This is a genomic window from Micromonospora sp. WMMD1102 (assembly GCF_029626265.1).
Lineage (GTDB): Bacteria > Actinomycetota > Actinomycetes > Mycobacteriales > Micromonosporaceae > Plantactinospora.
This window is the reverse complement of record NZ_JARUBN010000001.1, coordinates 7,613,199-7,670,450: the sequence shown is the minus strand read 5'-3', so window position 1 is coordinate 7,670,450 and position 57,252 is coordinate 7,613,199. Positions and strand designations below refer to the sequence as shown.

Genomic DNA, 57,252 nt, shown 5'->3' with positions numbered 1-57,252 from the left:
CTCTCCTGAGGGGGTGGTGATCCTCGTCCGGCCTGACAACCGGACGCAAGGGCGACGGTCCATGGCCAATAATGTTCGACAGCTAGCGTAGTCGCGAGAACCCGTTCAGGCCACGGACCCGGGCAGCCGGGTACAGATGGTTGAACGCCCGGATCCCCTCGGTAATTCCCGCGATTGGGACATAATCATCAAATCAGTATAGTCGTGAAGGGGAAGACCCGATGGAGTACACCTCCGGCGTCGCCTCCTGGCGGAAGGTGATCCGCCGCGCCGCCGTGGGCCTGCTGCCCCGGCGGTCGGCCGAGCGCCGCCCCGGGTGGTCGGTGGGCGTACCCCTGATCGCGCTCGCCGCCGGTCTGCTCTTCACCACCACGGCCACCACCGCCGGGGGCACCTCGCTGCGCGAGGACCGGCGCCCCGAGCTGGCACAGCTCATCGAGAACCGCCGCGACCAGGTGACCTCGGGCCAGCAGCGGGCCGCCGCGCTCCGCGACCAGGTGGAGAGCCAGACCGAGTCACTCGGCGGCTCCGACAGCCGGGTGGCGGCCCAACGGGACCGGGCCACGCGCAGCCGGCAGGCGGCCGGGTTCACCGCGTTGACCGGCCCGGGAGTCTCCGTGGAGCTCGACGACGCAGCGCAGTCGGGCGACGGCAAGCTGCCCGACGACGCCCGCAACGACGATCTGGTGGTGCACCAGGGCGACGTACAGGCCGTGGTCAACGCGCTCTGGGCCGGAGGTGCCGAGGCGATGACAATCATGGGCGTCCGTGTCCTCTCCATCAGCGCGGTACGCTGCGTGGGGAACACCCTGCTCCTGCACGGCCAGGTCTACTCACCACCGTTCAAGATCACCGCTATCGGCAATCCCGCCGCACTACAGCGAGCGCTCGCCGCGTCCGAGGGGGTCCGGTTGTTCAAGGACGCGGTAACCCACTACCACCTCGGATATCGCGAGGCAGTGGAGCCCACGGTGACAGTTCCGGCGTACGACGGCCCCGGCGGACTCCGGTCGGCCGAGGTTCCCGGGTGAGTCCGGTGACCGGCGACCCGAACTCCGCCCGCAACGGTCGGCACCGCGCACCGGACGGCGACGACCCGACCATGTTCATCCCCCGGCTGCCCGACGCAGACCCGACGGACCGCCCGACGGACCGGGCAGCCCGCCCGCCCCGGACGGAGCCGGCCGAGCCGCAGGGTCCGGCGCCGGCTGGCCGTCGTGTGCGGATCACCGTCGACCACGTCCTGGCCCCGCCGCCGCCGCCGGGCCGACCGACCGGGGCGCCCCAGCCGCCGCCGGCCATGCCCGACACCGTCGGCCTGACCACGGGACGCTCCGGCCGCTACCCGGACACCGACCCGGCCGGGCACCCGGGCGCCGGCCAGGTCGGCTACCCGAGCAGCGATCCGGTCGGCCGCCCAGGTGCCGCCCAGGTCGGCTACCCGGGCACCGACCCGACCGGGGGACGTGGCCTGTCCGGCCCACCGGAGCCACGCCCGGGCGAGCACGGCCGCCCAGGTGAGCACGGCCGCGCAGGCGAACAGGGCAGCGCAGGCGATCAGCGCAGCGGGACCGAGGGCTACCGGCCGCGGCCGTACCCGCCGGTCGAGCCCGAGTTCCGGGACGCCCGCCCCTCGACGGACCGCCGGGAGTCGACGCCGCCCGCCACCCGGCACGACGGGGCCGCCGATCCCGAACGCTGGCCGCCTGGCCCGAACACCGTTCCGGACCGCCGGAAGCCGGCGCCGGCGGTCCGGCCGGGTGCCTGGGAGCCCTCGGCTGCCGCCGACCCCGGCCGCTGGGAGCCGTCGTCCCCGTCGGGCGACCCCGGCCACCGGGCCGGGACTGTCCCGACCTCCGCCGCCGCGGCCGGCTGGCCGCCGCCGGTGGCCTCCGTCGGCAACGCCCGATCGACCCCCGGCGGTACGCCCGAGCGCCGTGCCGGCGCACCCGACCAGTTCGGCGACGGCCCGGCGAGCGGCGCCGACAAGACCGGCCGGTACGCCGCCGGGCAGGCCGACCGCAGCAGTCGGGCCGACAGCCCGACCGCGCTCATCCCGGCCGTCCCGGCACCGGACCCGGAGACCACCGCACCGATCCCCCCGATGCCGCAACGCAACCCGGAAGTCGAACGCGGGGCGGGAGTCGAACGCGGGGCGGGGGTCGACAGTGCCACCACTGCCCTGCCGCAGCACGGTTCCGGAGCTGACAGCGTCACCACCGCCCCGCTGCCGCAGCACGCCTCTGGAGCCGACAGCGCCACGACCGCCCTGCCGCACGTCCGGCCGGCGACCACGGCCCGCCGGGAGGATATCGAGTCCACCGCGCTGATCGGCGCGATCCCGCCCCGCCCGGCCGGCAGCGACGACGCGGACGACCCGGACCCGGACGCCGAGCAGCGGCCCCGACGCGGTGAACGGGTCGTCCAGCTCCGGCCGGAGCAGACCGGCGAGGGTTACAAGAGCGTCTACTCCGAGCTGACCCGGCCGTCGATCGGCTCCCGGATCCGCACCGGCGTCCGGGCCACCGGCGAGGTGCTGATCACCTTCGGCCTGGTCGTCCTGCTCTTCGCCGCCTACGAGGTCTGGGGCAAGTCGACGATCGTCAACGCGCACCAGGACGACCTGGGGCAGCAGCTCGCCCAGCAGTGGGACGAACCCGACCCGACGGTCGGCCCCACCCCCACCACCACCGCCACGCCGAAGCCGACCAAGCCGGTGCAGGGCAAGCCGATCGCCGGGCTCTACATCCCGAAGCTGGATAAGCAGTGGGTGGTCGTCGAGGGCGTCACCCAGAAGGACATCCGGTACGCCCCCGGCCACTACCCGAGCAGCGCGCTGCCCGGCCAGGTCGGCAACTTCTCGGTCGCCGGCCACCGGAACCGGGCCACCTTCTGGCGGCTGGACGAACTCGACGACGGCGACGCGATCGTGGTCGAGTCCAAGGAAGCCTGGTTCGTCTACCACGTGTCGCAGAGCAGGATCGTCCGGCCGTCCCAGGTCGAGGTGGTCGCGCCGGTTCCGGGCAAGCCGGGTGCGAAGCCGTCGAAGGCGATGCTGACCCTGACGACCTGCAACCCGAAGTTCGACAACTACCAGCGGTTGATCGTGCACGCCGAGCTGATCCGTACCGAGCCGAAGAGTGTGGGCTCGCCCCGACCGCCCGAGCTGGGTGGCTGACCGGTCGTGTACGCGTGGATCTGGCGCAAGCTGCCGTTCGGGACTCCGGGCAAGCTGATCGGCTCGTTGCTGATCGTCACGAGCCTGCTCGCCCTGTTCTGGTATGTCGTCTTCCCGTGGGCCGAGCCGCTGTTGCCGTTCGACGACGTCCAGGTCACCCAGGAGGGCGGTGAGCCCGGCGACCCGGTCGACGGCGAGCCGGGGGTGGACGGCGACGATCCGAACCTCGACGGTGAACCGCCCGGGGACGGGCACGACCTGCCGTACGACACCGAACGGAACAACACCCCGCCCCCGAGTCCGACCAGGTAGGCCCCTGATGCGCGTCCTCGTGATCGACAACTACGACTCGTTCGTCTTCAACCTGGTGCAGTATCTCGGCCAGCTCGGCGCCGACTGCGAGGTACGCCGCAACGACGAGATCGAGCTTGCCGAGGTGGGCCGACTCGACGTCGCCGGGGTGCTGCTGTCACCCGGCCCCGGCACACCGGACCGGGCCGGCGTCTGCCTCGACGTGATCCGCGAGTACGCCGGTGAGCTGCCGATCCTCGGCGTCTGTCTCGGGCACCAGGCCATCGGTGCCGCCTTCGGCGCGAGCGTGCAGCGGGCACCCGAGCTGCTGCACGGCAAGACGTCCGAGGTGCGGCACCGCGGGGTGGGGTTACTGGCCGGGCTGCCGGACCCGTTCACCGCGACCCGGTACCACTCGCTCGCAGTACCCCGGGAAACGCTGCCGGAGCAGATCGAGGTGACCGGCTGGACCGAGTCCGGCGTGGTGATGGCGATGCGGCACCGCGAGCTGCCGATCGAGGGGGTGCAGTTCCACCCGGAGTCGGTGCTGACCGAGGGCGGTCACCTGATGCTCGCCAACTGGCTGGCCGGCTGCGGCCTGCCCGAGGCACTGGACCGGGCTCCGGCGCTCGCCGCCGAGGTCGACGCCCGGCGTCGGGCCGCGTTCGTCACGGTCTGACCCCGGCCGACTCCCGCCCGCCGGAAGGGCGGGCGGGGTCCGGACGGGATACCGTCAGCGGGTTTCGGCCCGGGTACCACCGTTCAACGGCGGAAGGATCCCGCCGCCAGCGCCCGGTCCGGAGGGTGTCGGCGTGGGCGTGTTGGGCGGCGGGTCGTCGTCCTCCTCCGGCACGTTGACGGTGATCGTCACGGTGGTCCCGGTGTTCCGCTTCTCCCCGGCGCGGGGGTTCTGCCCGGTCACCTCGCCGGCCTCGGCCGGCGGCACCTGCTCACCGTCGACGACCTTCACCCTGAAGCCGGCGTCCTCCAGCCGCTCCCGCGCCTCGTCCTCCTGGAGTCCGGTGACCCTCGGCACCTCGACCACGTTGCCCCTGGAGACCTCGACGGTCACGCTGCTGCCCGGCTCGACCTCCCGGCCCTCGGCCGGGTCGACCTTTGTGACGATGCCCTTGGGTTCGCCGCTGTTGACGTCCTTGCGCTGCACGGTCAGCCCGAGGCCCTTGAGCTGGCTCTCGACCGCCTCGAACCGCCCGCCGACCAGGTTCGCCGGGATCTCCACGGTCCCCGGGCCCGCGCAGACCCGGATCTCGACCTCGGACTTGGGCTCGACCTGCGAGTTCGGCTGTTGGCTCTGCGCGGTGACCTGGCCCACCTCGCAGTCCTCGCTGGTGTCGGCCGCGCCGAGTTTGGGGGTCAGGTCGGCCTGGCGGAGGGTGTTCTCGGCCGCCTCCCGGGTGCTGCCGACGACGTTCGGCACCTCGACGGTGGTCGGGTTGCCGCCGTTGTTGTCGGCGTTCTGCATAAGGGCGGCGACCAGGGCGATCACGGCGAGCACGCCGAGGCCGCTGAGGGTGGCGATCACCCAGGCGGAGGCCTTGCGGCGCCGGGCGTCGCCGACCCGGGCCGGCGGCATCGGCCGGCCGGCCGGGATCGCCCGGGTGGTGGCGGTGTGCGACATCGCCATCGTCTCGTCCTCGCGCAGCACCGGGGTGGCCATCACCGGCCGGCCGGCCGCCGCGCGGAGCAGGTCGGCCCGCATCTCGGCCGCGCTCTGGTAGCGGTTGAGCGGGTTCTTCGACAGCGCCTTGAGCACGATCGCGTCGATCGGCGGGGTGACGTCCGGGTTCAGGTCGCTCGGCGACGGCGGATCTTCCCGGACGTGCTGGTAGGCGACGCTGACCGGGCTGTCTCCGACGAACGGCGGATGCCCGCAGAGCAACTCGAAGAGTACGCAGCCGGCGGCGTAGACGTCGGAGCGGGCGTCCACCGCCTCGCCCCGGGCCTGCTCCGGGGAGAGGTACTGGGCCGTGCCGATCACCGCGCTGGTCTGCGTCATCGTGGTGGCACCGCTGGCCAGCGCCCGGGCGATGCCGAAGTCCATCACCTTGACCTGGCCGGTCTGGGTCATCATCACGTTGCCGGGCTTGATGTCCCGGTGGATGATGCCGTGCCGGTGGCTGAACTCCAGCGCGGCGCAGACGTCGGCGGTGATCTCCAGGGCCCGGCGGGGCATCAGCCGCCCCTCGGCGGCGAGCACCTCCTTGAGGGTCCGGCCGTTGACGAATTCCATCACGATGAACGGCAGGGTCTCGCCGGTCGGGGCGATCTCCTCACCGGTGTCGTAGACGGCGACGATCGCCGGATGGTTGAGCGAGGCGGCGTTCTGCGCCTCCCGCCGGAAACGCATCTGGAAGGTGTCGTCACGGGCCAGATCGGTACGAAGCATCTTGATCGCGACATCGCGGCCTAGCCGGAGGTCGCGCCCACGGTGCACCTCGGCCATGCCGCCGTAACCGAGCAGCTCGCCGACCTGGTACCTGCCACCCAGCAGGCGGGCCTGCGCCGTCATCTCGTCTGTCGTCCTTCGCTCATCTGGTCACCCCGCGGGGGTCCACGGTCCGCTCTACCAGACGGTACGGCGCACCGGGCGGTGCGTCGCGTCCGGCTTCCGACCGCAGTTCCGAAATCGCCGCCTGGGGCGCTGGCATGCTGCTGTTTTCGTTCTGGTTCTGTTTCCAGTAGTAGGCAATCACGCCCGAGCAGATCAGTACCAACAGGCCCAGCACGATGAAGAGCGCGATCAGCAACGAGCGGTTCCCGGGCGACGGCGGTGGTGGTCCGGCCGGACGCCCCGGATACGAGTATGCGGCCTGCGGCTGGGGCCGGACCGGCTGCGGCACCGCCGCCGCGCCCCGGTTGTAGCCGGCGGGCCCGACCGGCGCGGTACCGGCCGGCGGCCGGGTCATCGGCGACACGGCCGGCGAGTGCGGTGCCGAGGGCGGCGCCACCCGGGCGGCGACGGGCGGCACCCGGGGTGCGGGCGGGACCGAGGTCGGCCGGGGCGGCATCGCGGGGGACTGCGGCGGCATGGGCCGCTGCGGCGGCACCGGCAGCGAGGCCGTCGGCCGGCCGGGCTGGTTGGCCGTCCCGATCGTGGCGGCCGCCTGCCGGGCCACCGCGGCCAGCTCGGCGGCGGTCTGCCAGCGCGCCTTCGGGTCCTTCGCCATCGACCGCTCGACGATCGCCCGGATCGCCGGCGGGATGTCGCCGGGCAGCTGCCGGGGAGTGTCCCGGACGTGCTTCATGGCGATCTCGATGGCGCTGTTGCCCTCGAACGGCCGGCGGCCGGCGAGACACTGGTACGCGACCACGCCGAGCGCGTACACGTCCGAGCAGGCGGTGGCGACCTCGCCGGCCGCCTGCTCCGGCGAGATGTACGACGCCGTGCCGAGCACCGAACCGGCGGCGGTGAGCTGGCCGACCAGGGCCGAGCGGGCGATGCCGAAGTCGGTGAGCACCAGCGTGCCGTTCGGCCGGACCAGCAGGTTGCCCGGCTTCACGTCCCGGTGCACGATGCCCTTGTCGTGCGCGGCCTGCAACGCGTCGGCGGCCTGCGCGACAAGCGCCATGGTGCGGGCCGGGGTGAGCCGGCCGACCCGGCCCAGCGTCCGGGAGAGCGCGTCGCCCTCGACGTACTCCATGACCAGGAAGGCGATCTGCTGGTCGCTGCCGTAGTCGTAGACGTCGACCACGCCGGGGTGGTTGATGGTGGCCATCGTCCGGGCCTCGCCCCGGAACCGCTCGGCGAAACCCGGCTCGTCGAGCAGCGCCGGCAGCAGGACCTTGACCGCCACCGTCCGGCCGAGCACCTCGTCGGTGCCCCGCCAGACGTCGCCCATGCCGCCGCCGGCGATCCGCTCGTCGAGGCGGTACCGGTTGCCGAGCAGCACCCCGGGCTTCAGCATCTCAGCGGCCTCCCCGGTCGGCGATGACCGCCCGCATGATCTGCTGGCTGATCCGGGCCGCCTCCGCGCTGCCGCCCGAGCCGGCGTTCTCCAGGAAGACGGCGACCGCCGAGATCGGCTTACCAGCGCTGTTGATCGCGAACCCGATGAACCAGCCGTGGTCCCCGTTGCTCCCGCCGTTCTCGGCGGTGCCGGTCTTGCCGCCGACCCGGTAGCCGTTGATCCGCGCGTTGGTGCCGGTGCCGTCCTGCACCACGCTGACCATCATGTCCTGGAGCTGCTTGGCGACGTCGGCGCTGACCGGCTCGCGCAGTTCCTTGGGGACCGCGGTGTAGTAGTCGGTGGTGCGGTCCGGGCCGAGCTGCTGCTGGACCAGGTACGGCCGCATCTGCCGCCCGTTGTTGGCCACGGTGGCCGCGACCAGCGCGCCCTGCAACGGGGTCATCCGGACGTTGTTCTGCCCGATCGAGGACTGGGCCACCTGCGGCGCGTCGTCGTTGCCGCCCGGGGCGGTCATCTCGCCGGTACGGCTGGCCGCCACCTTCTGGCCCGAGCCGTTCAGCCGGCCGACGGCCAGCTCCTCGTCCTCGAAGCCGAACTGCCGGGCCTCGTCCTTGAGCTTGTCGGCGCCGAGCTTGACGCCGAGCTGCGCGAAGCCGGTGTTGCAGGACTCGGTGAGCGCCTGGGCCAACGTCACCTGGGACTCAGGGCAGATGCTCGGCGCGGCGTTGCGGATCGGCTGGCCGGCGGTGGGTGCCAGGTAGCTCGGGCCGGCCGGGATCCGGGTGCCCGGGTCGTACCCGTTCTCCAGGGCGGCGGCCGAGGTGATGACCTTGAAGGTGGAGCCCGGCGGGAAGGTCTCGGCGAGCGCCCGGTTCTTCAGCGGGCCGTTCTCGGCGGCGTCCAGCCGGTTGTACGCCGCCTCCGCCTTCTCGGTGTCGTGGTCGGCCAGCGGGTTCGGGTCGAAGCTCGGCATCGAGACGAGCGCCTGGATCGCCCCGGTGGTGGGGTCGATCGCCACCGCCGCGCCCTTGGCCACGTCCTTGCGGTTGTTGGCCAGCTCGCGGAACGCGGTCTCCTGCGCCCGGGGCGAGAGGGTGAGCAGGATGTTCCCGCCGGCGGTCTGGTTGCCGGTGAAGAGGTCCCGGACCCGGTCGCCGAAGAGCTGGTCGCTGGTGCCGGCGAGGAAGTCGTTCTCGCTCTTCTCGATGCCGGTGTCGGCCAGGTTGACCGGCTTGTAGCCGAGGACGTGCGCGTACACCTCGCCCTTGGGGTAGGTGCGGAGGAAGTTGAGCTTGCCGCCGGTCTCCTTGCTGGTGGCCAGGGGTGTACCGCCGGCCTCGATGATCCCGCGCTTGCGCTCGTACTCCGCGACCTGGACCCGGCCGTTGTAGTCGCTGTTGCGGTATTCGTCGGCCTTGTACGCCTGCACATAGTTGAGGTTGACGAAGAGCAGCCCGAACAGGACCATCACGACGACGCCGACCTTGCGGAGCGGTGAGTTCACGGCCTGATCACCTCCGTCGTGGCGCCGTGCAACTGGGCCGGCGGGCCGGCGGGTACTCCGGCGGGCCGGGCCGGGGAGGCCGAGTCGACCGGCCGGCGCGCCGCGTCGGAGATCCGCAGCAGGGCCGCGATCAGCAGCCAGTTCGCCATCAGCGACGAGCCACCGGCGGAGAGGAACGGCGTGGTCTGCCCGGTCAGCGGGATCAGGCCGCTGACGCCGCCGATGATCACGAAGAGCTGGAGGCAGATCGTGAAGGAGAGGCCCCCGGCGAGCAGCTTGCCGAACGAGTCGCGGACGGCCAGCGCGGCGCGCAGCCCCCGCTCGATGATCAGCAGGTAGATCACCAGCAGCGCGGAGAGCCCGAAGAGGCCGATCTCCTCACCGAGCCCGGCGAAGACGAAGTCGGTGTGCACCTCGGGGATCTCCGTCGGCTGCCCGGCACCGGGGCCGGTCCCGAAGAGCCCACCGGTACCCAGCCCCAACAGCCCTTGCAGGGTCTGCCAGCCGCTGCCGTACGGGTCGCCGTACGGGTCGAGCCAGATGTCGACCCGGGTGTAGAAGCTGGCGAACGGGCCGCCGACGGTGCTGCCGAGATACCAGGCGAGCACGGCGCCGCCGAAGAAGAGCAGCAGACCGATGATCAGCCAGCTGACCCGTTCGGTGGCGATGTAGAGGGTGACCACGAACATGCCGAAGTAGAGCAGCGAGGTGCCGAGGTCCTTCTGGAAGACCAGCACCGCGAGACTGATCAGCCAGACCACGATGACCGGGCCGAGGTCCCGGCCACGTGGGAAGTCGACGCCGAGGAAGCGCCGGCTGGCCAGCGACAGCACCTCGCGCTTGCGGACCAGGTAGTAGGCGAAGAAGACCAGCAGGGCCAGCTTGGCGAACTCGCCGGGCTGGATGGTGAAGCCGCCGAAACTGATCCAGAGCTTCGCGTCGGACTGCGGGTTGACCTGCGAGTATTTGGCCGGGAGCAGCGCCGGGGTGATCACCAGTACGATGCCGGCCAGCACCAGCGTGTAGGCGTACCGGGAGATCGCCCGGTGGTCGCGGATCAGCACCAGCAGGCCGGCGGCGAGCGCCACCGAGAGCAGCGTCCAGGCGAGCTGCCGGCCGCCCGTGCCGGAGAACATCGTCAGGTCGGCCCGCTCGTCCGGGGTGGCCCTGCTCAGGTCCAGCCGGCGCAGGAAGGCCACGCCGAGACCGTTGACCAGGGCGACCGCCGGCACCAGCACCGGATCGGCGTACGGCACCAGGAACCGGACCACGACGTGCAGCGCCAGGAAGACGGCGGTGATCGAGGCGATCGGCACCCAGAAGTCGAAGGTCACCGTGTCGAGCAGGTTCGCCTCGGCGGTCGCCGCGTACGCCGCCACCACCACCATGGCGAGCAGCAGCAGTGCCAACTCGGCGTTCCGCCTGGACCGGGCGGCGACTCGGACACGCGGCAGCTCGCCCGTTGGCGCGGGCGTCGATGCCGATCCAGGCGGGGCGGTCACGTGATTTCCCTCGGATCGTCGGAGCTGACGCTCACTCGATCGACCGGCAGCCCGCGGGGTCGCTGACCGGCGGGATCGGGTCGGACGGTGGCGCGTCGGGCGTGCCCGCCGGGGTGGCGGAGGCCCGCACGGTCTGGCCGGGGGTCGGAGTGGGTGCGGTCGGGGTCACCGCGCTGAGGGTCGGCGTCGGCGTCGGCGTCGGGGTGGCGCCGGGGATGGGGCTCGGCTGGCAGAGCGGCTTGAGGTTCGGGTTTCCCGGGTCCTCGTTCGTCAGCTCGGCGAGCCGGCGCTCCGCGTCCGGCTCGTCGTCGGCCTGGATGCCCTGCTTCACCTGCTCCTGGGCGGCGTCGGTCAGGTCGTCCAGCTTGGTGGGGCTGGTCGCGTGCACGTTCGACAGTTCGAGCCCGGCGATCCGACCCGGGATGCCCTGGAAGACCGCGAGCTGGCCGTCGTCGGTGGCGCCGACGTAGTACTGCCGCTGGCTGTAGTCCCAGCCGAACCAGAGCCCGGCACCGACCACCCCGAGCAGCGCCACCACGAGTACGGCGGTACGCAGCGGGTGCCGGCGGGGCCGCTCCGACTCGTCGTCGTCGGCGGTCGGTTCGGACTCCGCCGGCTCGGGGCTGGCCGGACGCGGCGGCGAGAGCGCCGAGGCGCGGGCCGCCGGGGTCGAGTCGTCGGCCGAGGTCGCCATCCCGCGGTCCCGCGCGGCCGCACCGCCGACGATCGGGGCCGCCTCCAGGATGTCCTGGTCGCTCGCGTCCGCGATGATCACGGTGATGTTGTCCGGACCGCCGCCCCGGAGCGCGAGCTGCACCAGCCGCTCGACGCACGCCTGCGGGTCCTTGAGGTTGCGCAGGGTGTCCGCGATGGTCTCCGCGCTCACCACGCCGGAGAGCCCGTCGCTGCAGATCAGGTAGCGGTCGCCGGTGCGCACCTGGCGTACGGAGTATTCGGGGTCGATGTCGCGACCGTCCAGGGCCCGGGTGAGCAGCGACCGCTGCGGGTGGCTGCTCGCCTCCTCCAGGCTGATCCGGCCCTCGTCGACGAGCATCTGGACGTAGGTGTCGTCCTTGGTGATCTGGGCGAACTCGCCGTCCCGGAGCAGGTAGGCGCGGGAGTCGCCGATGTGCACCATCCCGATCTTGCTGCCGGAGAAGAGCAGCGCGGTAAGCGTGGTGCCCATCCCCTCGAGCTGCGGGTTGGCGTCCACCGTGTCGCGCAACTGTTGGTTGGCGGTGTCCACGGCCGAACGCAGCGCGTCGACCAGGGCGTCACCGGGGACGTCCTCGTCGAGCGGGGCCATGGCACCGATGACGATGTTGCTGGCGACGTCACCGGCGGCCATCCCGCCCATGCCGTCGGCCACGGCGAGTAGCCGTGGCCCGGCATAGACGGAATCCTGGTTGCCGTCTCGGATCAGCCCGCGGTCGCTGTGCGCCGCGTAACGCAGGGTCAGAGTCATGGCCGTAATTCGAGAGAAGTGCGGCCGATTCGGATCGGCACGCCGAGGGGGACGGGGGTAGGTCCGGTGACCTTAGCGCGATCGAGGTAGGTCCCGTTAGTCGAGCCGAGATCTTCGACGAACCACTGGCCGTTGCGCGGCACGAGCCGGGCGTGCCGGGCCGAGGCGTAGTCGTCGGTGATCACCAGTGTGGAGTCCTCCGCCCGGCCGATGGTGATCTGTGCCTCGCCGAGCGTTATCCGTGTGCCGGCGAGCTGGCCCCCGGTGACCACCAACTGGTGTGCCGCCCGGCCCCGCTTGACCTTCGCCGGTTTGTTCTGTCCCAGCGCGGCCCCCACCCCGCGCGGCGCGGCGACGAGCCGACTCGACCTCGCACCGGCGAAGAGGTCCCGACGGATCACTCCGACCACCGTGAAGACGAAGATCCACAGCAGGACGATGAAGCCGATCCGGGCGACGGTGATGACGAATGGGGGCAAGGTGGTTAGCCGTCCACGCGGAAGGTCAGGGTGGTGGTGCCGAGCTGGATCATGTCGCCCGGGTTCAGCGCCACGGCGGAGACCCGCTGGCCGTTGACCATGGTGCCGTTGGTCGAGCCCAGGTCGGTCAGCACCACCTGGCCGCCGTCGAAGTCGAGCCGGGCGTGCCGGCGGCTGATGCCGACGTCCGGCAGTCGCAGGTTGGCCTGGTCGCCCCGGCCGATCACCGTCGAGCCCATCTGCAACGGGTAGGTGCGGCCGTCACCGGAGACCAGCCGGATGTTGCGGCCACCGGCACCGTGCCCGGGTGGCGGACCGTAGCCGCCGCCCTGGTCGTACGGCGGGTAGCCACCGCCCTGGTCGTACGGCGACTGGTGCACCGGGGCCACGTCGCCGCCGGTGTAGACCTCGGCGGTGACCCGGAACATCCCCGTGTCGAGGCCGTCCCCGCGCTCGATCTCGACGATGACGTCGCCGTAGACGGTCCACGCCTGCTCGCCGATGAACTCCGCCTGCGACTGGGCCAGCTCCTGGGCCAGCGCGGCGGCGTACGGCGCCAGCCGACTGTGGTCGTACGGTGAGAGATCGATCACGTAGCGGTTGGGTACCAGGGTGCGCCCACCGGCGAGGATCGCCTTGTGCGCCTCTGCCTCCCGCTGCATCGCGTTGAGGATCTCGACGGGGTGCACGACCCCTTTGAACACCTTTGCGAAGGCCCCCTCGACCAGGCCCTCCAGACGCTTCTCAAAGCGTTGCAGCACGCTCACCGGCTCCTCCTCGGGTTCCGAGGACATGATGGTATCCGGCCGCCGCACGTGCGGCTCGCACGCCGCTCGGCCGCCTGCTCCCGGCCTCTCCTCAGGGGCCGGGTTTAGTCGTGCTACTCTTCCATCCGCTGCGAGCGGTAACGCCCGCAGCGGCAGTAGGGACAGCGTAGTATGTCCCGGCACGTGCCGAAGAGCGGGCTCCGGACATGATTGTTATTGTCCTGTGGCGCACTCGGCGGCGAGACCGGGTGGTTCCGGACCGCTCCTGGAGTGGTCGCGGGGCGACGCGGGTCACGCCTCGCAAGGGGAAGTGGCGGAATGGCAGACGCGCACGGTTCAGGTCCGTGTGCCCGAAAGGGCGTGGGGGTTCAACTCCCCCCTTCCCCACCGCTACGAGGGGCTCCGTGGTGACACGGAGCCCCTCGTTCATATCGGGGCGAAAGCGCCACCGCGCTATGCTCCGGTGGTTTCCGACCCCGAGGGCGACCCAGGAGTGACGTGTGACAGTCGCGTTGGTGACCGGATCCGGCGGCCTGATCGGATCCGAGGCGGTCCGGCACTTCGCCGGGCTCGGCCTGGACGTGGTCGGGATCGACAACGACATGCGCCGGCAGTTCTTCGGCCCGGAGGCCTCCACGGCGTGGAACGTGCTGCGGCTGACAAGTGACCTGGGCGACGCGTACACGCACCACGACGTGGACATCCGCGACCGGGACGCCCTGGCCGGGATCTTCCGGCGGTACGGCCGGGACATCGGTGTGGTGATCCACACCGCCGCCCAGCCCTCGCACGACTGGGCCCTGCGCGACCCGTTCACCGACTTCGACGTCAACGCCGGCGGCACGCTGAACGTGCTGCAGAACGTCCGCGAGCACTGCGTCGAGGCGCCGGTCATCCACTGCTCGACGAACAAGGTCTACGGCGACCGGCCGAACAGCCTTCCCCTGGTCGAGCAGGCCACCCGCTGGGAGCTGGCCCCCGACCACCCGTACTACGACGGCATCAAGGAGGACATGTCGATCGACGGCTCGATGCACTCGGTCTTCGGCGCCTCCAAGGTCGCCGCCGACGTGATGGTGCAGGAGTACGGCCGCTACTTCGGCATGCGGACCGCCTGCTTCCGGGGCGGCACGCTGACCGGCCCGGCGCACTCCGCGACCGAGCTGCACGGCTACCTCGGGTACGTGATGCGCTGCAACATGGAGCGCCGGACGTACAAGATCTTCGGGTACAAGGGGAAGATGGTCCGGGACGCGATCCACAGTCACGACGTGGTCGCCGCCTTCGAGGCGTTCTTCCGGGAGCCGCGCTCGGCGGCGGTCTACAACCTCGGCGGCGGGCGGCACTCGAACTGCTCGCACCTGGAGGCGTTCGCGCTGGCCGAGCAGATCAGCGGGCAGGAAATGATCACCGAGTACCACGAGGCGAACCGGGTCGGTGACCACCAGTGGTGGATCGGCTCCAACGCCGCCTTCCAGCGTGACTACCCACACTGGAAGCAGATCTACGATGTGCCGATGATCCTCCAGGAGATCTACGCCGCGAACGTCGACAAGTGGGTGCCGCAGGGCGGGGAGACGGCGTGATCTCGCGGGGTAAGCGCAACGTCCTCGGCGTACTCGTCGACGCGGTCGACTACGAGTCCGCGACGGAGCAGGTGGTGGCCGCCGGGCGGGAGCGCCGGCCGATGGCGCTCACCGCGCTGGCGGTGCACGGGGTGATGACCGGGGTGCTGGACCGGGCGCACAACGCCCGGCTGAACGCCTTCGACCTGGTGACCCCGGACGGCCAGCCGGTCCGCTGGGCACTCAACCTGCTGCACCGCGCCGCGCTGGCCGAGCGGGTCTACGGCCCCGACCTGACGCTGAGCGTGCTGGCCAGGTTCGCCGACGAGGGGATGCCGGTCTACCTCTACGGCTCCACAGAGGAGACCCTCGCCCGGCTGATCCCCGAGCTGGAGCGGATGTTCCCGGCCCTGAAGGTCGCCGGGATGGAGCCGTCGAAGTTCCGGCCGGTCCGGCCGGGCGAGGACGCCGAGATCGCCGACCGGATCCGCGCCTCCGGGGCCCGGCTGGTGCTGGTCGGGCTCGGCTGCCCCCGGCAGGAGGTCTTCGCGTACGCGATGCGACCGCTGCTCGACATGCCGCTGATGGCGGTCGGGGCCGCCTTCGACTACCACGCCGGCCTGCTCCGCAAGCCTCCGTCGTGGATGCAGCGGGTCGGCCTGGAGTGGCTGTGGCGGTTCAGCCTGGAGCCGAAGCGGCTCTTCCACCGCTACATGGTGCTCAACCCGGCCTACGTGGCCCGGCTGACCGCGCAGCGGCTCGGCATCTGGCGGCCCGACCCGCCGGCCCCGGCCACCGACCGCCCGACCAGCTTCGCCGTCTGACCCACCCCGGTCGGCTACCGAAAGTTCTGGCCCGGACGGCGCTGGCGTGCCTGGATAGCGCTTTCCTATGCTGTGCCGATGAGGATCGACCAGGGGCTGACCCCGTCCGCGTTGCTACCTAAGATCGACCGGCTCTGGGAGGCATCGGCTCAGAAGATCGACTCGATCGAGCAGACCTGCCGGCCCGGAGCCGCCTCGCCGGTCTTCACCGTCGAGGGGCGGTACACCGCGCGCGGCTGGACCGAGTGGACCCAGGGCTTCCAGTACGGCTCGGCGCTGCTCCAGTTCGACGCCACCGGCGAGCGGCGGTTCCTCGACGGCGGGCGGAGGCAGACCGTCGCGGTGATGGCCAGCCACGTCAGCCACGTCGGCGTACACGACCACGGGTTCAACAACGTCAGCACGTACGGGAACCTGTGGCGGCTGATGAACGAGGGGCGGATCCCGGCCGACCGGGCCGAGCGGGACTTCTACGAACTGGCGCTCAAGCTCACCGGCGCGGTGCAGGCCGCCCGCTGGCGGGACACCGCCGACGGCACCGGCTACGTCTACTCGTTCAACGGGCCGCAGTCGCTCTTCGTCGACACCATCCGGTCCTGCCGGGCCCTCGCCGTCTCGCACCTGCTCGGGCACGTGCTGATGGGCGAGCGGGACGAGCGGATCTCGCTGCTGCGCCGGCTGGTCGAGCACGCCGGCAACACCGCACGGTGGAACGTCTACTACGGCGAGGGCCGGGACAGCTACGACGTCGCCGGCCGGACCGCACACGAGTCGATCTTCAACGTGAACGACGGCAGCTACCGCTGCCCGAGCACCCAGCAGGGGTACTCGCCGTTCAGCACCTGGACCCGCGGCCTCGCCTGGGCGATGCTCGGCTTCCCGGAGCAACTCGAATTCCTCGCCACCCTGGCGGACGACGAACTCGCCCCGTACGGCGGCCGGGCCGCCGTCGAGACGACGATGCTGCGCGCCGCCACCGCCACCTGCGACTTCTACCTGGCGCACACTCCCACCGACGGCGTGCCGTACTGGGACACCGGGGCACCCGGCCTGGTCCACCTCGGCGACTACCTGGACCGGCCGGCGGACCCGTACAACGCGCACGAGCCGGTGGACTCCTCGGCGGCGGCGATCGGGGCACAGGGGCTGCTCCGGCTGGGCCGCCTGCTGGACCGGGCCGGCCGGACCGAGCAGGGCCGGAAGTACTGGCAGGCCGGGCTGACCGTCGCCGGTACCCTCTTCGACGAGCCCTACCTGAGCACCGACGCCCGGCACCAGGGCCTGCTGCTGCACTCGGTCTACCACCGGCCGAACGGCTGGGACCACGTACCGGCCGGGCAGCGGGTGCCGAACGGCGAGTCGAGCATGTGGGGCGACTACCACGCCCGGGAGCTGGCGCTCTATCTCCAGCGGATCGCCCGGGACCAGCCGTACTACACCTTCTTCGGCCCGGTGCGCAACGCGGTACCCGCCGAGGTGGCGGCGTGACCGGCCGACCGGTGGCGGTGGTCACCGGCGGCTCCCGCGGCATCGGACGCGGCGTGGTACTGGCACTGGCCGGTGCCGGCCACGACGTGGTGGTCAACTACGCCAGCAACGCCGACGCGGCGGCACAGGTCGGCAAGGAGGTCGAGGCCCGGGGCGGGCGGGCCCTGCTGGTCCGGGCCGACGTCTCCCGGGCCGACGACCGGCGTCGACTTGTCGAGGAGACCACCGCGGCCTTCGGCCGGATCGACCTGCTGGTCAGCAACGCCGGGGTGGCGCCGAGCGTCCGGGCGGACCTGCTGGAGGCCGGCGAGGAGTCCTTCGACCGGCTGATCGGGATCAACCTCAAGGGGCCGTACTTCCTGATCCAGCTCGTCGCGAACACGATGGTCGCGCAGCAGGCCGCCGGCCGGGTGGAGCGGCCCAAGATTGTCATCATCTCGTCGATCAGCGCCTACACCGCCAGCGTCAACCGGGGCGACTACTGCGTCAGCAAGGCCGGACTGGCGATGACCGCCCAGCTCTACGCCGCCCGGCTGGCCGAGCACGGGATCAACGTCTACGAGATCCGCCCCGGCGTGGTCGAGACCGACATGACCGGCCCGGTGAAGGCCAGCTACGACGACCTCATCCACAACCAGGGCCTCACCCCGATCCGACGCTGGGGGCAGCCGGAGGACGTGGGCCGGGCCGTCGTGGCGGTCGCCACCGACCTGCTCCCGTTCAGCACCGGCCAGGTCATCGACGTGGACGGCGGCTTCCACCTCCGCACCCTCTGAGGTGCAAGGAAGGGCCCCTTCTTATACAAAAAGCGATAAGAAGGGGCCCTTCCTTGCACGAAGGCCTAGAGGGTGAGGGTCCAGGCGTTGATGTAGCCGGTGTCGCCGGAGTAGACGTCCCGCACCTGCAACCGCCAGAGGCCGTTGCCCGGCTCCGAGGAGAGGTTGACGGTGTACGTCGCGTTCACGTTGTCGGCACCGTCGAAGATGCTGCTGTTCTTCAGCCGGTAGCCGCTGCCGTCCGGAGCGATCAGGTCGACGACCAGGTCACCCCGGTAGGTGTGCACGATGTCCACCGCCACCGTCGAGGTGTTGGAGGCGTTCCGGTTGCAACCGGAGAGGGTGATCCCGCTCGTCACGTTGACGTTGGTGTCCGGGATGGCCACGTCGGTCGTGTTGCTCGCCGTGCAGCCGGTGCTGGTGCCGGTCACCGTCAGGACGAACGGCGCGGTCCGGGTCGCCGACGTCCCGGTGCCGGTGATGGTCAGCGGGTACGTCCCCGGCGTGGTGCTGCCGCTGGTGGCGATGGTCAGCGTGGACGAGCCGCCCGAGGTGACCGTCGCCGGGCTGAACGTGGCGGTGGCACCGCTCGGCAGGCCGCTCGCCGAGAGCGTCACCGACTGCGCCGAGCCGGCCGTGGTGGCGGTGGAGACCGTCGCCGACACCGAGCCGCCCGGCGTCGTCGACCCGGTGCCCGGGGAGACCGAGACCGAGAAGTCGTTCGCCGGGGCGTCGTTGACCACGTAGAGCAGCCGGTTCGGGGTGTTGGTGCCGACGTTGGAGACCACGTTCGGCGTGGAGTTGTTCACCAGGTAGTCCCGGACCTGCTGCGGCGACCAGGTCGGGTTGGCGGAGAGCACCATCGCCGCCGCGCCGGCCACGTGCGGCGACGCCATCGAGGTACCGCTGATCGTGTTGGTCGCGGTGTTGCTTGTCGACCATGCGGAGGTGATGCTCACGCCGGGTGCCAGGATGTCGACACACGTGCCGAAGTTGGAGAAGCTCGCCGCCGCGTCGGTGTTCGAGGTGGCGCCGACCGTGATGGCGTTCGGCACCCGGGCCGGGGAGTAGTTGCAGGCGTTCTGCCGGTTGCCGAAGATGTCGCCGTTGCCGGCCGCCACCACGTAGGTGATGCCGGCGTTGATGGAGTTGTTCACGGCGGTGTCGATCGCACTGTCCGCGGAGCCGCCGAGGCTCATGTTCGCCACCGCCGGGCGCACCGCGTTCGCGGTCACCCAGTCCATACCGGCGACCACCTGGGCGGTGGTGCCCTCGCCGGAACAGTTCAGCACCCGTACGCCGTGGATCCGGGCCGCCTTGGCAACCCCGTACGAGCCGCCGCCGACCGTGCCCGCGACGTGCGTGCCGTGTCCGTGGCAGTCGTCGGCGGCACCGCCGTCGATCGCGTCGAACCCGGTGACCGCCCGGCCACCGAAGTCGTTGTGGCTGAACCGGATGCCGGTGTCGATCACGTACGCGTTCACGTTCGACGCCGTGTTCGGGTACGTGTAGGAGCTGTTCAGCGGCAGGTTCCGCTGGTCGATCCGGTCCAGGCCCCAGGACGGGGGGTTCGGCTGGGTGCCGCTGATCCGGTACGTCTTGTTCTGCTCGACGTACGCCACGCTCGGGTCGGCGGCGATCCGCCGCGCGGCCTGTGCCGACGCGCTGATCTCGAAGCCCCGCAGCGCGGAACTGTAGGTGCGGCCCACCGCGCCGCCGTGCTTGCCGGTCAGGCCCCGGGCCGTGGTCGAGACGTTGGCCCGGGCCACCGCGGTGTCCTTGAACACCACGATGTAGCTGCCCGCGACGGCGTTCGGGGCGTCGACGCCCCGGACGGGTGCTTCCGGTGGTGCCGCGGCGGCCGGTAGGGCCGCGACGGCAATCATGGCCAGAGTGGACACTCCGACAAAAACGGACCTGCGAGGGAGATTCATCTCCCCTCCTCCCCTCCGATCGGCGCACGACTGCCCGCCCCCGTGCCAGTGACGGGTCAGCACGACCGATCGAGCTGAGATTAGTCAGAACCGTTGCCCGGCAGTAGATCCTGGAGCGGCTATCTCTACGAAAAGATGGTCGTCTCTGTGCCGGCCGCTGGTTCCCGCGCCCCCTACGGGTGACTTCTCCGGGAATCGGTGGGGGCGGGCCCGGATTCACCGGAGCGAATTTCGGGCAAGGCTGTTTGCATGGACACCGACCTCGCCATCCTGCTCGCGATCTCCGCCGTGTGGCTGGCCGCCGGTCTCGTCGTCGAAGGGCTTCCCGGGCTACGGGCCGCGCGAGCGCTGCGCAGGCGTACCGGACTGCTCCTCGCACTTGTCGGGTCCGGCCTGGCCGGCCTGGCGGGGGTGCTGCTGGCCGGTCTGGTCGAGACGGCGCCGACGCTGGCCGACCGCACCGCCGCCGGGCTCGCGCTGCCGGCGGTGCCCGCGACCCTGGTGGCGGTGCTGACCGTACGCCGGCTGCGGCAGCTCCGGGTCGGGGCCGGCGCCTTCGCCACGGCGCCGGAGACGCCGGCCCCGCCCGCGCTGCGCGCCGCAGCCGCTCATCCGATGACCGCCCTGCCGGTGCAGGTGACCGGTCTGGTCATGCTGCCGACGCTGGTCACCGCCGCCGGCCTGGTGCCGCTGACCAGCCCAGCCATGATCGGGATGGTGCTCACCGCCGCCGTGCTCGCGGTCGGCACCATCGGGGTACGGCACGCACTGCGGCACAGCCGGCTGGTCGAGCGGGCGGTCACCGTACGGTCCCGCTCAGCGCGTACGGCTGGCGCCCTGCACGTATAGCAGTTCGAGGATCGCCCGGGCCGCCTCGAACCAGCGGTCCAGCCACTCCGGGTCGGGGACGCTGCCCTTCGGCGGCAGTTCCAGCAGCAGCCCGCGCAGCAGCGGATGGTCGACCAGCGGCTCGGACGGGGTCACGTCCGACCAGCCCGCCGGTGGGAAGACCGGCTCGGTCAGGTTCATGTCCAGCGACGGCAGCGTCGGCGTACGCTCCGGCGGGCTGGCCTGGGCCAGGCCGGAGCCGAGGTCCGCACCACGCTCCAGCGGGACCGCCTCGGTCGACCCGAGTTCGGCACCGATCGGCGTCTCCGCCACGCCGGTGCCGGTGTCCCGGCGGGCACCCCGGTACTTGCCACCGAACTGTTCCGGCTTGGCGGAACCGTTGCCCAGATTCTCCGACCCGATCGTCATCCGTCTCGCCTGCCTCGCTCGGTGTGCGAACCCCCTGAAGCGGCCGGTCATGCCGACTCCGCCGCCTGGTACAACGAGCCGGCCGGTCACCGGCGACGGGTGCGGCACCGGCCGTGGACGCGGCCGGCGCGGCCGGCGGCCGGCTCGGATGCCGACCGGACGACCGCGCCGGGTTGTTCGCAGGTTCCGCTGACCGTCAGGCCAGGTCGAATCCTCAGGTCAGGTCGAATTCGCCGTCCTTGGCGCCCCCGACGAAGGCGTCCCACTCGTCGGGCGTGAAGATCAGGGCCGGCCCGGTCGGGTTCTTGGAGTCGCGTACCGCGATCGCGCCGCCCGCGAAGGCCACCTCGACGCAGTTGTCACAATTCGGTCCGCTACGCGAACTCTTGTGCCAGGCTGCTCCGCTCAGGTCGACGCGGTACCCCTTTGTCTCCACTTCCACAATGGCTCCTCTGCCAGCTTCGAAATCAGCGCGACGGATTCCTCCGGGCGTAGGGCCGCCGCTCGGATATGATCGAAGATGAATATGTATTTCTGTAGTTCATCCCGCTTCTCCAGAAAAAGACCCCCTGTGGCGTTTTCGGCGTACACCACATCCGGATCGCCCGGTTCCGGGAAGCCCAGGATGGTGAAAGTGCCGTCCATGCCAGCGTGTGCACCGGCCTCGAACGGCAGGACCTGGAGCGTGACGTTCGGTAGGTCAGCGGCTTCCACCAGCCGCTCCAACTGGGCCCGCATGACCGCGTCGCCGCCCACCGGCCGGCTGATCACCGCCTCATCGAGCACCACCCACAGATCGATCGGATCGTCCGGGTCAAGTAACGACTGACGACCCAACCGGACACGGACCCGCTGGTCGACTTCCTCGGCGACCCAGTCCGGGCGGGCGGACCGGATCATCGCCTGGGCGTACTCCTCGGTCTGCAGAAGCCCGGGCACGGTCTGCTGCTCGTACGCCCGGATCGAGGCGGCGGCAGCTTCCAGCCCGACGTACGCCCCGGCGAGCACCGGGCTGTACGGGTGCCACCAGCCCTTCTGCCGGGCCTCCCGGGCGATCTGGATCAGCTCGTCGCACTCGGCACCGGTCACGCCGTAGATGCCGAGCATGTCGCGGACGTCCCGGACGGTGGCCGAGGTGTGCCCGGTCTCGATCCGGGACACCTTGGACGCGGAACACTCCAGCAACTCGGCGACGGCCTCTATCGTGACGCCGGCCTTCTCCCTGCGCTGGCGCAGTTCGGCGCCGAGCCGGCGTCGGCGGATGGTCGGGCTCCGGCGCTCGGTCACCGGATCACCTCCGGACGATCAATTAGGAGTCTGATTGCCGCCGCAGGTTCGACCGCCAATCGACGGGGGTCCATTCGCGGCGGATGGCGCGATGACCATGTCGGCCACAGGGGGCCGAAACCTGGTCCAGTGTGCCGGTTGGACGCAAGACGCGACAAGCGCCGTAACATCCACTATCGCCATCCCGGAGCAAAGGGCAAACTGCAACTTGCATTGATCATGTTCTTGATGCACCCTGTCCGTATGGCTCGGGCTACGCAGCGTTCCCATCCGGTCAGGCGACGCAATGCTCCCCCATTCTCGCCTGACCGCGGGGACGGTCGTGCCGGCGGTACGGCGAGAAGCCCCGCTCCGGGGTAAGAGCCCCCGCCGCTGTATGCCAGAGCCGCTACGGCGGCTGGCGCGTCCCGGAGTCGACAGGCGTCGGCCCGGGGCGATGTGATGGCAACGACACATCGCCCCGGCCGACGCCACCACTCCGGCCGGCCGACGCGGACGGCCACCCGACAACCGCGTCCCGGACCGCGCCTGGACCACCACCAGACACCCGCCCGCCACTTCCGCCGGCCCCCCGGCGCCAGTCGGACAGGAGCTGATGTGCCCCTTCCCCGCTCCGGTGATGTGCTCCACGTGACCCGCGCGGCAAGCGTCCAGTTCGCCGCTCCGATCTACTTCCGGGTGATCCGGGTGCACGATTGGCAGACCTACCACGGCTGGGTCTGGCTCGACGGGTACGAACTCAACCCGAGCGGCGACGCGGTCGAACGGCGGTCGATATTCGTGCAGGTCAACGGGCTGCGCCAGCTCCAGGCCAACTCCGGACGGCACAACTATCCGCAGCCCCGGCGCCCGCTCCGGACCAACTCCAGCACGGTCGACGCCCGGGTCCGGGTCGGCTGACCGCCCACCCACCCCGGTCCGGCCTCCCGGCACCGCTTCTGAACGGAAGGCCGGGCACCCGGCACCGCATCTGACGAAAGGCCGGCCCCGGGCACCGCATCTGGCGGAAGGCCGGACAACGCGCCCGGCCACCGCAATAGACTGGGAGTGTCCCACCCCACCGCTTTGCCACCCGCGCGTCGTCGAGGGCCCCGATCCTGGGAGCCGCCGATGGCCGTCGAGACCTCCGACCGACACCGGACCACGTGTCGGAACATGCGGGTCAGCGTGCTGCTGATCCTGATCACCGTCGGCCTGCCCGGCTGCGCGAGCGGCACCGGCACCGGCCGGCCGCCCTCGGTACGGCATCCGGCCGCCAATCCCGCGCCGCCGGCCCCTGCCGACCCCGACCCCGACCCCGAGCTCGCCGACCCCGAGCTCGCCGACCCCGCTGACCCGGTCGACCCGGTCGACCCCGCCGGTCACGTCGGTCACGGCGGTCACGGCGGTCACGGCGGTCACGGCGCGGCGGCGCTCGCCGCACCCGGCCGGGCAGCGCCCGCCGCGCCCGGTCCGGCGGCACCCTCCACGCCCGGCCCGACAACCGCCGCGCCCGGCCCGACAACCGCCGCGCCCGACACCGACGGGGAACCACAGGGCTGGCCGGAGTGGCGCGGCCGGACCTGGCACCGGCTGCCTGCCCAGGGCAGCCGGGCGGGGGCGGCCGGCACCCCCGACCCGGCCTCCCGGGCCGGCGACGACCGCGGCGGCGACAACCGGGGCGGCCATCCGGCGCCGACCGGCCCGGCGCCGGAACCGGCCGGGGCCGAGGAACGGCGGGCCGGGCCGGCGCCGCACACCGACGGGCCGCCGCCGGGCTACCGGCGTTCACTCGCGTACTCCGGCCTGCTCGGCCTGGCCATCTCGGCCGTCGGGCTGGTGATGGTCGGCACCCGACGCCGCTACTGGTGACCGGTCGGCGTGCCGGCGGTCAGCCGCCCGGAGTGGGCTGGGTCGGGCCGACCGGACCGGGTTCGGTGGTCGGCGCACCGGTCGGCGGCACGGCGACCACCAGGACGACCTCGGCACCCCGCTCGAGCTCCGTACCCGTCGACGGATCCGTGTCCAGCACGGTCCCCGGCAGCCGGCCCGAGGTCTGCGGCCGGATCCGGGCCACCAGGCCCAGCCGCTCCAACTCGGCCACCGCCTCCTGCTGGGACAGTCCGACGAGCGGAGGCACCAGCACCGGTGCTCCGGCCGTGGCACTCGGGGTCGGCGCCGCGGTGCTGGGCGGCGGGGTGGTCGGCGGGGCGGTGGTCGGCGTCGGTGCCGGGGTGGTCGCCGTCGGGGACGGAGCGGCGGGACCGTCGCGGCCGGCCGAGTCGACGATCCACCATCCGGCGGCCGCCAGGACGCCGAGCAGGATCACCGCCACCGTGCCGATCAGGATCGGCATCCACCAGCGCCGGTCGTCCGGATCCGCGTCGTAGCCCCACTCCGGCTGCGGCTGGCGGGGCGGCTGCACGCCCCGGGGCGGCACTCCGGCCCGGCCCGACCAGGCCGGCTCGCGGGGCGGGATCGGTGCGGTGGCCCCCGGCGTGCCGGGCTGCCGGCTGGTCCCGCCGATCCGGGTGGTGGCGTCGTCCGGACCGGCACCGGTCGGTGCGGCGCCGGGGCCGGGGCCGGGGCCGGGGGGCGGTTGACTCTCGGGTACGTCGGACCCGCCCCGGTCTCCGTCCACCCCTCGGTCGTCCGAGGGCTGTCGTGGGTCGTCGGACATGGCACGTCCTCTCGCCATCGGACCTGACCGGGCGGACCCCGTCAACCTATCCGCCCGGACCTGCCGACCACCAACGTCGCGACCGGGCGTGTCCGCGCCGGCCCGGTGCACGAACCGGACGTCCCCGCTGCTCCGACGCACCAGCTGGGCGGGTCCACCCGTCCGGCGCCGCCAACCCTCGGACTACGGCGTCGGGGTGCCCTCCGGTGCCGGGGCGTCGGAGCAGTACAGCCGGACCCGATCGTTCCAGCGGGCCACCGTCCCGCCGGTCGGGTCCTGGTTGCGCACCGCGCCCCGCTCCCCGGTCGGGTAGCTCGGATAGAGCCCGTCCTCGACCAGCCGGCGCGCGGCCAGGTTGCAGGACTCGCCGACAAGCTCGGGCACCACCACCTCCGGCGCCGCGCCGACCACGGTGAGCCGCACCGTGATGCCCCGCTTCACCGCCGTACCGGCCTTCGGATTGGTACTGGCGACGGTGCGGTCGTCGCCGGCCCGACCGAAGACGAACTGCACGCCGAGACCGAGCCGCCGCAACTCCTCCCGGGCCGCCTCGAAGTCCTTCCCGACCACGTTCGGCAGGGGCATCTGGCCGATCGGCGGCGCAGTGCTGCTCGGCCGGCGGCTGGGCGTACGGGTCGGCGTACTCCGGGGCGGCTTGCTCGTCGCCTCGGCCGTCGGGGTCGGCCCGCCGGCGTCGTACCGGTTGTCCGGGTCGCCTCCGTCACCGGCCAGCAGGTAGCCGCCGAGTGCGCCCACGACGGCGCAGAGGACCAGTCCGACGGCCGCTCCCGCGAACAGACCCGTACGGTTCGAGCCACCGCCGTCGGGGTGCGGGTGTCCCGCCACAGCCTCATCCGTCATGTGCGACCCTGCCTCGCCGTCCGGCGTGCGCAAGTCACGCCGTTGTCCCGTCCGACCCCTGGAAGTGTTGCCCGACAGCATCGGCGGGTCGGCCACCGGAGCGCAACCGACCACGGTACGTGTCGGGCCGGCTGCCGCCGGTTCACGGCTCGCCGTGCACGTCGGATGGACGCTACGCTGCCCCGCATGGCCGCACGAGGCTGGGGAGGATCCGTCGCGACGGCGGTCGGCGTTGCCGCCGGCACCGGCGCCGCTCAACTGGGCTTCGGCTACGGGCTCGGCATCATCGCCTGGCTGCCGCCGGCCGGCGGGTCGAGCGAGGCGGCCTGGGTCGCCAGCCTCACCTGGGCCACCTGGATAGCCGCCACCTCGACCATCGCCGGTGCGGTCTGCGCACACCGGCTCGGCGGCGGGGCGCGACGCTCCACCGGGACGGCCGGCGGTCGACAGCCGGCTCTGGGCGGTCTGCTGTGGCGGGCCGTGCTCGCCGTCTCCGCCGCGGTCGGCGCGCTGGTCACCGTGGTGCTGGTCGCCGTACCCGCACGGGCGGCGGTGCGTGCCGACACGTCCGCTCCGCAGACCGTGGCCGCCGGTTATGCGGTGCTCGGCGTACTGCTCGGGCTGGTCGCGGCGATCTGGGCGATCTCGTCACCGGCGGTCGCCGGCAACGTCCTCGGTACGGTCTGCTGGCTCTGGGCGCTGGCGTTGATCTCGGTCGTCGACGGCGTACTCTCGGGGCGCGGGTTGGCCGCGGCTCAGCTCGGCGTCTGGCAGTTGACCTCGGACGGCGAACGTTTCTGGTTCCGCGAGTACTTCTACTGGCCCGGTGCCGCCCTGTCACTCGGTTCGGCGCTGCTGATCGGCGCGCTCGTCGCCCGCTCGGCGGCCCGCCGGCCGGCGACCCGGGTCGGCGCCGTCGTCTCCGGCATCGCCGGGCCGCTGCTGGTGGCCGTCGCCTACTTCGTCGCCGCGCCCCGGCTGGTGGGCATCCGCCCCGAGCAGGTGTCGGCGCACCTGATGGCGCCGTACGCGGTGGTGGCCGGACTCGCCGGGTCGGCGCTGGTGGCGGCACTGGCGCAGCGGGCGGAGACGATGGCCGCAGAGCCGGACGCCGCCGCCCCGGGTTCCGGGCCCGGTGCCGCACCCGGGACCGGTCCCGCGTCCGGCACCGACTCGGCGCCCGAGGCCGGTCCCCGGCCGTCCGGCGCTCGCCCGGACACGCCGCCGGACGTCGACCCGGACATCGACCTGGCCACCGAGCCGGCCACCGACCCGGGTGCCGAGCCGACCGGCCTGGCGAGGCGGTCCGCCCGGCTGCCCGGCCAGCCGACCGGACCGGTCCGGCGCGGCACCGACGAGACGCGGGCCTCCCGCCACCGCCGCCGCGCCGCCGCCATCAACGACGACGGCCAGGATCCCGGGTCGGACGGCGGGTCCACCCCGCCCACCGCCGAGCCGGCCGCCACCGGCGGCGGGCCGGAGACCAACGCCGGCAGGCCGGAGACCAGCACCGGCAAGTCGGAGACCAGCACCGCCGGCAGGCCGGAGAGCAGCGCCGGCAAGCCGGAGACCGGTGACGCCGAGCAGCCGACCTCGGCCGTTACCGCCGGTGCGTCGACCTCGACCGGGTCGGCGGAGACGACCGAGCCGGGCGGCGAGGGCGGTACGAAGGGCAGGCTCGGCAGGTTCGGCCGCCGTTCCCGCTGAACGCTCCCACCGAACGCTCCCGCTCACCCGACCCGACCCGACCCGACCCGCCCCGGGCTCAGGGCTCAGGGCTCAGGGCTCAGGGCTCAGGCTCGCGTCGTCGGACGGGTGGGCGGGTCAGTCGATCGGCCAGGTGTGCACGGGTTCGTCGGTCCGCTGGAGTTCGCCGTACCGGTGCAGCATGTGGTGCAGGGCCTCGGAGCGGTCCATCCCCCGGCCGCGTTCGGCGGCCTGCACCGCCTCCACCTGCCAGACCGCGCCGTTGCGCCTGGTACGGCAGCGCTGCTCGATGATCCCGAGCAGCTGATCCCGGTGCTCGGCGCCGACACCGAACCGGTCCAGCCCGGCGGCCGCCCTCGGCAGGAGTACGTCGAGCACCAGCTCGGTCACCTTCGCCTCGCCGAGCCTGGGCCAGGTGACCACCGCGTCGATGCCCCGTCGGGCGGCGGCGTGGAAGTTCTCCTCGGCCGCGCTGAAGGTCAGTTGGCTCCAGATCGGCCGGTCGCCCTCGGCCAGGTCCCGGGCGAGGCCGAAGTAGAAGGCGGCGTTGGCCAGCATGTCGATCACGGTCGGGCCGGCCGGGAGTACCCGGTTCTCCACCCGCAGGTGCGGGCGGCCGTTCATGATGTCGTAGACCGGCCGGTTCCACCGGTAGACGGTGCCGTTGTGCAGCCGCAGCTCGGGCAGCCGGGGGATGCCGCCGTTGTGCAGCACCTCGACCGGGTCCTCGTCGTCGCAGATCGGCAGCAGCGGCGGGAAGTAGCGGACGTTCTCCTCGAACAGGTCGAAGATCGAGGTGATCCACCGCTCGCCGAACCAGACCCGGGGGCGTACCCCCTGGGCCTTGAGCTCGTCGGGGCGGGTGTCGGTGGCCTGCTCGAAGAGGGCGACCCGGGTCTCCGCCCAGAGCTGCCGGCCGTGCAGGAACGGCGAGTTGGCGCCGAGCGCGACCTGGATCCCGGAGATGGCCTGGGAGGCGTTCCAGTAGTCGGCGAAGCTGTCCGGCGCCACCTGGAGGTGGAACTGGAGGCTGGTGCAGGCGGCCTCGGAGACGATCGAGTCGGTGTGCGTCTGCAACCGCTCGACGCCCCGGATGTCCAGCTCGATGTCCTCGCCCCGGGCGGCGACGATCTGGTCGTTGAGCACCTGGTAGCGCTCGTTGCTGGAGAGGTTGTCCCGGACCAGGTGCCGGGGGGTGAGGGTGGGAAGGATGCCGATCAGGATGATGTTGGCGTCGGACTTGACCGCCAGTTCCTCCGCGCGGCCGAGACTGGCCCGCAGGTCCTGCTGGTAGTCGGCGAAGCCGGCGCCCTCGATCAGCCGGGGCCGGGCGTTCAGTTCGAGGTTGAACTGGCCCAGCTCGCTCTGGAAACTGGGGTCGGCGAGGTTGTCCAGCACCTCCGCGTTGCGCATCGCCGGTTCGGCGTTCGCGTCCACCAGGTTCAGCTCGATCTCCAGGCCGGTGGTCGGCCGGTCGGCGTCGAAGCCGAAGTCGTCCAGCATGAGCGCGAAGACGTCCAGACACCGGCGTACCTTTTGCCGGTAGCGGATCCGGTCCTCCCGGGTGAAGGGGACCTCCGACACGTCCTGGCCCATCGACCCTCCCGCCGCGAGGCGCTGTCTGCGCAGTCCAGAGGCCTTTGCCCCGGGAAGCGCGTTCGAATCACTACCGTAGGAGCGCCGTGCGCCGATGGCCAGAACCACAGCGCCCGCCACCTCAGCGTGAGCGGACAGCGGCGCTGCGTCCACCCTCGCACACGATCGGACCACCTCTTCCACCGGGCGCATTACCCAAAGAGGCGCCCCGGTCACCATCTGATCGGCAACCGGGGCATCCAGGTCTCGGATCCGACCGCGCCGGCCGGGGTACCGGGCGTCAGGCCTGGCGGATGGCCTCGCCCTCGATCTCGATCTTGATCTTCTTGCCGACCAGCACGCCGCCGGTCTCCAGCGCCACGTTCCAGGTCAGCCCGAAGTCCTCGCGGTCGATCTCGGTGCTCGCGGTGAAGCCGAAGATGTCCTGGCCGAACGGGCTGCGTCCGGCACCCTCGAACTCGACCTCCAGGTCGACCTGCTTGGTGACGTCCTTGATCGTCAGGTCACCGGTGAGCACGAACTCGTTGCCGCTGTGCGACTTGACCCCGGTGCTGCGGAACTCCAGGGTCGGGTACTTCTCCGACTCCAGGAAGTCGCCGCTGCGCAGGTGGTTGTCCCGGTCGTCGGCGCCGGTGTCGATGCTGGCGGCCTGGATGGTCGCGGTCACCGCGGACTCCAGCGGGTCCTCGCCGACGGTGATCGTCGCCTCCGCATCGCGGAACTGGCCGCGGACCTTGCTCACCATCATGTGCCGGGCCACGAAACCGACGCGCTTGTGCGCCTGGTCGAGCAGGTAGGTGCCGGCGGTGGGGATGGTCAGCCCTTCCCAGGTACGGGTGGTGGCGGGCTCGGCGCTGCTGGTCATGGTGATGCCTTCCCAGGAGATAGGTTGTGTGACCGATGACTGACAGAGCAACTATAGTCACAGCAATATTCCCGGTGTCAACTACTGCTACGATGGCCTCGTGACCGAGAACCTGCACGACGACGCCCGGATCACGGCCGTGGGCCTGGTCATGGAGGTGTACGCCGGGCTCGCCGCCAGATTTGCCGCACAGTTCGAGGAGCACGGGCTGTCGACTGTCGAGTTCGAGGTCCTGATGCGGCTCGCCCGCTCGCCCGAGCACCAGCTCCGGATGACCGACCTGGCCGCCCAGACCTCTCTCTCGACCAGCGGCGTCACCCGGGTCGTCGACCGGATGGAGCGGGACGGCCTGCTCCGCCGCCGCGCCTGCCCCTCCGACCGGCGCAGCGCGTACGCGGTGGTGACGGAGTCCGGGATGGCCCGCCTGGCGGAGACGCTTCCCGGCCACGTCCAACTGATCCAGGACTGGTTCATCGGTCAGCTCGAACCGGCCCAACTGGCGGGCCTGCTCGACTCGCTGCGGATCGTCCGGGACGCTGTCCATCCCGGTGCCACCGCCGGCAGCGTCGGCACCGCCGCCGAGGCGACCACCGCCTGCTGAGCCGGCGCCGGCGGGTCGACGGCCGGCCCCGATGCTGACTTATGCCCCGGATGGGACGTCTGGCATCGGCATGCCCACCGGCAGAAAGACCGGCAGAAGTCACGTGCATATCGTCGCTTCACCCATCAAACACACAAAACGGGCAAGCAAAGCTGGTTAGTCTTCTGGCAGCCGGGGGGCTCTGGGGACGTGGCGCGGGCGGGGATCAGTGAGGGCTCTGTCGGGGGGCTGTCTCGCTCGCGCCACGGCCCCAAGGTGGCTCGCCACGGCCCCGAGATGGCTCCTCGTCCGTCAGGCCGGCCAGGGCGCGTTCCCGGGGCAGCAGGACGATCCCGCCCTCCCGGCACACCTGGTGCAGGCGCCTGACCGCCGTCGCCCGCGCCGCCGGATCATCACTGCTGGCCACCAACCCGACCAGCGCCTCCGCCACGTCCCGCAGGTCCCGGGAGCCCTCACAGGCCCGCACGGCCGCCGCGTACCACTCGGCCGCCCACTCCCGGTCACCCCGCTGCATCGCCAGGTTCGCCTCGATCAGCGCACAGATACCGTCGTCCCGGGGCGGGATCTCGTCCGGCCGGGAGGGCTCGGACTCCAACTCCGCCGGGCCGGCCTCGCCCACCTTCCGAGCCCGCAACTCGGCGAGTACCACCGCCGCCTCGTCGAGCCGCCCGTCCTGGCTCAGGGCCAGACCGACGGTGCCGAGCGCCCGCCTGCGGTGCCCGGGGTCGCCGAGGTCGGCCAGGGCGGCCACCACCCGCCGACCCTGCCGGACCGCGTCCACGTACCGGCTCTCCAGGCGGGCCACCTCGGCCAGGTTGGCCCGGGCCAGCACCCGGAGCCGCTCCTCACCGCACTCCCCGGCGAGCCGGTCCACCGCGGCCAGCCGGCGCCGGGCGGCACCCAGGTCACCGACCCGGATCTCGTGCCAGGTCAGGTTGTTCTGCGCCACCGCCATCTCCCGGATCCGGCCGGTGCGGGTGGCCAGCTCCAGCGCCGCCTCGCCGTGCCGCCGCGCCTCGTCGTGCCCGCCGAGCGCGGTCCACACCCCGCAGAGCACGTTCCGGGCCGCCAGCTCACCGGAGACGTCGGCGAGCCGCCGGAAGGTCTCCACCGCCGCCTCGACGGTCGGCAACTCCTGCGGTCCGGCGCCGTGCTCCAGGGCGAGCTGCGCGACGCCGACCTGTGCCCAGGCGCGGGCCGCCGGATCGGCGTCGGCGGTACGCGGATCGTCCAGCAGTCGGCGCAGCCACTGCCGGCCGGCCACGTCCCGCCCCCGGTAGCGCCACCAGCGGGCCAGGTTCCCGGCCAGCCACAACGCGGTGTGCGGATCGTCGTTCGCCGAGTACGCGAGCGCGGTCCACAGGTCACCGGCCACCTCGTCGAGCCGGCCGACCGCCTCGACGAGCCGGGCGCCGGCCAGATCCGGTGCCACCCGGGCGGCCAGCCCGGCGAAGACCGAGGCGTGCCGACGCCGGATCGCGGCCAGTTCGCCACTGGCGGCAGCACGTTCGGCGGCGAAGTCCCGCACCACGTCCAGCACCCGGAAGCGCAGCGGGCCGGTACCCCGGGAGCCGATCAGCCCGTGTGCCAGCAGGCGGTCCAGCAGCCGAACCGGGTCGACCGGCCAGCCGGTCCGGTCGTCGGCATCCTCCGCCAGCCGCCCCGGAGTGCCCGGCGAGACCGACCGGCCGGGTCCGACCGGCGTGCCCGGCGGCGTCGGTTCGGGGCCCACAGAACCGCCGGGCGGGGCCGGGTCGGGGGCGAGCATCGCCTCGGCCAACTCCACCGACCAGCGGTTGCGCAACACCGAGAGGCGGCGCAGAGCGGCCCGCTCGTCGGCGTCGAGCAGCCGGTAGCTCGCCGCCACCGCGTCCCGCAGGGTCACCACCGCCTCACCGGCCACCGGCGGCGTGCCGAGGTCGAGCAGGCGGTTGCCGTACCGGTCGAGCAGCTCGTTCAAGTTGAGCACCCGGCCGTGCGCGGCGGCGAGTTCGATGGCGAGGGGGAGTCCGCCGAGCCGGCGTACCAGCTCGACGAGCGCGGCCACCTCGTCGGGGTGCGGCGGTTCGCGACCGATCTGGCGCAGCCGGGCGAGCAGCAGCGCCACGGCCGGATAGTCCGCCGCCACCGCCAGGTCTGCCGGGGCGTCGGCGGGCGGCACCTCCAGCGGGGTGACCGGCCGGACCCGTTCGCCGGCGAGCCCGACCGGGTGCCGACCGGTGGTCAGCACCCGCAGCGTCGGCGCGATCTCGGCGAGCCGGGCCAGCGCCTCGGCTGCCGCCCCGGGCGCCCGTTCGACGGCGTCCACCAGCAGCAGCGAGGGTGCGTCCGAGAACCGGCCGGCGAGGTCGCTGGCCCGGCCGACGCCGAACACCGTGGCGACGACGGAGAGCACGTCGCCCACGGTGGAATTCTCGATCATCACGATCCCGCCGGTGCCGCCGGGAAAGTCGTCGGTGACCTCCCGGGCGACCTTGAGGGCCAGGCCGGTCTTGCCGACTCCGGCGAGGCCGACCAGGCTGACCACGCCGCGCGCCACCCGGGGCTGCTCGGTCAACATCGCCGCCAGGTCCGCCACGTCCCGGTCCTGCCCGATCAGCTCACCCGGCTCGGGCAGGCCTAAGCCGCGCGGCGGCAGGCGTCGGGGTGGCGTGCCGGTGCCGGTGCCGGTGCCGAACTCCACCGCCGGGCCGGCCTGGCCCCGGGCCAGCGCGACGAAGTCGGCCCGGTCCTGACCGGCCAGGCCGAGCGCGGCGGCGAGCAGCTCGATCGTCGTCCGCTGCGGCCGGGACGCCCGGCCCCGTTCGAGGTCACGGACCGTCCGGATCCCCACGGCGGCCCGTTCGGCGAGTTCGGCCTGGGTCAGCCCGGCCGCCAGCCGGCACCGGCGGAGCAACTCGGCGAAGCCACCCGGAACCCGGTCAGCGCCATGATCCGGAGTCATGGGCAGGAAGACTACGCAGGCCCGAGGAACCCTCACATAGATACGTCGCGCTACCGACGGAAGAGGACACAGATATCCGACAGATCACTGATGACCGATTCCGGCCGGTGACGGATCCCTCACGCCGGGCGCCTCCGGGCTGGCCGCTCCGGCGTCTCCGGAGTACCTCTGGTGCAGCCGGCGCAGCGGGGCCGGCGCCCACCAGTTCCACTCGCCGAGCAGGCTCATCAGCGCCGGCATCAGCAGCCCGCGTACCACGGTGACGTCGAGGAACACGGCCACCGCCATGCCGAAGCCGATCTCCTTGACGGCGGTCAGGTCGCCGAGCAGGAACCCGAGGAAGACGATGGTGATGCAGACCGCCGCCGAGGTCACCACCGGACCGGTCCGGACGATCCCGGCCAGTACGGCGCGCTGCCCGGCCCGGGTCCGGGCGGCCGGGGTATGCAGTCCGGACCAGCGCCGCCACTCCTCGCGGATCCGGGCCAGCAGGAACACCTCGTAGTCCATCGACAACCCGAAGACGAACACGAACAGCAGCACCGGGGTGGTCAGGTCGATCCCACCCCAGGACTCCACGCCGAGCAGTCCGGCGCCCACCCCCCACTGGAAGACCACCACCAGTACGCCGAGGGTGGCGAGCAGGGTCAGCACGTTCATCACCAGTGCCTTCACCGGGATCACCAGCGAGCCGGTGAGCACGAAGAGCAGCCCGCCGGTGACCAGCAGCAGCACGAGCAGGGCGTACGGCAGCCGTTGCGCGACCGAGTCGCGGTAGTCGACCACCTCGGCGGCCGGCCCGCCGACCAGCACTGGCAGGGGCTGGTCGAGGGCGCGGACGGCGCGGACCAGTTCCCGGGACTCGGGGCCGCCGGTCGCGCCCCGGGGCGTCAGGTCGATCACCAGCGCCGCACCGGGTACGTCGGGGCGGGGTTGCATCCGGATCACCTGTGGCAGGGTGTTGAGCCGGTTCATCAGGTCCCGCACCTCGGCGCTGGCCGGGTCGGCCGCGACCACCAGGCTGACCGGGTCGGCCCGGCCCGCCTCGAAGTCGCGCAGCAGCACGTCGTGCACCTGCCGGGCCTCCGTCGAGCGGGGCAGCGCCCGGGCGTCGGAGTTGGCCAGGTTGGCGCCGGCCAGGAAGGGCAGGGCGAGCAGCAGCAGCCCGGCGGTGACGCCGAACGCCACCGGGCCGGGCCGGCTCTGCGCGTACCCGGCGAGCCGGCCGAGCAGGCCGGGGCGGGCGTCCGGGGTATCCGGCCGGGAGCCGGCGGTGCCGCGGACCGGGCGGGCGGCGGCGGCCAGCGCCCGGCGCACCCAGGTCCGGGCGCCGGGTGCCGGGATGTGCCGGTGGGTTACGGCGACCAGCGCCGGCAGCAGGGTCAGCCCGGCGAGGGTGGCCAGGGTGACCGCCAGCGCGCCGCCGAGCGCCATCGCGGCGAGCAGCGGTTCGGCGAAGGCGTGCAGCCCGACCATCGAGGCCGCGACCGCCAGGCCGGAGATCAGCACGGTACGCCCGGCGGTCGCCATCGTCCGGGCCAGCGCCTCGACCGGATCGCCCTGCTCCGGCCCGTCCCCGCGTTCCTCGCGGAACCGGGCGACCAGCAGCAGCGCGTAGTCCACGGTCAGGCCGATGCCGAGCAGGGTGACCACGTTGACGGTGAACTCGCCGACTCCGGTGACGGCGGTCAGGCCGTAGAGGCCGAGCAGGGTCACCGCGACGGCGGCGAGCGCGGCGAGCAGCGGAAGCACCCCGGCCAGCAGGCCGCCGAGGATCACCACAAGCGCCACCAGGAGTACGCCGAGCGCGATCGACTCGCCGACGGCCGCGTCGGAGACCGCCTGCTCGGCGAAGGCGCGCTCGGCCAGTTCGTCGCCGCCGACCAGCACCTGCGGCGCGTCGATCCCGCGCAGCAGGGCGACGACCCGGTCCTCGGCCGCCTCCCGCTCGGCGGTGGGCAGTCCGTCGACCAGTTCGACCCGGACCAGGGTGCTCCGGTTGTCGGCGCCGATCCGGCCGCCCGCCGCGTTGTAGAGGTCCTCGACCTCCCTGACCCCGGGTACGGCCCGCAGCTCGGCGCGTACCTGGTCGACGCTGGCCACCAGCGCCGGGTTGTACGGGTCCCGGTCCCGGACGATCGCGACCACGGTCGGGCCCTCGGGGAGGAGTTCGGCGATCCGGCGGTCGGCCCGCTGCGACTCGGCGTCCGGGCGGAGGTTGTCGGTGTCGTCGAGCCGGTCGAAGACCTGCCCGCCGAGGGTGGCCCCGGCGAGCACCAGTCCCAGCCAGCCGACGAGTACCGCCCAGCGCCACCGCCACAGCGACCGCCCGAACGCAGCGAACATCCCTCGAACCTCCCCCCGGCACGACCGTCTACGGTCGCCCTCGGCGCACATGCAAACACCCTGAGCAGTCGATCGTCAGCCCCTAACCGGTCAGAATCGACCGTCCGGTGTGCCGGGTCGCCGTGGTCTGCTCCGGATCGGGTGCTCAGCTCCGTTCGGTGGCGCGGCGGATCCGGAGGCGTTCGGCGAGCGCGCCGAGTGCCGGGGCGGCGTCGGCCAGCTCGGCCCGCTGCTCGTCGGTGATCTCGGCCAGCGCGGCGGCGAAGAGCCGGGCCCAGGCGTCCTCGATCCGGGCCGAGCCGTGCGCGGCGTCCACTGTCGCGTGCAGGCGTACGGCCCGCCGGTCGTTCGGGTCGGGCTCGCGGCGCAGCAGGTCGCGGGCCACAAGTGCCCGGACGGTCGCGCTGACGTTGCTGGCGTGCAGCCCGAGGTCGCGGGCGAGAGTGCTCACCGAGACCCCGGGGGTGTCGGCGACGTACCGCAGCACTTCCAGCTCGGAGGGCGGCAGCTGGCCGAGCCCCGACTCGTCGGTGCCCTGCATCCGCAGCACCCGGCTCAGTTGGTACAGAACCGGTACGAGTGTCCTCGCCTGCCGCAGCACCGTCTCGTCCGCCACGGTCACTCGTTTCACTTCACGAGGATAACGCTAGACATAGTTATATAGGTATAGTAACTTGCCGGCGTGACTTCCGCCCCCTCGCGAAGCGAAGAGTCCAGCCCGCCGTCGCCGCCCGCACAGCCCGCCACACCGCCTACCCGGTCCCGCCGGCTGCTGCTGCCCGCCCTGGTGCTGCTGGCCTTCGTGCCACCGATGGGCATCGACATGTACCTGCCGGCCTTCCCCCGGATGGCCGACGAGTTCCGCACCGACCCCGCCGGCATCCAGCTCACCCTCACCGCGTTCGTGGTCGGGCTGGCCCTCGGACAGCTCGTGCTCGGCCCGCTCTCCGACCGGTACGGCCGCCGGCCGCTGATCCTGGCCGGCACGGCGGTCTGCGCGGCCTCCGCCGCCGCCTGTGCCTTCGCGCCGACCCTGGGCGCGCTGACCGCCCTGCGTCTCGTGATGGGCTTCAGCGCGGCGGCCGGCGTGGTGGTGGGCCGGGCGGTCATCTCCGACACCGCCCAGGGTCCGGCCGCCGCCCGGATGTTCGGCATCCTGATGGCGCTCAGCGGGATCGCCCCGATCACCGCCCCGCTGATCGGCGGCGTGGTGACGAGTGCGGCCGGCTGGCGGGCCGTCTGGGTCACCCTCGCCGCCGGGCTGCTGGTCACCCTGCTGGTCGCGCTTGTCGGCGTACCCGAGAGTCTGCCGCCGGAGCGCCGGCATGCCGGCGGACTCCGCGCCACCCTGGCCACCGCCCGGTCGGTGCTGGCCGACCGGGTCTACCTCGGCTACACGTTCACGTTCGGCTTCGGGTTCGCGGCCCTGTTCTGCTACATCGCCGCGTCACCCTTCTTCCTCCAGTACGTGCTGGGGCTCTCCGTGCGGCAGGCCGCCGTCGCCTTCGCCGCCGGTGCGCTGCTCTCCACCCTGAGCGGCGCGGTAAACGCCCGCCTGGTCGGCCGGGGCGCCCGGCCGGCGCTGCTGCTCCGGATCGGCCTGGCCGTCATGCTGGCCACCACCGCCGGCCTGCTCGCCGTCACCCTGGCCGGTCAGCTCGGCCGGGCCACGGCGGTCCCGCTGCTGCTCTTCTTCGTCGGGCTCGGCATGTTCATGGGGAACGCCGCCGCGCTGGCGATCCAGCGGGTGCCGAAGGCGGCCGGCAGCGGATCGGCGGTGCTCGGCACCCTGCAAGGGGTGCTCGCCGCGGTGGCGGCGCCGCTGATGGGACTCGGCGGCCGGGACAACGCCGTGGCGCTGCTGCTGGGCATGACCTTCTGCGTCGCGGTCGCCTGCCTGGCGCTGCTGCTCACCCGGGAGGGCGGCCGACGTCCGGTCATCGGCGCCGAGGGACAACCACTTCCGGACTGACACCACTAGGTCATCATGATGACCTGGTGGTATCCCGCTCGTCGGGCATATCCGGCCGGGGCCGCCGTCAGCACCGCCGGCCGACCTGGCGGTCTGGTCGATTCCGCCACTCGAACGGGTGAATCCGATTACTCTTCGGAGTATGAATCGACGGTTGCTCGTACTCAGAGTAGCCAGCGCTCTCCTGGTGCTTCCCGCGACGACGGCGGCCGGGGCACCCGGACCCGCGGTTCCGAGGCTTCCGGCCCAGATCCGGGCGGGCACCCCGGCCCGGCCCTGTCCGGCGCCGAGCCCGCCGGTGGCCCGGCCGAGCCGGCCCGCCCCGCCGCCGCTCGACCCGGCGAAGGCGGCGGTCGGCGGCCCCGCGCTGGCCACCCCCGGCCTGGTCACCCCGCCCGGCGTCGCCGAACCGCCCCGGGTCACCGCCACATCGTGGCTGGTCGCCGACCTGACCAGCGGCGTGGTGCTCGGCGGCTGCGGCCCGCACGAGTACGGCGTACCGGCGAGTGTGCAGAAGCTGCTGTTGGCGGCGGCGGTACTGCCCCGGCTCGACCCTCGGCAGGTGGTCGAGGTGACCGGGTCGGACCTGGACTTCGAACCGGGCAGCTCGGCGGTGGGGCTGGTGCGCGGCGGCCGGTACCCGGTCGAGACGCTCTGGCTCGGCCTGATCCTGAACTCCGGCAACGACGCCGCGAACGTGCTGGCCCGGCTCGGCGGCGGTCCCGCCGGGCAGGCCGGCGGGGTGGCGGCGATGAACGCCGAGGCGACCCGGCTCGGCGCGCACCAGACGCGAGCCGCGACACCATCCGGACTGGACGGTCCCGGCCAGTACACCAGCGCGTACGACCTGGCGCTGATTGCCCGCGCCTGCTTCGCCCATCCCGACTTCCGCCGGTACGCGGCGACGAAGATGGCGCAGGTGCCGGCCCAGGCGGCGAACAACACCAAGGGTTATCCGATCTGGAACGACAACCAGCTCCTGCACCGCTATCCCGGTGCGCTCGGCGGCAAGACCGGCTACACCGACCTGGCCCGGCACAGCTTCGTCGGGGCGGCGGAACGCGACGGGCGTACCCTGCTGGTCACCCTGCTCGGCGCGGAGTCGCAGCCGCAACGCGGCTGGGAGCAGGGTGCGGCGCTGCTCGACTGGGGTTTCGGGCTGCCCGCCGACGCAGCCGTCGGCCAACTCGTCAGCCCGGGTCAGGACGCCGGCAACCAGGTCTCCTCGCCGGTGGCCGGCGCCTCCCGGGTACGCCCGGAGCAGGGCTTCCACCCGGGCTGGCTGCTCGGCACGGCCGCCCCGGTGGTCCTGGTCGGCGCCCTGCTCGGGCTGCTGCTGCACCGTCGACGCCGGACCGCCCAGCGTCGCACCGGCCGCTGACCGGCACCCGACCCCGCCGCGAGTTACGCTGCTGAGGCGTCGGACGGGGTCGATCGAGGGGGCGGGATGGTCCGGTACGCGGCACTGCTCCGGGGCGTCAACCTCGGCTCGCACAACCGGATCGGCATGGCCGACCTGCGCCGGATCGTCACCGAACTCGGCCACGACGAGGTGCGGACCTACCTGCAGAGCGGCAACGTCGTCTTCGGAGCCGCCGACGATGCCGACCCGGGACGGCTGGCCGACGGGATCCGCCGCGCCCTCGCCGACCAGTCGACCCTGGACGTGGCGGTGATGGTCCGGTCCGGCCCGGAGCTGGCGAAGCTGACCGGCGGCAACCCGTACGCCTCCGGGCAGCCGGACGAGGTCAAGCTGCTGGTGGCGTTTCTGGCCGAGCCGCCGGAGTCCGATCGGGTGGCCGGGCTCGCCGTGCCGGGCGGCGAGACCGCCGAGTTCCGGTTCGCCGACACCGGCCGGGACGTCTACCTGCACTTTCCCGACGGGTACGGCCGGAGCAGGTTCAACCTGGAGAAGCGGCTCGGCGTCGCCTCGACCACCCGGAACTGGAAGACCGTCCGGGCCCTGGCCGAGCTGACCACCGTCGACTGACGGCTACAACCCCAGGTCGCGGGCGATAATCATCCGCTGCACCTCGGAGGTGCCCTCGCCGATCTCCAGGATCTTCGAGTCCCGCCAGAACCGGGCCACCGCGAACTCGTTCATGAAGCCGTAGCCGCCGTGGATCTGGGTCGCATCCCGGGCGTTGTCGACCGCGCACTCGCTGGCGTGCAGCTTGGCGATCGCGGCGTGCCGCTTGAAGTCCTCGCCGGCCAGCATCCGGGCCGCCGCGTCGTGGTACGCCAGCCGGGAGGTGTGCGCCCGCCGCTCCATGTCGGCGATCTTGAACTGGATCGCCTGGAAGTTGCCGATCGGCTGGCCGAAGGCGTGCCGGTCCCGGGCGTACCGGACGGACTCGTCGACGCAGCCCTGGGCGAGCCCGACCGAGAGCGCCGCGATGGCGATCCGCCCCTCGTCCAGGATGCGCAGGAACTGGGCGAAGCCCCGGCCGCGCTGGCCGAGCAGGTTCTCCGCCGGCACCCGGCAGTCCTCGAAGGTCAGCTCGTGGGTGTCCGAGGCGCACCAGCCGACCTTGGAGTAGCCGGGCGCGACGGTGAAGCCGGGGGTGCCGGACGGCACGATGATGGTGGAGAGTTCCTTGGAGCCGTCCGGGTTGCTGCCGGTGACCGCGGTTACCGTGACCAGGGCGGTGATGTCGGTGCCGGAGTTGGTGATGAACGCCTTCGACCCGTTGATCACCCACTCGTCGCCGTCCAGTACCGCCCGGGTGGCGGTGCCGCCCGCGTCGGAGCCGAAGCCCGGCTCGGTCAGCCCGAACCCGGCCAGCGCCTCGCCGGTGACCAGCTTCGGCAGCCAGCGGGCGCGCTGCTCGGCGGTGCCGAACCGGTAGATCGGCATCGCGCCGAGCGAGACCGCCGCCTCAAGGGTGATCGCCACGCTGGAGTCGACCCGGGCCAGCTCCTCCAGGGCGAGGCAGAGTGCGAAGTAGTCGCCGCCCATCCCGCCGTGCTCCTCCGGGAAGGGCAGGCCGAACAGGCCCATCTTGCCCATCTGCGCGACGATCTCGTACGGGAAGGTGTGCCGCTCGTAGTGCTCGGCGATCGCCGGCGCGACGACCTCGCGGGCGAAGGACCGCACACTGGATCGCAGCGCCTCGTATTCCTCGCTGAGCCGGAAGTCCATAGGGTTCCTCCATCGGTTCGGTCGGTCCGCCGGTCCGCTCGTGCCGAACCCGGCCGGGATGCTGCTGGTGGCGCGGCGGCTGCCGCGCGGGCGGTGCTGGTGGTGCGGCGCTGGCTGGCCGCTCCGGTCAGACGGGTGTGACGCCGTGCCGGCGACGGGAGAAGCCGCGGTCCTTGCCCCGGGCGGCGGCGTACCGGCGGACGAGTTCGGTGCGCAGGTCGGCCGGCTCGACGACGGCGTCCACCACCAGCTCGCTGGCCAGCCGGACGACGTCGATGTCCTGCTCGTAGTCGGCGCGGCGCTCGGCGACGAAGGCGGCCCGCTCGTCCGGGTCCCCGATCGCGGCGATCTTGTTGGCGTAGACGGCGTTCACCGCCGCCTCGGCGCCCATCACCGCGATCTTCGCGGTGGGCAGCGCGATCGTTGCGTCCGGCTCGAAGCCGGGGCCGGCCATCGCGTAGAGCCCGGCACCGTACGCCTTGCGGACCACCACGCAGATCTTGGGTACGGTCGCCTCGCTGATCGCCGTAATCATCTTGGCGCCGTGCCGGATGATGCCCTGCTTCTCCACCGCCGTGCCGACCATGAACCCGGGCACGTCGGAGAGGAATAGCAGCGGGACGTTGAAGGCGTCGCAGAGCTGCACGAACCGGGTCGCCTTGTCGGCGGAGTCGACGAAGAGCACCCCGCCCTTGAACATCGAGTTGTTCGCCACCACCCCGACGACCTGGCCGTCGAGCCGGCCGAAGCCGACGGTCAGCTCCCTGGCCCAGAGCGCCTGCACCTCCAGGAAGGAGTCGGCGTCGAGCAGGCCCCTGACGTACCGGCGCATGTCGAACGCCTGCCGCTCGCTCGCCGGCACCAGCGCGGCCAGGTCGACCTTCTCCGGTGCGGCCACCGCCGGTGCGGCCGGCGGCGCCTGGGTCCAGTTCGCCGGCAGGTACGACAGGTAGCGGCGGACCACGTCGAGCGCGTCCGCCTCGGTCTTGCAGAGGAAGTGCCCGACGCCGGACTCGGCGCAGTGCACCCGGGCCCCGCCCATCTCCTCCAGGGTGGTCTTCTCCCCGGTGACCATCTCGACCATCCGGTCGGAGCCGAGGTACATGCTGGCGTTGCCGTCCACCATCGCCACCACGTCGCAGAACGCCGGGATGTACGCCCCGCCGGCCGCGCTCGGCCCGAACAGGGCGCAGACCTGCGGGATCGAGCCGGAGGCGCGTATCTGGTTCCAGAAGATCTTTCCGGCGCCGCGCCGGCCGGGGAAGAGGTCGACCTGGTCGGTGATCCGGGCGCCGGCCGAGTCGACCAGGTAGACCATCGGCTGCCCGTTGGCGTACGCCCGCTCGATGATCCGGATGATCTTCTCGACGGTACGGGCGCCCCAGCTGCCGGCCTTGACCGTCGAGTCGTTGGCCATCAGGCAGACCGGCCGGCCGTCGATGCTGGCCTGGCCGGTGACCACACCGTCGGCGGGCAGCCCGTCGGCGAGCGCGTTGGCGTAGAGCCCGTCCTCGACGAACGACCCCTCGTCGACGAGCAGCGCGATCCGCTCCCGGGCGAAGAGCTTGCCCTTGGCCGCGTTGGCGGCGTGGTATTTCTCCGCTCCGCCGGCCCGGACCCGCTTGCCGAGTTGTTCCAGCGCCGCACCGTCGAGTGTCACGCCGACCCCCTCGTCTCCGCCCGCGGGACTGGCTGGCAACCCCGCGTCAACTCCCCTGAACGATCGTTAGGCTACCGCGCCCGCCCCACCCTGGGCCACCCGGTCGGCGCCCATAACAGACAACCACGTATCCGGACAGGATGGTGGAATTGACGTTTGTCCATACTATGCTGCTGGCACCCCCACAACCGGACCCCCGGATCGGAGAGTGAGCCATGACCTCACGCATCAGCCGGCTGCTCGTCGCGTTCGTCGCGACGACGGGTGCCACCCTCGGCATCACGCTGGCCAACCCCTCGCCCGCGTCCGCCGCCATGACCATCTGCTACAACACCAGCCAGGCACCCAGCTACGTCAGCATCGCCAACCAGGCCGCCTCGATCTGGAACAACGCCACGTCGAACCTGACGCTCTCCGCCAACTGCGGCACCAACCTGCGGATCTACCAGATCACCGGTGGCGGCTCGTACGCCGTACGGACCAGCCTGGGCAACGGCCGGGTCTACATCGACACCCGGCAGGCGGCGCAGTACAGCCCGCTGCGGATCATGACGCACGAGATCGGGCACATCCTCGGGCTGCCGGACAACTACAACGGCAACTGCTCGCTGCTGATGTCCGGCGGCAGTGCGGGTACCAGCTGCACCAACCCGTACCCGAGCAGCGGCGAGGCGAGCCAGGTGACCCGGCTCTTCGCCGGCACCCGGGTCGGGCCGGAGCGCGCCGACAACACCGGTGACCAGGTATTCCGGGACAGCTGGCCGGCGACCACCATGCTCGCCCCGATCGGCTGACCCGACGGCCGAGCAGCCAGGACGACCCAGCACCCGGAACGGGCCGGCGATTCTCGGCGGCCCGTTCCGCCCGGCCCGCGTCGACCGCCGTCGCACCTAGCTGGTGAGCCGGCTGCGCGGGCCGGCGCGGAGCACCCCGGACGGCAACTCCCGGCCGACCAGCCGCTCCGCATAGGCCGCCGCCTCCAGCAACGCGTCCAGGTCGACGCCGGTCTCGACGCCCATGTCGTGCAGCATGTGCACCACCTCCTCGGTGGCCACGTTCCCGCTCGCCCCGGGGGCGTACGGGCAGCCGCCCAACCCGCCGACACTGGCGTCGTACTCGGTGACGCCGAGGTCGAGTGCGGTCAGCAGGTTCGCCAGTGCCGTACCCCGGGTGTTGTGGAAGTGCAGCAGCACCGGGATGTCGGGCTGCCGGTTCCGGACGGCGGTGACGAGTTCCCGGACCCGGCGCGGCGTCGCCATCCCGGTGGTGTCGCCGAAGGCGACCCGGTCCGCCCCGTCGGCCACCACCCGGTCGACGATGCCGGCCACCCGGGCCGGGTCGACGTCCCCCTCGTACGGGCAGCCGAAGCTGGTCGCCACGATCACCTCGGCGGTCGCCCCGGCCTCGTGCAGCAGGGCGATCAGCCCGGCGATGTCGTCGAGCGACTCGGCGGTGGACCGGTTGACGTTACGCCGGTTGTGCGTGTCGCTGGCCGAGACCACCACCTCGATCTCGGTGAAGCCGGCGGCCAGGGCCCGCTGCGCACCCTTCGTGTTCGGCACCAGCGCCGAGTAGCGCACCCCCGGCGCCCGGGTCGCCCGCGCCCACACCTCGGCGGCGTCGGCCATCTGCGGAATCGCCTTCGGGTGCACGAAGGAGACCGCCTCGATCCGCCGCACACCGGTGCCGGCGAGCAGGTCGAGCAGCCGCACCTTGCCCTCGGTCGGGACCGGATCCTCGTTCTGCAACCCGTCGCGCGGCCCGACCTCCCGGATCGAGACCGCGCCCGGCAGGTCGGCGCTCACTTCGTGCCCCGCATCCGGCCCACGATCCCGGTGTCGTAGCTGCCGTCCAGGAACTCGGGATTGTCGAACAGCTCGGCGAAGAACGGCAGGTTGCACTTCGGGCCGGCGATCTCGAACCCGGCCACCGCGGTACGGGCCCGCTCGATCGCCTCGGCCCGGTCGGCGCCGTAGACGACCAGTTTCGCCAGCAGCGAGTCGTAGAACGGGGTGACGGTGGTGCCGAGGGCGTACCCGGAGTCGACCCGGACCCCGTCGCCGGCCGGCTCGGTCCAGGCGGTGACCGCGCCCGGACCGGGCAGGAACCGCTTCGGGTCCTCGGCGTTGACCCGCAGCTCGACGGCGTGCCCGCGCGGGGCGAGCGCGTCGGGGTCGAAGCTCGGGGCCAGCCCGGCGGCCACCCGCAACTGCTGCTCCACCAGGTCGACGCCGTAGACCAGCTCGGTCACCGGATGCTCGACCTGGAGCCGGGTGTTCATCTCCAGAAAGAAGAACTCCCCGGTGGACGGGTCGAGCAGGCACTCGACCGTGCCCGCGTTGCGGTAGCCGACCGCCTCGCCGGCCCGGACCGCCGCCGCCAGCAGCCGCTCCCGCAGCCCCGCGTCGACGGCCGGGGACGGCGACTCCTCGACCAGCTTCTGGTTGCGCCGCTGCACCGAGCACTCCCGCTCGCCGAGTGCCACCACCCGGCCGTCGGCCAGGCCGAGGATCTGCACCTCGACGTGTCGCACCCGGGGGAAGTACCGCTCGACCAGCACCGAGCTGTCCCCGAACATCCGCTCGGCGAAGGCCCGCACCCTGTCGTACTCGGTCCGCAGGCCCGGCTCGTCGGCGGCGACCGCCATGCCCATCCCGCCGCCCCCGGCGGCGGCCTTGACCATCACCGGGAAGCCGATCTCGGTGGCGGCGGCGAGCGCCGCGTCGACGGTGCCGGCCGGCTCGGTGCTGCCGGGCGCCACCGGCACCCCGGCGGCTGCCATCAGGTTACGAGCATTGATCTTGTCGCCCATCGCGGCGATCGCGTCCGCGCCCGGTCCGACCCAGACCAGGCCGTTCGCCTCGACGGTACGGGCGAAGTCGGCGTTCTCCGACAGGAAGCCGTAGCCGGGATGGATCGCCTGGGCACCTGTCGACTTCGCGGCGGCCAGGATCGCCTCGGGGTTCCGGTAGCTCTGTGCCGGGTTCGCCGGCCCGATGCAGACCGCCTCGTCGGCCTCGCGGACGAACGGCAGGTCGGCGTCCGCCTCCGAGTAGACCGCGATCGCCCGTATGCCGAGTCGCCGGGCGGTCCGGATGATCCGGCGGGCGATCTCGGCACGGTTCGCGACGAGCAGAGACTCGATCATGTCGATGCGCTACCTTCCCGTACTCGACCGGCCGTAACCCGTGGTGGGCGCGTCCGCGACCCGGCTCGGTGAACCTCTGTCAACCTGACCCTCCGGTCCGGCGGACCGCAGGATCGGGCGCGGCGCCCGAGCGCCACGCGGTTTAGGTTAACGAACGTTCAGTCGACTGGGAACTGCGGCTCAGTCACCCGCAACCGGCGGCTCAGTCGTCCGCGTCGGCGGCTCAGTCGTCCGGGTCGGCGAGCAGCGCGGCCAGGGTGGCCGCCCGGAGCAGCGCGGCCCGCCGCTGGCGGTCCACCTCGCCACCGAGGAACGGCGTGGAGTTCATCAGGCCGAACGCGGCGTGCGCGAGTACCCGTGCCTCGGCCGCCGAGAGTTTCGGGTGCAGCGCCGTCAGCACCCCCACCCACTCCTCGACGTAGAGCCGCTGGAGCCGCCGGATCTGCCGACGGGGCTCCTCCGGCAGCCGGTCCAGCTCGTGCAGGTGCAGCGCGATGACCGCCGGATTCGCCAGGGCGAACTCGACGTGGAAGTCGATCAGGGATTCCAGGGCCGCCCGGAAGTTGTCCGGATGCTCCGCGACCCGCTGCCGGCCACCGGCCAGCAGCCCGTCACTCACCGGCATCAGCGCGGCGATGAGCATCGCCTCCTTGCCGGCGAAGTGGTGGTAGAGGGCCGGACCGGTCACCCCGGCGGCCGACCCGATGTCGTCCATCGAGACCCCGTGATAGCCACGGGCCGCGAAGAGGCCGACCGCGATCTCCAGAATCTCGTCGCGCCGGGACCGGCGTCGCCGTACGCCGCTGGCGGGCGCGTCGGCCTCCGTCGCCATCACCTGCTCCTTCACCGTCACCCGACCAGCCTAGTCAGATGTCAATCAGTAGCTGCTCACGAAGTGTCGACCGCCACCAGGTGGACACCTTCGACGGCGCCGGCAGGGGCGGGCGCGGGTGCCCGATTAACGGCGGTAGCCGCCTTACTTCCCTTATTGCCCAGGTGTCGCGCGGTGGTGCAGTCGTCGGGCTGGCGGTGGGTGGTTGGTGGGGCTGAGTCGGTGAGTCGGTGGGTGGTGGTCGGTGGGTGGTGGCCTGACGTGGCTTGACTCTCGACCCGGTCGAGACCGCAGGGTCGACGGTCGGGTCGCTCGACGCGACCGCCGGTTGACTGGTTCGCGCTCGGCCGGTCGATTGCCCGGCGCTCGGTCGGTCGATTGCCCGGCGCTCGGTCGGGTCGGCACTCGATCGGGTCGGCCTGTCGCTGCTCGGTCGGATCGGCGGTGAGGCGGCGGTAGGCAGGCGGGTGGGAGGTCGGATGGGCAGGATCGGCGGATTCTGGGCACTGTGGACGGCGACCGTGCTGTCCCGGCTCGGCGACGCACTGCGTACCCCGGCGCTGGCCCTGCTCGCCGCCTCGGTGACCCGGGATCCGCGCGCCATCGCGGTGGTGGTGGCCGCCGGTCAGCTTCCACCGCTGCTGTTCGGACTGGTCGGCGGGGTCTACGCCGACCGATGGGACCGGCGCAAGACAATGACCACAGTGGACGGCCTACGTGCGGTCCTGGTCGCCGGCTTCGCCCTGCTGGTCGTCACCGGCGACGTCGGGATCGTCACGCTCGTCGGCTGCACCTTCCTGCTCGCCACCCTCGGCGTCTTCTTCGACGCCGCCGCCTTCGCCGTCCTGCCCGGAATCGTGCCCGCCGACCGGCTGGCGGTCGCGAACGGCCGGCTCCAGGCGGGTACCGCCGTCGCCGGTGGGTTCGTCGGCGCACCGCTGGCCGGGCTGCTCTTCGCCGTGTCGGCGGCCCTGCCGTTCGCCGCCGCCGCCGTCACCTTCGCCGCCGCCGCCCTGCTCGCGCTGACCCTGACCCCACGCCCGTCCCCGACCCTCCTGCCCGGTCCAGCGTCCGAGACCACCCCGGGCCCCAGCGCCGCTGCCGCGATCCCGAGGGCCGATCCCGGCACCACCGCCGCCATCCCGAGGGCCGATCCCGGCACCGCACGTGCCGCCTGGCGGGCGGCCGGGGAGGGGCTGCGCTGGATCTGGCAGGACCGCACCCTGCGCCGGATCACCGGGTTGACGACGGTCACCAACCTGGCCACCAGCGGCCTGATCGCGATCCTCGTGCTCTACGCCCTGGAGGTGCTCGCGGTGCCCGCCGCCGGGTACGGGCTGTTCATGTCGGCGGCGGTACTCGGTGCACTGGTCGGGGGACTCTGCGCGGGGCGGATCGCCGCCCGGCTCGGCACGCTGCCCGGCCTGCGTGCCGTACTGGTCGCCGAGACGCTGGCGGTCGCCGCGCTGGCGCTGGCCCGACATCCGGTACCGGGCGCCGTCGCACTCGCCGTCTTCTCCGCCGGCACGGCGATCTGGAACGCGCTCTGGTCGGCGTACGGGCAGCGTAACGTCCCCGCCGAACTGCTCGGCCGGGTCGGCAGCGCCCAACGTACGGTCGCACTGCTGGCGGCACCGGTCGGCGCGGTCGGTGCCGGACTGCTCGGCTCCGCCACCGGCCTGCCCCCGGTGCTGTACGCCGTCACCGCCGTCTTCGCCCTGGTCGCGACGACCGCCTGGCACTCGCTCCGCCCCCAAGCGGCGTGGGTCGGGCGGGCGGAGCCGCCCCCGGCCGGCGAAGTCCTGTGAGGTGGACCACGGGAACCCGAGCGTCCGACCGGACAGTTGTTTCATGTGGAGATGAGTTTGCGTGCCCGGGTGCACGCCGGCGACCCGGTCGCGTTCAGGGAACTGTTCGATGAGCATGCTCGATCGGTCTACAACCACGCCTTCCGACTGACGGGCGACTGGTCGACCGCAGAGGACGCGGTATCGACGACGTTCCTTGAGGCATGGCGGTTGCGTCAGACGGTTCGTGTCGGTATCGGCGACGGATCGTTACGTCCCTGGCTGCTGGGCATCACCACCAACGTCGTACGGAATATCCGCCGCGCGGCCCGACGGCACGCCGGTGCACTCGCGCGATTACCGAAGCCCGAGATGACGCCGGACTTCGCCGACGAGGTCGCCCTGCGCGTCGATGACCGCGAACAGCTGGGCCTGGTGCGTGCGGCGCTGGCGGCGCTGCGCAGGCCCGAGCGCGAGGTGCTGGCCTTGTGCGTCTGGTCCGGGCTCGACTACGCGGCGGCCGCGGAGGCGCTCGGCGTGCCGGTCGGCACGGTGCGATCCCGGCTGTTCCGGACCCGCAAGAAACTCGAAAAGCTCGTCGAGGCGGGCCGGCTGAGACCGGCCGAGAAATGCGGGGAACCGCATGTTGGCCGCGGACAGATAACAGGTAGCCGCGAGATCGCGGCCCGGTTTGCTCAGGAGAATTCCCGATGAACCCCACGTCGAATCAGTTCGATCCGGATGACCGCGCAAGCTTGGCCCGGCTGCTGCCGGCGCTGGCGGAACGGGACCTGCCGAGCGACCGTCACCAGCGAATCCAGGAGTTCGTGATGCACGAGATCCACCAAGACCTGCACGCGGCCGAGACGCCCTCGCAGCACGCCCCGAAGCGACGGCTCGCCTTCCTGGCCTCGGCGCTGACCGCCGGCGCCGCCACCGCCGTGGTCGCTGTGGTCATCGCGGCGGGCGGCGCCGGCACGTCCGGTGACGGCTCGGACGGGCCGTCGACGGGTACCGTCGCTGGCGCCGACTCGGGGGCTGGTTCGCCGCGGTCCGGCCAGCAGATCCTGCTCGCCGCCGCCACCACCGCCGAGAATTCGGCCGAGGCGTCGGGTACCTACTGGTACACGAAGGTGGTGTCGATCAAGGACAAGAGCGGTGCCTCTGACCAGTACGAGTACTGGACCGGCCACGACGGCCAGAGCTGGTTCCGGGGTCAGAAGAGCGGGGGTAGGGTGCAGAAGCTGAGCGGACAAGCCGGTGCCTTCTCGCTCGGTGGTGCCAGCGTGAGCCTGGCGCAGCTCCAGCAGCTGCCGACCGAGCCGAAGGCGCTGCAGGCGGCGATCACCGAGATCGTCAAGAACGGCGACGTCCGGACCAGCGCCGGGAAGTTGACCGCCGCGCAGCAGGAGAATGCGGTCTTCCACGGGCTGATCTCCCTGGTGTCCCAGCAGCCGACCCCGCCAAAGGTGCGTGCCGCCGCCTACCGGGCAATCGCCTCCTACCCGAACGTCACCAGTCTCGGTCCGGTCAAGGGCGGGCTGCGCCTGGTCATCACCGAGAAGGGAGAACGCGAGGCGGTACTGGTCATCGACCCGACCAGCTCGCAGATCACCGAGACCAACTTCTTCGTCCCGAACGACGGCGGCCTGTGGTACGCCAGCGAGGGCGGCTCCTTCCAGCTCACCTCGCAGTGGACGGAGAAGCTGCCTCAGTAGCGTCGTTTCGGCAGCCGCCGACGCCAGGGCCCGCACGGTCGAATTGACCGTGCGGGTCGTCCGGCGGGCCCGGACGGCTGCCGTACCAGCCGGCCAAACGCCACGTCCTGGCATGATCCGAGGGTGCGAGGATCGGTAGGAGCGGTGCAGGACCTAGTACATCGACTGTTGGGCGTGGAGGTCGGTACCCTGGTGCCGCTCGGCGAGGGCACCGACCACGTCGCGTACGAGGTGGACGGGGCGTACGTGGTCCGCCAGCTGAAGCCGGTCGACGGCGCGGACGTGGCGGCGGCGATCGAACGGGAGGTCGCGCTGCTCGACGTCGTCGCCCGGGTGTCGCCGATCCCGGTCCCCGAGGTGGTCGCCGCGGCGCCCGAGGCAGGCCTGATGGTGCAGCGCAAGCTGCCTGGCGTCTCGCTGCTCGACCGCCCGCCGACCGAGCCGGCCGTACTTGTCGACCAGCTCGCGGAGTTCCTGACCGCCGTCCACGGCATCCCGATCGAACAGGTCGCCGGCCTGGTCGAGGAGGACCGCTACCCGCTGGCTGGCTACCTCGCCGAGACCGACGCCGCGCTGCCGGAGGTCGCCGAGCTGCTCGGTGCCGACGAACGCCGGGCCGTGGACCGGTTCCTGGCCACCGCGCCGCCCGCCGAGCCGGACGTGTTGGTCTTCTGCCACAACGACCTCGGCGCCGAGCATCTGCTCGCCGAGCCGGACCGCACCAGGCTGACCGGCGTCCCTGACCGGACGAGGCTTACCGGAGCCCTTGACCGGACGAGGCTTACCGGCGTGCTCGACTGGTCCGACGCGGCGGTTGCCGACCCGGCGCACGACCTCGGCCGGATCTACCGGGACCTCGGCCCGGAGGTCGCGGCCCGGGTGGCCGCCCGGCTGGACCCGTCGACGGGGGACCTGCTGGCGCGCGCCGCCTTCCACGCCCGCTGTGCGCTGATCGAGGACCTGGCGTTCGGGGTGGCGGCCGACCGGCGGTACGTTGACGCCGCGCTCGCCCACCTGACCCGCACGTTCCGCGACTGATCCTTGACGGGGGACCTTCGGCAATGCGTGAGTCGGTCGCCGTGGTGCACGGTCTCGTCTCCGGGCTCGTCCCGGCCGACGACCAGGAGGCCCGGCACCGGTCGGAGACGCTGCACTGGTTGCGGCGCGCCGACGACGTGTTCCGGCGGATCAAGCCGGCAATCCCACCTCGCCACCTGGTCTCGTACGTCGTACCGGTCGATCCGGTCGACGGCGGCGTGCTGCTGGTCGACCACCTCAACGCCGGACTGTGGTTGCCGCCGGGTGGGCACGTGGACCCGGACGAGCATCCGACCGGAACCGCCCGCCGCGAGGCGTACGAGGAGTTGGGCGTACCGGTCGACAGCGGCCTGGTGGACGAACGGCCGGCGTTCCTCACCGTGACCGAGGCCGTCGGGATCGACGCCGGGCACACCGACGTGAGCCTGTGGTACCTACTGCGGATCGACCGCGCACGGCAGCTCCGGCTCGACAGCGGTGAGTTCCGGGAAGCCCGGTGGTGGACACCGGCAGACATAGCTGCCGCCGATCCCACCGGTTTCGACCCGCACTTCATCCGATTCTGGGCGAAGCTCCGGCGGACAGCTCCCTGAACGGCACCACCGCTACCAATATCAATTGCCTTGGAATCGAGACTGGTTCGCGGCATACGCAGATTCGCGGTAGAGAACACACCGCCCGCAGTTGCCTCGATAGAGGCCAAGGACGACTTGGCGGCGACAGTCTGCTGGGCCGGTTCCTGCCACCACGCGACCTCGACCGTCTACTGGCCCGATCCTGATACGGCCTACCGGCACAAGACCTACCGGGGGGACGCCGTCAGCGGCCTCTGTTTCAACGTGACGGCGCTCTGGACCTACCGGCACGACCGGATCGGCCTGCCGGTCTATCTCGCGGCGCAACTCCAGCACGCGTCCCAGGACCTGCCCCCCGCCACCCCCCGCCACCCGGCCACCCGCTTCCTCCGCTGGCTCCCCCCACCCCCAAACCCGATCACCCCGCCGTCGACAGACGCGCCGCCAAGATTCTTGTTGTTCCGTGGTCAGCCACGAACCACAGGACAACAAGAATCTTGAGCCCGTCGTGCGTGACCGGGGAACCGGCCGACGGCGTCAGGCCTCTACCCGGCATGGCGACCGCAGCAGAGGGCGAACGCGACGAAACAGCGTGGCGTTTCGGGACGACCGGTCCCGTCAGGACGGACCGGCGCGACGGGACGACCGGACGTGCCGGGACAACCGGACGCGACGGGACGACGGCACGCGCCGGGACGACCGGGCCCGACGGGACGGCAGGCGCCGGGGCAACCGGGCCCGACGGGACGACGGCAGGCGCCGGGGCAACCTGGGCCACCGGGGCAACCGGGGCCGCCGGGACGGCCGGGCGGGTCGGTCCGGCGACGCGGCGGAGTGTGCTGCGGGCGGCCGGGGCGGTACTGGTCGGTGCGGCCGGGGTCGGAGCGGTCTCGGCGATCGCCGGCTGCCGGTCCCGGACCGACGGGCCGGACGCCCGCCCGCAACCGGCACCACCGGACGCGCTGGTGGTCGAGCTGGCCGACGGCAGACTGGCGGTGGTGGCGGCGGCGACCGGTCGGCTGCTTGTCCAGCCCGCCCCGGCGGTGCTCAGCGGGGACGGCCGTCGGCTGGTCCGGGTCGAGCACCCCGGCGGGGGTACCCGGTTGACCGGTCACCGGCTGCCCGACGGCGCCCCGATCAGCGCCGGCACCCTGACCGGCGCGCTGACCGCCCGCACCACCTCGGCCGACGGCGACCTGGTGGCGCTCGCCGACGACGCAGGGCCGGGTCGCAACCCGTACCGGCCGGGGCCCCGGGAGCGGACCACGATCGTGGTCGCCGACGGGGCCGGCGAGCGGCGCCGGCTGGAGTTGCCCGGCAACCTCGAACCGGAGGCGTTCGACACGACCGAGCAGGCACTCTTCGTCCTCGACTATCTGCCGCCGACCGCGCCGGACCGCTACCGGGTGCGGGTCGTCGACCTCGCCTCCGGACGGATCGAACCGTTGCTGACCAGGGTCAAGGCGGTGGTGCCGGAGGGCGCCGAGGAGGAGATGCGCGGCGAGGGCCGGCAGGCGGTCTACGACCCGGCGCGTCGGCGGCTCTTCACGCTCTACACGCACCAGCCGGACCACGTACACACCCGGGACCGGATCGCCGCCACGACGGATCCGGGCGGGGCGCGCGACGACGCTCCGCACGTACACGCCTTCGTGCACACCCTCGACCTGACCGAACGGTGGGCGTTCTGCATCGACCTGCCGACGCCGTACGGGGAGGGGCCGGCGACCGGGCGCACGATCGCGCTGAGCCCGGACGGCAGCCGGCTCTACGTTGCGGACGCCGGCAGCGGGGCACTGGCCACCATCGATCCCGACGGACTCACCGTGCTGGAGAGCTTCCGGTTCGACCCGCCGACGGGCGGCGCCGGAGCGGGTGGCGCGGCCCCGGGCGGCGGCACCCTGGGCGGCGCCGCGCCGGCCGCGTCGGCCGTGGACGCCGCCGGGACGGTGCTGGTCGGGGCCGGCCGCGAGGTGGTCGGCCTGGCGGGTTACCCGCGCGGCAGGGATCCGCGCTGGTCCACCCCGGCCGAGGTACGCGGACTCGTCGCCCCGCCCGGCGGCGACCGGCTCTACGTCGGCCAGCCCGACGCGGTACTCCGGATCGATCCGCGCTCCTGGACGATACGGCAGCGTATCGACGTACCCGGGTTGGTGGCCGTGCGGCAGGTCGTCCCCGCCGTCTAGGGTCCAGGCAGGTCGTCCCCGCCGCCCAGGGTCCCGGCCCGGCGTCGCCCGGCCGCGCCGTGCCGTCAGCGGTCAGGAGGTGAGGCCGCCGGGCTGGTCGCCCTTGACCACGGGAGCCCGGACCAGGTTGCCCCACTCGGTCCACGAGCCGTCGTAGTTGCGCACCCGGGGATAGCCGAGCAGGTGCCGCAGCACGAACCAGGTGTGGCTGGACCGCTCGCCGATCCGGCAGTACGCGATCACGTCGTCGTCCGGCGACAGTCCGAGCTGGTCGGCGTAGATCGCCCGCAGTTCGTCCGGCCCCTTGAAGGTGCCGTCGTCGTTCGCGGCCGACTTCCACGGCTTGCTCAGCGCGCCCGGGATGTGGCCGCCGCGCAGCGCACCCTCCTGCGGGTACTCCGGCATGTGGGTCAGCTCCCCGGTGTACTCCTTCGGTGAGCGGACGTCGACAAGCGGCCGACCCGCCGCGATGTGCGCCAGCACCTGGTCCCGGTACGCCCGGATCGGCGCGTCGTCCCGCTGCGGCGTCGGATAGTCGGCCGGCGGCCGGTCGGTCTTCTCCCGGGTGAGTTCCCGCCCCTCGGCGACCCACTTCTGCCGACCACCGTCGAGCAGCCGCACGTCGGAGTGGCCGAAGAGGGTGAAGACCCAGAGCGCGTACGCCGCCCACCAGTTGAAGTTGTCGCCGTAGAAGACGATCGTGTCGTCCCGGCCGATGCCCTTGGCCGCGCAGAGCCTGCCGAACGCCTCGGCGTCGAGGTAGTCCCGGGTCACCTGGTCGTTCAGCTCAAGGTGCCAGTCGACCTTGATCGCGCCGGGGATGTGACCGGTCTCGTAGAGCAGCACGTCCTCGTCCGACTCGACCACCACCAGCCCGGGTTGGCCCAGGTGCTCGGCCAGCCACTCGGTGCTGACCAGTCGCTGCGGGTCGGCGTAACCCTGGAGGCTCGGTGCGGGATCGCTCGGCATCGGCATGGCCCCACCGTACGCCGGACGGTCGGTGCGGGAGTGCGGCTCGCCTCGGTTACCGTCGTCACATGACGGAGCCGACCCGGACAGGCGTACGACACGAGGGGCGGACGTTCCGGCGGGAGGACTGGTACGGCGACGAGTTCGTCGAACACGAGTACGTCGACTGCGAGTTCTTCGACGTCGACCTGACCGAGGCGACGCTGGAGCGGAGCAGCTTCACCAACTGCGTCTTCGGCAACGTCCGGTTCAACGCCTCCCGGCACACCGACTCGGCGTTCCTGCGCTGCACCTTCACCAGGTGCAACTTCTTCGAGGCCGAGTTCGCCGGCTGCAAGCTGGTCGGCAGCACCTTCGCCGAGTCGGCGCTCCGGCCGCTGACCGTGCTCGGCGGGGACTGGTCCTTCGTCGGCCTCTCCGGCGCCGACCTGCGCGGCGTGACCATCCAGGGCGTACGGATGCGCGAGGCGGACCTGACCGGCGCGAACTGCACCGACGCGATCCTGACCGGGGTCGACCTCTCGGGTGCGCAACTGCGCGCTGCCCGGTTCGTCCGCTGCGACCTGCGTGGCAGCGACCTCAGCACCCTCGACCCGACCACTGTGGAACGGTCCGGCGCGATCGTCGACCCGACCCAGACGATAGTTCTCGCCCAGGCCCTCGGCTTCCAGGTCGGCTGACCCTCAACGGTCGACGTACGGCTTCAGCAGCGGGCGCTTGGCGAGGACCGTGTCGCCGGACGACCGGCCGGTGAGCCGACGCCTGACCCAGGGCGCGAGGTACTGCCGCAGCCAACGCAGGTCCGCGCCACGGGCAGCCAACCACGGCGTCGGTGCGGGATGCGGCGGGACGACCAGCCAGCCCTCTTCCGGGGAGACACCGAGGGCGGTCAGCACCCGGGCAGCGACCCGGCGGTGCCCGGCGGCCGACAGGTGGAGCCGGTCGGGACTCCACAGCACCGGGTTGAGGAAGACGTCGTCGGCGTAGAGGTCGACCAGGGTGGCGTCGTGCCGCTCCGCGATCTCGCCGATGCCCTGGTTGAGGACCGCGACCCGGGGGCCGAGGATCCGCTGGCCGGGCAGCCGGGCCATCACGTTGGCGAACCGGAACAGCAGCACGTCCGCGCCGGTTGCCCGGAGCTCCCTGATCACCTGGTCCGCGCGCTCGACCAACGCGTACGGGTCGCAGCTGCGGCGCAGCACGTCGTTGCCGCCGGCGGCGAAACTGACCAGGTCGGGGCGCATGTCGAGGGCGGCGGGCACCTGCTCGGCCACCACGTTGTCGAAGAGCCGGCCCCGGATCGCCAGGTTGGCGTAACCGAAATCCGGCCCGGCCGAGGCGGCCAGTGTCGCGGCGACCAGGTCGGCCCAACCTCGGAAACTGCCGTCCGGGTACGCGTCGTCAAGTCCCTCGGTGAAGCTGTCCCCCACCGCCACGAAGCTGCGCCAGCGCACCTCGCGCCTCCCCTGCACTACGTTCCACTCCCAGCGACCGCAGTCTGTCAGCCCGACGGCGGCCGGGGCACTCCCCAGGCCCGAAGGTGACGGGGACCGCAGCTGTCCAGGTCCGAAGGCGACCGGGACCGCAGCCGTCGAGTCCCGAAGGCGACCGGGACCGCAGCCGGTGCCGGTGCGCGCCGGTCGCGCGGCGTACCCGGGACGGCCGGGCTGCCCCGGCCGGGCCGACGTCGGGCGACAATTCGGGTGCCCGGGTTCCGGCCGCCGGTCTACGCTGCCCGGATGCTGCTCCGGATGTCCACGCTTTTTCTCCGTACGCTGCGCGAGGACCCGGCCGACGCGGAGGTGCCGAGCCATCGGCTGCTGGTGCGGGCCGGCTACATCCGTCGAGCCGCACCGGGCGGCTACACCTGGCTCCCGCTCGGCCGGCTGGTGCTGGACCGGGTCGCCGAGATCGTCCGGCACGAGATGGTCGCGATCGGCGGCCAGGAGGTGCTCTTCCCGGCCCTGCTGCCCCGGGAGCCGTACGAGACGACCGGCCGGTGGACCGAGTACGGCGACGACATCTTCACCCTGACCGACCGGCGGGGCGCCGAGTTCCTGCTCGGCCCGACCCACGAGGAAATGGCGGCCCTGCTGGTCCGGGACACCTTCACCTCCTACCGGGACTTCCCGGTGTCGATCTTCCAGGTGCAGACGAAGTACCGGGACGAGGCCCGGCCCCGGGCCGGGCTGCTGCGCGGGCGGGAGTTCCTGATGAAGGACTCCTACTCCTTCGACCTGGACCAGCCGGGGCTCGCGGCGGCGTACGACCGGCACCGGGCGGCGTACCAGCGGATCTTCGACCGGCTCGGGTTGGCGTACACGATCGTCGCGGCGACCTCGGGCGCGATGGGCGGCTCGGCGTCGGAGGAGTTCCTCGCCGCCACCGAGGTCGGCGAGG

At 72.4% G+C, this 57,252-nt stretch carries 50 protein-coding genes and 1 tRNA gene (1 of these 51 cut by a window edge); 26 read left to right on the top strand and 25 right to left on the bottom strand.

Translation table 11 applies throughout. The annotated features are described in order from the left end of the window. The first annotated feature begins 221 nt into the window (after positions 1–221). From O7626_RS34810 to O7626_RS34795, 4 genes are read left to right on the top strand one after another with little or no spacing between them, the layout of a single operon-like run. The gene (locus O7626_RS34810) at positions 222–1,031 is read left to right on the top strand and encodes a DUF881 domain-containing protein (protein WP_278065221.1); all 810 of its coding nucleotides are present in this window, start codon (positions 222–224) and stop codon (positions 1,029–1,031) included. Beyond that, positions 1,028–3,178 carry a class E sortase gene (locus O7626_RS34805; protein WP_278065220.1) on the top strand — a complete coding sequence of 717 codons (2,151 nt, stop codon included), beginning with the start codon at positions 1,028–1,030 and terminating at the stop codon, positions 3,176–3,178. The genes O7626_RS34810 and O7626_RS34805 overlap by 4 nt, the downstream gene beginning before the upstream one ends. 6 nt (positions 3,179–3,184) lie before the next feature. Then, positions 3,185–3,490 carry a hypothetical protein gene (locus O7626_RS34800; protein ID WP_278065219.1) on the top strand — a complete coding sequence of 102 codons (306 nt, stop codon included), beginning with the start codon at positions 3,185–3,187 and terminating at the stop codon, positions 3,488–3,490. Positions 3,491–3,497: 7 nt separating this feature from the next. Then, positions 3,498–4,148 (top strand): aminodeoxychorismate/anthranilate synthase component II, encoded by a 651-nt coding sequence (locus O7626_RS34795; RefSeq protein ID WP_278065218.1) that lies wholly within the window; start codon positions 3,498–3,500, stop codon positions 4,146–4,148. Between the two features lie 54 nt (positions 4,149–4,202). Here O7626_RS34795 and pknB read toward each other — a convergent pair whose 3' ends face one another. From pknB to O7626_RS34760, 7 genes are all read right to left on the bottom strand, one after another. Then, entirely contained in the window at positions 4,203–5,999 is a 1,797-nt protein-coding gene (gene pknB, locus O7626_RS34790; protein WP_278065217.1) for a Stk1 family PASTA domain-containing Ser/Thr kinase, read from the bottom strand. Positions 6,000–6,018: 19 nt separating this feature from the next. Next, positions 6,019–7,395, bottom strand: coding sequence for a serine/threonine-protein kinase (locus tag O7626_RS34785; protein WP_278065216.1), 1,377 nt, complete (start codon positions 7,393–7,395; stop codon positions 6,019–6,021). 1 nt (position 7,396) lies between these two features. Beyond that, positions 7,397–8,902, bottom strand: coding sequence for a penicillin-binding transpeptidase domain-containing protein (locus O7626_RS34780; protein WP_278065215.1), 1,506 nt, complete (start codon positions 8,900–8,902; stop codon positions 7,397–7,399). After that, a complete protein-coding gene (locus O7626_RS34775) occupies positions 8,899–10,290 on the bottom strand; it encodes an FtsW/RodA/SpoVE family cell cycle protein (protein ID WP_278066452.1) in 1,392 nt (463 codons plus the stop codon). The genes O7626_RS34780 and O7626_RS34775 overlap by 4 nt, the downstream gene beginning before the upstream one ends. Before the next feature lie 145 nt (positions 10,291–10,435). After that, a complete protein-coding gene (locus O7626_RS34770; RefSeq protein ID WP_278065214.1) occupies positions 10,436–11,869 on the bottom strand; it encodes a PP2C family serine/threonine-protein phosphatase in 1,434 nt (477 codons plus the stop codon). Beyond that, the gene (locus O7626_RS34765) at positions 11,866–12,348 is read right to left on the bottom strand and encodes an FHA domain-containing protein (RefSeq protein WP_278065213.1); all 483 of its coding nucleotides are present in this window, start codon (positions 12,346–12,348) and stop codon (positions 11,866–11,868) included. Before O7626_RS34765 ends, O7626_RS34770 begins: the two co-directional genes overlap by 4 nt. A 5-nt stretch (positions 12,349–12,353) precedes the next feature. Continuing rightward, positions 12,354–13,142, bottom strand: coding sequence for a DUF3662 and FHA domain-containing protein (locus O7626_RS34760; protein WP_278065212.1), 789 nt, complete (start codon positions 13,140–13,142; stop codon positions 12,354–12,356). Positions 13,143–13,419: 277 nt separating this feature from the next. Here O7626_RS34760 and O7626_RS34755 point away from each other — a divergent pair. From O7626_RS34755 to O7626_RS34735, 5 genes are all read left to right on the top strand, one after another. After that, positions 13,420–13,502, top strand: a tRNA-Leu gene (locus O7626_RS34755). Positions 13,503–13,615: 113 nt separating this feature from the next. After that, complete coding sequence (locus tag O7626_RS34750) at positions 13,616–14,701, top strand: NAD-dependent epimerase/dehydratase family protein (RefSeq protein ID WP_278065211.1); 1,086 nt, start codon at positions 13,616–13,618, stop codon at positions 14,699–14,701. Continuing rightward, entirely contained in the window at positions 14,698–15,504 is an 807-nt protein-coding gene (locus O7626_RS34745) for a WecB/TagA/CpsF family glycosyltransferase (protein WP_278065210.1), read from the top strand. The genes O7626_RS34750 and O7626_RS34745 overlap by 4 nt, the downstream gene beginning before the upstream one ends. A 78-nt stretch (positions 15,505–15,582) precedes the next feature. Further along, positions 15,583–16,992, top strand: coding sequence for a hypothetical protein (locus O7626_RS34740; protein WP_278065209.1), 1,410 nt, complete (start codon positions 15,583–15,585; stop codon positions 16,990–16,992). Further along, positions 16,989–17,768 carry a 3-ketoacyl-ACP reductase gene (locus O7626_RS34735; RefSeq protein WP_278065208.1) on the top strand — a complete coding sequence of 260 codons (780 nt, stop codon included), beginning with the start codon at positions 16,989–16,991 and terminating at the stop codon, positions 17,766–17,768. Before O7626_RS34740 ends, O7626_RS34735 begins: the two co-directional genes overlap by 4 nt. Positions 17,769–17,833: 65 nt before the next feature. On the opposite strand, the gene O7626_RS34730 is transcribed toward O7626_RS34735, so the two are convergent. Beyond that, positions 17,834–19,702 carry a S8 family serine peptidase gene (locus tag O7626_RS34730; RefSeq protein ID WP_278065207.1) on the bottom strand — a complete coding sequence of 623 codons (1,869 nt, stop codon included), beginning with the start codon at positions 19,700–19,702 and terminating at the stop codon, positions 17,834–17,836. 249 nt (positions 19,703–19,951) lie between these two features. Between O7626_RS34730 and O7626_RS34725 the strand changes: the two genes are divergently transcribed. Next, the gene (locus O7626_RS34725; RefSeq protein WP_278065206.1) at positions 19,952–20,551 is read left to right on the top strand and encodes a hypothetical protein; all 600 of its coding nucleotides are present in this window, start codon (positions 19,952–19,954) and stop codon (positions 20,549–20,551) included. Here the strand turns inward: O7626_RS34725 and O7626_RS34720 are convergent. The 3 genes from O7626_RS34720 to O7626_RS34710 all read right to left on the bottom strand — a co-directional run bounded on the left by O7626_RS34720 (position 20,519) and on the right by O7626_RS34710 (position 22,246). After that, on the bottom strand, positions 20,519–20,959 hold the full coding sequence (locus O7626_RS34720) for a hypothetical protein (RefSeq protein WP_278065205.1): 441 nt from the start codon (positions 20,957–20,959) through the stop codon (positions 20,519–20,521). The two genes, O7626_RS34725 and O7626_RS34720, sit on opposite strands and share 33 nt — an antisense overlap. Positions 20,960–21,173: 214 nt before the next feature. After that, positions 21,174–21,395 (bottom strand): DUF397 domain-containing protein, encoded by a 222-nt coding sequence (locus O7626_RS34715; protein WP_278065204.1) that lies wholly within the window; start codon positions 21,393–21,395, stop codon positions 21,174–21,176. Next, a complete protein-coding gene (locus O7626_RS34710; protein WP_278065203.1) occupies positions 21,365–22,246 on the bottom strand; it encodes a helix-turn-helix transcriptional regulator in 882 nt (293 codons plus the stop codon). The genes O7626_RS34715 and O7626_RS34710 overlap by 31 nt, the downstream gene beginning before the upstream one ends. 597 nt (positions 22,247–22,843) lie before the next feature. Here O7626_RS34710 and O7626_RS34705 point away from each other — a divergent pair. Further along, complete coding sequence (locus O7626_RS34705) at positions 22,844–23,146, top strand: hypothetical protein (RefSeq protein ID WP_278065202.1); 303 nt, start codon at positions 22,844–22,846, stop codon at positions 23,144–23,146. Positions 23,147–23,356: 210 nt separating this feature from the next. Then, on the top strand, positions 23,357–24,097 hold the full coding sequence (locus tag O7626_RS34700; protein ID WP_278065201.1) for a hypothetical protein: 741 nt from the start codon (positions 23,357–23,359) through the stop codon (positions 24,095–24,097). A 19-nt stretch (positions 24,098–24,116) separates the two neighbouring features. On the opposite strand, the gene O7626_RS34695 is transcribed toward O7626_RS34700, so the two are convergent. After that, on the bottom strand, positions 24,117–24,905 hold the full coding sequence (locus O7626_RS34695; RefSeq protein WP_278065200.1) for a PASTA domain-containing protein: 789 nt from the start codon (positions 24,903–24,905) through the stop codon (positions 24,117–24,119). Between the two features lie 183 nt (positions 24,906–25,088). Continuing rightward, positions 25,089–25,766: a PASTA domain-containing protein gene (locus tag O7626_RS34690; protein ID WP_278065199.1), complete on the bottom strand. Its 678-nt coding sequence runs from the start codon at positions 25,764–25,766 to the stop codon at positions 25,089–25,091. 186 nt (positions 25,767–25,952) lie between these two features. On the opposite strand from O7626_RS34690, the gene O7626_RS34685 reads away from it, so the two are divergent. Next, complete coding sequence (locus O7626_RS34685; protein WP_278065198.1) at positions 25,953–27,473, top strand: hypothetical protein; 1,521 nt, start codon at positions 25,953–25,955, stop codon at positions 27,471–27,473. Between the two features lie 117 nt (positions 27,474–27,590). On the opposite strand, the gene O7626_RS34680 is transcribed toward O7626_RS34685, so the two are convergent. Next, positions 27,591–29,069, bottom strand: a complete 1,479-nt coding sequence (locus tag O7626_RS34680) for a glutamate--cysteine ligase (RefSeq protein WP_278065197.1) — start codon at positions 29,067–29,069, stop codon at positions 27,591–27,593. 280 nt (positions 29,070–29,349) lie between these two features. Beyond that, positions 29,350–29,934 carry a YceI family protein gene (locus O7626_RS34675; RefSeq protein WP_278065196.1) on the bottom strand — a complete coding sequence of 195 codons (585 nt, stop codon included), beginning with the start codon at positions 29,932–29,934 and terminating at the stop codon, positions 29,350–29,352. A 100-nt stretch (positions 29,935–30,034) separates the two neighbouring features. Between O7626_RS34675 and O7626_RS34670 the strand changes: the two genes are divergently transcribed. Then, positions 30,035–30,535: a MarR family transcriptional regulator gene (locus O7626_RS34670; RefSeq protein ID WP_278065195.1), complete on the top strand. Its 501-nt coding sequence runs from the start codon at positions 30,035–30,037 to the stop codon at positions 30,533–30,535. 205 nt (positions 30,536–30,740) lie between these two features. On the opposite strand, the gene O7626_RS34665 is transcribed toward O7626_RS34670, so the two are convergent. From O7626_RS34665 to O7626_RS34655, 3 genes are all read right to left on the bottom strand, one after another. Next, complete coding sequence (locus O7626_RS34665) at positions 30,741–33,479, bottom strand: helix-turn-helix domain-containing protein (RefSeq protein WP_278065194.1); 2,739 nt, start codon at positions 33,477–33,479, stop codon at positions 30,741–30,743. 84 nt (positions 33,480–33,563) lie between these two features. After that, on the bottom strand, positions 33,564–35,825 hold the full coding sequence (locus O7626_RS34660) for an MMPL family transporter (RefSeq protein ID WP_278065193.1): 2,262 nt from the start codon (positions 35,823–35,825) through the stop codon (positions 33,564–33,566). 145 nt (positions 35,826–35,970) lie between these two features. Next, positions 35,971–36,456 carry a MarR family transcriptional regulator gene (locus O7626_RS34655; RefSeq protein ID WP_278065192.1) on the bottom strand — a complete coding sequence of 162 codons (486 nt, stop codon included), beginning with the start codon at positions 36,454–36,456 and terminating at the stop codon, positions 35,971–35,973. A gap of 51 nt (positions 36,457–36,507) precedes the next feature. On the opposite strand from O7626_RS34655, the gene O7626_RS34650 reads away from it, so the two are divergent. From O7626_RS34650 to O7626_RS34640, 3 genes are all read left to right on the top strand, one after another. After that, positions 36,508–37,797: a multidrug effflux MFS transporter gene (locus O7626_RS34650; protein ID WP_278065191.1), complete on the top strand. Its 1,290-nt coding sequence runs from the start codon at positions 36,508–36,510 to the stop codon at positions 37,795–37,797. Positions 37,798–37,939: 142 nt separating this feature from the next. After that, positions 37,940–39,178, top strand: coding sequence for a serine hydrolase (locus O7626_RS34645; RefSeq protein ID WP_278065190.1), 1,239 nt, complete (start codon positions 37,940–37,942; stop codon positions 39,176–39,178). A 66-nt stretch (positions 39,179–39,244) separates the two neighbouring features. Continuing rightward, on the top strand, positions 39,245–39,787 hold the full coding sequence (locus O7626_RS34640; protein ID WP_278065189.1) for a DUF1697 domain-containing protein: 543 nt from the start codon (positions 39,245–39,247) through the stop codon (positions 39,785–39,787). A gap of 3 nt (positions 39,788–39,790) precedes the next feature. Here O7626_RS34640 and O7626_RS34635 read toward each other — a convergent pair whose 3' ends face one another. Together O7626_RS34635 and O7626_RS34630 are read right to left on the bottom strand one after the other, a co-directional pair. After that, positions 39,791–40,939 (bottom strand): acyl-CoA dehydrogenase family protein, encoded by a 1,149-nt coding sequence (locus tag O7626_RS34635; protein WP_278065188.1) that lies wholly within the window; start codon positions 40,937–40,939, stop codon positions 39,791–39,793. Between the two features lie 127 nt (positions 40,940–41,066). Further along, on the bottom strand, positions 41,067–42,599 hold the full coding sequence (locus O7626_RS34630) for an acyl-CoA carboxylase subunit beta (RefSeq protein ID WP_278065187.1): 1,533 nt from the start codon (positions 42,597–42,599) through the stop codon (positions 41,067–41,069). 215 nt (positions 42,600–42,814) lie between these two features. Here O7626_RS34630 and O7626_RS34625 point away from each other — a divergent pair, with 215 nt between their 5' ends. Continuing rightward, positions 42,815–43,393, top strand: coding sequence for a snapalysin family zinc-dependent metalloprotease (locus tag O7626_RS34625; protein WP_278065186.1), 579 nt, complete (start codon positions 42,815–42,817; stop codon positions 43,391–43,393). A gap of 96 nt (positions 43,394–43,489) precedes the next feature. Here O7626_RS34625 and O7626_RS34620 read toward each other — a convergent pair whose 3' ends face one another. The 3 genes from O7626_RS34620 to O7626_RS34610 form a co-directional block, all read right to left on the bottom strand. Beyond that, entirely contained in the window at positions 43,490–44,392 is a 903-nt protein-coding gene (locus O7626_RS34620; RefSeq protein WP_278066451.1) for a hydroxymethylglutaryl-CoA lyase, read from the bottom strand. An 8-nt stretch (positions 44,393–44,400) separates the two neighbouring features. After that, entirely contained in the window at positions 44,401–45,747 is a 1,347-nt protein-coding gene (locus O7626_RS34615; protein ID WP_278065185.1) for a biotin carboxylase N-terminal domain-containing protein, read from the bottom strand. A 223-nt stretch (positions 45,748–45,970) separates the two neighbouring features. Beyond that, entirely contained in the window at positions 45,971–46,579 is a 609-nt protein-coding gene (locus tag O7626_RS34610) for a TetR/AcrR family transcriptional regulator (protein ID WP_278066450.1), read from the bottom strand. Positions 46,580–47,058: 479 nt separating this feature from the next. Here O7626_RS34610 and O7626_RS34605 point away from each other — a divergent pair, with 479 nt between their 5' ends. From O7626_RS34605 to O7626_RS34580, 6 genes are all read left to right on the top strand, one after another. Continuing rightward, the gene (locus O7626_RS34605; RefSeq protein WP_278065184.1) at positions 47,059–48,387 is read left to right on the top strand and encodes an MFS transporter; all 1,329 of its coding nucleotides are present in this window, start codon (positions 47,059–47,061) and stop codon (positions 48,385–48,387) included. 51 nt (positions 48,388–48,438) lie between these two features. Then, positions 48,439–49,080, top strand: coding sequence for an RNA polymerase sigma factor (locus O7626_RS34600; protein ID WP_278065183.1), 642 nt, complete (start codon positions 48,439–48,441; stop codon positions 49,078–49,080). After that, entirely contained in the window at positions 49,077–50,084 is a 1,008-nt protein-coding gene (locus tag O7626_RS34595; protein WP_278065182.1) for a CU044_5270 family protein, read from the top strand. Before O7626_RS34600 ends, O7626_RS34595 begins: the two co-directional genes overlap by 4 nt. Positions 50,085–50,258: 174 nt before the next feature. Further along, a complete protein-coding gene (locus O7626_RS34590) occupies positions 50,259–51,122 on the top strand; it encodes an aminoglycoside phosphotransferase family protein (protein WP_278065181.1) in 864 nt (287 codons plus the stop codon). A 23-nt stretch (positions 51,123–51,145) separates the two neighbouring features. Continuing rightward, the gene (locus O7626_RS34585) at positions 51,146–51,715 is read left to right on the top strand and encodes an NUDIX hydrolase (RefSeq protein WP_278065180.1); all 570 of its coding nucleotides are present in this window, start codon (positions 51,146–51,148) and stop codon (positions 51,713–51,715) included. Positions 51,716–52,533: 818 nt separating this feature from the next. Then, positions 52,534–53,883 (top strand): hypothetical protein, encoded by a 1,350-nt coding sequence (locus tag O7626_RS34580; protein ID WP_278065179.1) that lies wholly within the window; start codon positions 52,534–52,536, stop codon positions 53,881–53,883. A gap of 72 nt (positions 53,884–53,955) precedes the next feature. Here the strand turns inward: O7626_RS34580 and O7626_RS34575 are convergent, their stop codons facing one another. Then, the gene (locus tag O7626_RS34575; RefSeq protein ID WP_278065178.1) at positions 53,956–54,858 is read right to left on the bottom strand and encodes a sulfurtransferase; all 903 of its coding nucleotides are present in this window, start codon (positions 54,856–54,858) and stop codon (positions 53,956–53,958) included. Positions 54,859–54,920: 62 nt separating this feature from the next. Between O7626_RS34575 and O7626_RS34570 the strand changes: the two genes are divergently transcribed. Further along, complete coding sequence (locus tag O7626_RS34570; protein ID WP_278065177.1) at positions 54,921–55,532, top strand: pentapeptide repeat-containing protein; 612 nt, start codon at positions 54,921–54,923, stop codon at positions 55,530–55,532. 3 nt (positions 55,533–55,535) lie between these two features. Here the strand turns inward: O7626_RS34570 and O7626_RS34565 are convergent, their stop codons facing one another. Further along, positions 55,536–56,306 (bottom strand): SGNH/GDSL hydrolase family protein, encoded by a 771-nt coding sequence (locus O7626_RS34565; RefSeq protein ID WP_278065176.1) that lies wholly within the window; start codon positions 56,304–56,306, stop codon positions 55,536–55,538. 285 nt (positions 56,307–56,591) lie between these two features. Between O7626_RS34565 and O7626_RS34560 the strand changes: the two genes are divergently transcribed. Beyond that, positions 56,592–57,252: the start of a proline--tRNA ligase gene (locus tag O7626_RS34560; protein ID WP_278065175.1), read on the top strand. Its footprint extends 1,103 nt past the window's final position; only the first 661 of its 1,764 coding nucleotides appear in the window; its start codon is at positions 56,592–56,594; its stop codon lies beyond the right edge, outside the window.

Coding starts and splice junctions, on each gene's coding strand:
- O7626_RS34635 (WP_278065188.1), bottom strand. CDS start 40,939: ATGGACTTCCGGCTCAGCGAGGAATACGAGGCGCTGCGATCCAGTGTG.
- O7626_RS34775 (WP_278066452.1), bottom strand. CDS start 10,290: ATGGTGGTGGTGGCGGCGTACGCGGCGACCGCCGAGGCGAACCTGCTC.
- O7626_RS34600 (WP_278065183.1), top strand. CDS start 48,439: ATGAGTTTGCGTGCCCGGGTGCACGCCGGCGACCCGGTCGCGTTCAGG.
- O7626_RS34675 (WP_278065196.1), bottom strand. CDS start 29,934: ATGACCAGCAGCGCCGAGCCCGCCACCACCCGTACCTGGGAAGGGCTG.
- O7626_RS34640 (WP_278065189.1), top strand. CDS start 39,245: ATGGTCCGGTACGCGGCACTGCTCCGGGGCGTCAACCTCGGCTCGCAC.
- O7626_RS34605 (WP_278065184.1), top strand. CDS start 47,059: ATGGGCAGGATCGGCGGATTCTGGGCACTGTGGACGGCGACCGTGCTG.
- O7626_RS34610 (WP_278066450.1), bottom strand. CDS start 46,579: ATGGCGACGGAGGCCGACGCGCCCGCCAGCGGCGTACGGCGACGCCGG.
- O7626_RS34695 (WP_278065200.1), bottom strand. CDS start 24,905: ATGTCCGACGACCCACGACAGCCCTCGGACGACCGAGGGGTGGACGGA.
- O7626_RS34615 (WP_278065185.1), bottom strand. CDS start 45,747: ATGATCGAGTCTCTGCTCGTCGCGAACCGTGCCGAGATCGCCCGCCGG.
- O7626_RS34690 (WP_278065199.1), bottom strand. CDS start 25,766: ATGACGGATGAGGCTGTGGCGGGACACCCGCACCCCGACGGCGGTGGC.
- O7626_RS34570 (WP_278065177.1), top strand. CDS start 54,921: ATGACGGAGCCGACCCGGACAGGCGTACGACACGAGGGGCGGACGTTC.
- O7626_RS34740 (WP_278065209.1), top strand. CDS start 15,583: ATGAGGATCGACCAGGGGCTGACCCCGTCCGCGTTGCTACCTAAGATC.
- O7626_RS34720 (WP_278065205.1), bottom strand. CDS start 20,959: ATGACGATCGGGTCGGAGAATCTGGGCAACGGTTCCGCCAAGCCGGAA.
- O7626_RS34685 (WP_278065198.1), top strand. CDS start 25,953: ATGGCCGCACGAGGCTGGGGAGGATCCGTCGCGACGGCGGTCGGCGTT.
- O7626_RS34665 (WP_278065194.1), bottom strand. CDS start 33,479: ATGACTCCGGATCATGGCGCTGACCGGGTTCCGGGTGGCTTCGCCGAG.
- O7626_RS34660 (WP_278065193.1), bottom strand. CDS start 35,825: ATGTTCGCTGCGTTCGGGCGGTCGCTGTGGCGGTGGCGCTGGGCGGTA.
- O7626_RS34725 (WP_278065206.1), top strand. CDS start 19,952: ATGGACACCGACCTCGCCATCCTGCTCGCGATCTCCGCCGTGTGGCTG.
- O7626_RS34810 (WP_278065221.1), top strand. CDS start 222: ATGGAGTACACCTCCGGCGTCGCCTCCTGGCGGAAGGTGATCCGCCGC.
- pknB (WP_278065217.1), bottom strand. CDS start 5,999: ATGACGGCGCAGGCCCGCCTGCTGGGTGGCAGGTACCAGGTCGGCGAG.
- O7626_RS34700 (WP_278065201.1), top strand. CDS start 23,357: ATGGCCGTCGAGACCTCCGACCGACACCGGACCACGTGTCGGAACATG.
- O7626_RS34575 (WP_278065178.1), bottom strand. CDS start 54,858: ATGCCGATGCCGAGCGATCCCGCACCGAGCCTCCAGGGTTACGCCGAC.
- O7626_RS34760 (WP_278065212.1), bottom strand. CDS start 13,142: ATGTCCTCGGAACCCGAGGAGGAGCCGGTGAGCGTGCTGCAACGCTTT.
- O7626_RS34645 (WP_278065190.1), top strand. CDS start 37,940: ATGAATCGACGGTTGCTCGTACTCAGAGTAGCCAGCGCTCTCCTGGTG.
- O7626_RS34795 (WP_278065218.1), top strand. CDS start 3,498: ATGCGCGTCCTCGTGATCGACAACTACGACTCGTTCGTCTTCAACCTG.
- O7626_RS34730 (WP_278065207.1), bottom strand. CDS start 19,702: ATGAATCTCCCTCGCAGGTCCGTTTTTGTCGGAGTGTCCACTCTGGCC.
- O7626_RS34595 (WP_278065182.1), top strand. CDS start 49,077: ATGAACCCCACGTCGAATCAGTTCGATCCGGATGACCGCGCAAGCTTG.
- O7626_RS34680 (WP_278065197.1), bottom strand. CDS start 29,069: ATGGGCCAGGACGTGTCGGAGGTCCCCTTCACCCGGGAGGACCGGATC.
- O7626_RS34785 (WP_278065216.1), bottom strand. CDS start 7,395: ATGCTGAAGCCCGGGGTGCTGCTCGGCAACCGGTACCGCCTCGACGAG.
- O7626_RS34585 (WP_278065180.1), top strand. CDS start 51,146: ATGCGTGAGTCGGTCGCCGTGGTGCACGGTCTCGTCTCCGGGCTCGTC.
- O7626_RS34625 (WP_278065186.1), top strand. CDS start 42,815: ATGACCTCACGCATCAGCCGGCTGCTCGTCGCGTTCGTCGCGACGACG.
- O7626_RS34770 (WP_278065214.1), bottom strand. CDS start 11,869: ATGACTCTGACCCTGCGTTACGCGGCGCACAGCGACCGCGGGCTGATC.